The sequence below is a fragment of the Pseudoalteromonas mucoides genome (assembly GCF_049257175.1).
In the GTDB taxonomy this organism is placed as follows: domain Bacteria; phylum Pseudomonadota; class Gammaproteobacteria; order Enterobacterales; family Alteromonadaceae; genus Pseudoalteromonas.
In genome coordinates this window covers 115344-173014 of sequence record NZ_JBMMUC010000014.1, presented here as the reverse complement: position 1 = coordinate 173014, position 57671 = coordinate 115344, and the positions used below count along the sequence as shown (strand labels likewise).

The 57671-nt window shown below is 40.1% G+C and carries 39 protein-coding genes and 2 pseudogenes (2 of these 41 cut by a window edge); 21 read left to right on the top strand and 20 right to left on the bottom strand.

Features of this window, described 5'->3' with window-relative positions:
- Positions 1–296 (bottom strand): annotated as a pseudogene (locus AAEU30_RS16025) (group II intron maturase-specific domain-containing protein) (its annotated part extends 58 nt beyond the left edge of the window); the annotation flags it as partial.
- Between the two features lie 354 nt (positions 297–650).
- Here AAEU30_RS16025 and AAEU30_RS16020 point away from each other — a divergent pair.
- Both AAEU30_RS16020 and AAEU30_RS16015 read left to right on the top strand, forming a co-directional pair.
- Entirely contained in the window at positions 651–1670 is a 1020-nt protein-coding gene (locus AAEU30_RS16020) for a hypothetical protein (protein ID WP_421961355.1), read from the top strand.
- Positions 1671–2249: 579 nt separating this feature from the next.
- Positions 2250–3307 (top strand): annotated as a pseudogene (locus tag AAEU30_RS16015) (transposase).
- Between the two features lie 374 nt (positions 3308–3681).
- Here the strand turns inward: AAEU30_RS16015 and AAEU30_RS16010 are convergent.
- Together AAEU30_RS16010 and AAEU30_RS16005 are read right to left on the bottom strand one after the other, a co-directional pair.
- Positions 3682–4296, bottom strand: coding sequence for a GntR family transcriptional regulator (locus AAEU30_RS16010; protein ID WP_149592448.1), 615 nt, complete (start codon positions 4294–4296; stop codon positions 3682–3684).
- Positions 4297–4401: 105 nt separating this feature from the next.
- Positions 4402–6738, bottom strand: a complete 2337-nt coding sequence (locus AAEU30_RS16005) for an agarase (RefSeq protein WP_421961354.1) — start codon at positions 6736–6738, stop codon at positions 4402–4404.
- Between the two features lie 323 nt (positions 6739–7061).
- On the opposite strand from AAEU30_RS16005, the gene AAEU30_RS16000 reads away from it, so the two are divergent.
- The 10 genes from AAEU30_RS16000 to AAEU30_RS15955 all read left to right on the top strand — a co-directional run bounded on the left by AAEU30_RS16000 (position 7062) and on the right by AAEU30_RS15955 (position 24032).
- Positions 7062–8657 carry an MFS transporter gene (locus AAEU30_RS16000; protein ID WP_421961353.1) on the top strand — a complete coding sequence of 532 codons (1596 nt, stop codon included), beginning with the start codon at positions 7062–7064 and terminating at the stop codon, positions 8655–8657.
- Positions 8654–9592 carry a sugar kinase gene (locus AAEU30_RS15995; protein ID WP_421961352.1) on the top strand — a complete coding sequence of 313 codons (939 nt, stop codon included), beginning with the start codon at positions 8654–8656 and terminating at the stop codon, positions 9590–9592. Before AAEU30_RS16000 ends, AAEU30_RS15995 begins: the two co-directional genes overlap by 4 nt.
- A gap of 9 nt (positions 9593–9601) precedes the next feature.
- A complete protein-coding gene (locus tag AAEU30_RS15990) occupies positions 9602–10690 on the top strand; it encodes a glycoside hydrolase family 117 protein (RefSeq protein ID WP_421961351.1) in 1089 nt (362 codons plus the stop codon).
- Between the two features lie 11 nt (positions 10691–10701).
- The gene (locus tag AAEU30_RS15985) at positions 10702–11754 is read left to right on the top strand and encodes a UDP-glucose--hexose-1-phosphate uridylyltransferase (RefSeq protein WP_421961350.1); all 1053 of its coding nucleotides are present in this window, start codon (positions 10702–10704) and stop codon (positions 11752–11754) included.
- Complete coding sequence (gene galK, locus AAEU30_RS15980; RefSeq protein ID WP_421961349.1) at positions 11754–12908, top strand: galactokinase; 1155 nt, start codon at positions 11754–11756, stop codon at positions 12906–12908. Before AAEU30_RS15985 ends, galK begins: the two co-directional genes overlap by 1 nt.
- 11 nt (positions 12909–12919) lie before the next feature.
- Positions 12920–13945, top strand: coding sequence for a UDP-glucose 4-epimerase GalE (gene galE / locus AAEU30_RS15975; protein ID WP_421961348.1), 1026 nt, complete (start codon positions 12920–12922; stop codon positions 13943–13945).
- A gap of 5 nt (positions 13946–13950) precedes the next feature.
- The gene (locus tag AAEU30_RS15970) at positions 13951–14922 is read left to right on the top strand and encodes an aldose epimerase family protein (RefSeq protein WP_421961358.1); all 972 of its coding nucleotides are present in this window, start codon (positions 13951–13953) and stop codon (positions 14920–14922) included.
- A 20-nt stretch (positions 14923–14942) separates the two neighbouring features.
- The gene (locus AAEU30_RS15965) at positions 14943–17285 is read left to right on the top strand and encodes an alkaline phosphatase D family protein (protein WP_421961347.1); all 2343 of its coding nucleotides are present in this window, start codon (positions 14943–14945) and stop codon (positions 17283–17285) included.
- Positions 17286–17530: 245 nt separating this feature from the next.
- On the top strand, positions 17531–20992 hold the full coding sequence (locus AAEU30_RS15960) for a TonB-dependent receptor (RefSeq protein WP_421961346.1): 3462 nt from the start codon (positions 17531–17533) through the stop codon (positions 20990–20992).
- Between the two features lie 625 nt (positions 20993–21617).
- Positions 21618–24032, top strand: coding sequence for a TonB-dependent receptor (locus AAEU30_RS15955; RefSeq protein WP_421961345.1), 2415 nt, complete (start codon positions 21618–21620; stop codon positions 24030–24032).
- 631 nt (positions 24033–24663) lie between these two features.
- Here AAEU30_RS15955 and AAEU30_RS15950 read toward each other — a convergent pair.
- Genes AAEU30_RS15950 through AAEU30_RS15935 form a run of 4 tightly spaced genes read right to left on the bottom strand, consistent with a single transcriptional unit; the run spans position 24664 to position 29214 of the window.
- Positions 24664–25518, bottom strand: a complete 855-nt coding sequence (locus AAEU30_RS15950) for a nuclear transport factor 2 family protein (protein WP_421961344.1) — start codon at positions 25516–25518, stop codon at positions 24664–24666.
- Positions 25515–26618 (bottom strand): ester cyclase, encoded by a 1104-nt coding sequence (locus AAEU30_RS15945; protein WP_421961343.1) that lies wholly within the window; start codon positions 26616–26618, stop codon positions 25515–25517. The genes AAEU30_RS15950 and AAEU30_RS15945 overlap by 4 nt, the downstream gene beginning before the upstream one ends.
- 9 nt (positions 26619–26627) lie before the next feature.
- Entirely contained in the window at positions 26628–27593 is a 966-nt protein-coding gene (locus AAEU30_RS15940; protein WP_421961342.1) for a nuclear transport factor 2 family protein, read from the bottom strand.
- Between the two features lie 10 nt (positions 27594–27603).
- A complete protein-coding gene (locus AAEU30_RS15935; RefSeq protein ID WP_421961341.1) occupies positions 27604–29214 on the bottom strand; it encodes a sodium:solute symporter family transporter in 1611 nt (536 codons plus the stop codon).
- Between the two features lie 238 nt (positions 29215–29452).
- Here AAEU30_RS15935 and AAEU30_RS15930 point away from each other — a divergent pair, with 238 nt between their 5' ends.
- Positions 29453–30466, top strand: a complete 1014-nt coding sequence (locus AAEU30_RS15930) for an ester cyclase (protein WP_421961340.1) — start codon at positions 29453–29455, stop codon at positions 30464–30466.
- A gap of 58 nt (positions 30467–30524) precedes the next feature.
- Here AAEU30_RS15930 and AAEU30_RS15925 read toward each other — a convergent pair whose 3' ends face one another.
- Genes AAEU30_RS15925 through hisD form a run of 5 tightly spaced genes read right to left on the bottom strand, consistent with a single transcriptional unit; the run spans position 30525 to position 35313 of the window.
- A complete protein-coding gene (locus tag AAEU30_RS15925; RefSeq protein WP_421961339.1) occupies positions 30525–31547 on the bottom strand; it encodes an ester cyclase in 1023 nt (340 codons plus the stop codon).
- On the bottom strand, positions 31547–32314 hold the full coding sequence (locus AAEU30_RS15920; protein ID WP_421961338.1) for an HpcH/HpaI aldolase family protein: 768 nt from the start codon (positions 32312–32314) through the stop codon (positions 31547–31549). Before AAEU30_RS15920 ends, AAEU30_RS15925 begins: the two co-directional genes overlap by 1 nt.
- A complete protein-coding gene (locus tag AAEU30_RS15915) occupies positions 32311–33012 on the bottom strand; it encodes an alpha/beta fold hydrolase (RefSeq protein WP_421961337.1) in 702 nt (233 codons plus the stop codon). The genes AAEU30_RS15920 and AAEU30_RS15915 overlap by 4 nt, the downstream gene beginning before the upstream one ends.
- Positions 33013–33026: 14 nt before the next feature.
- Positions 33027–34034, bottom strand: coding sequence for a LacI family DNA-binding transcriptional regulator (locus tag AAEU30_RS15910; protein WP_421961336.1), 1008 nt, complete (start codon positions 34032–34034; stop codon positions 33027–33029).
- Between the two features lie 4 nt (positions 34035–34038).
- Positions 34039–35313, bottom strand: coding sequence for a histidinol dehydrogenase (gene hisD, locus AAEU30_RS15905; RefSeq protein WP_421961335.1), 1275 nt, complete (start codon positions 35311–35313; stop codon positions 34039–34041).
- Positions 35314–35442: 129 nt separating this feature from the next.
- Between hisD and AAEU30_RS15900 the strand changes: the two genes are divergently transcribed.
- Positions 35443–36183: an SDR family NAD(P)-dependent oxidoreductase gene (locus AAEU30_RS15900; protein ID WP_421961334.1), complete on the top strand. Its 741-nt coding sequence runs from the start codon at positions 35443–35445 to the stop codon at positions 36181–36183.
- 18 nt (positions 36184–36201) lie between these two features.
- On the top strand, positions 36202–37200 hold the full coding sequence (locus AAEU30_RS15895; RefSeq protein WP_421961333.1) for a cupin domain-containing protein: 999 nt from the start codon (positions 36202–36204) through the stop codon (positions 37198–37200).
- 87 nt (positions 37201–37287) lie between these two features.
- On the opposite strand, the gene AAEU30_RS15890 is transcribed toward AAEU30_RS15895, so the two are convergent.
- The 3 genes from AAEU30_RS15890 to AAEU30_RS15880 all read right to left on the bottom strand — a co-directional run bounded on the left by AAEU30_RS15890 (position 37288) and on the right by AAEU30_RS15880 (position 41893).
- Positions 37288–37473 (bottom strand): hypothetical protein, encoded by a 186-nt coding sequence (locus tag AAEU30_RS15890; protein ID WP_421961332.1) that lies wholly within the window; start codon positions 37471–37473, stop codon positions 37288–37290.
- 415 nt (positions 37474–37888) lie between these two features.
- On the bottom strand, positions 37889–39814 hold the full coding sequence (locus AAEU30_RS15885; RefSeq protein WP_421961331.1) for a CRTAC1 family protein: 1926 nt from the start codon (positions 39812–39814) through the stop codon (positions 37889–37891).
- 12 nt (positions 39815–39826) lie between these two features.
- Positions 39827–41893, bottom strand: coding sequence for a methyl-accepting chemotaxis protein (locus tag AAEU30_RS15880; RefSeq protein ID WP_421961330.1), 2067 nt, complete (start codon positions 41891–41893; stop codon positions 39827–39829).
- 365 nt (positions 41894–42258) lie between these two features.
- Here AAEU30_RS15880 and AAEU30_RS15875 point away from each other — a divergent pair, with 365 nt between their 5' ends.
- Complete coding sequence (locus AAEU30_RS15875; RefSeq protein ID WP_421961329.1) at positions 42259–44622, top strand: alkaline phosphatase D family protein; 2364 nt, start codon at positions 42259–42261, stop codon at positions 44620–44622.
- 237 nt (positions 44623–44859) lie between these two features.
- Here AAEU30_RS15875 and yfaE read toward each other — a convergent pair whose 3' ends face one another.
- The 5 genes from yfaE to ubiG form a co-directional block, all read right to left on the bottom strand.
- Positions 44860–45132 (bottom strand): class I ribonucleotide reductase maintenance protein YfaE, encoded by a 273-nt coding sequence (gene yfaE / locus AAEU30_RS15870; RefSeq protein ID WP_421961328.1) that lies wholly within the window; start codon positions 45130–45132, stop codon positions 44860–44862.
- A complete protein-coding gene (nrdB, locus tag AAEU30_RS15865; RefSeq protein ID WP_421961327.1) occupies positions 45132–46262 on the bottom strand; it encodes a class Ia ribonucleoside-diphosphate reductase subunit beta in 1131 nt (376 codons plus the stop codon). Before nrdB ends, yfaE begins: the two co-directional genes overlap by 1 nt.
- Positions 46263–46329: 67 nt before the next feature.
- Positions 46330–48615, bottom strand: coding sequence for a class 1a ribonucleoside-diphosphate reductase subunit alpha (nrdA, locus tag AAEU30_RS15860; protein WP_421961326.1), 2286 nt, complete (start codon positions 48613–48615; stop codon positions 46330–46332).
- 378 nt (positions 48616–48993) lie between these two features.
- Entirely contained in the window at positions 48994–49677 is a 684-nt protein-coding gene (locus AAEU30_RS15855) for an HAD family hydrolase (RefSeq protein WP_421961325.1), read from the bottom strand.
- Positions 49677–50387, bottom strand: coding sequence for a bifunctional 2-polyprenyl-6-hydroxyphenol methylase/3-demethylubiquinol 3-O-methyltransferase UbiG (ubiG, locus tag AAEU30_RS15850; RefSeq protein WP_421961324.1), 711 nt, complete (start codon positions 50385–50387; stop codon positions 49677–49679). Before ubiG ends, AAEU30_RS15855 begins: the two co-directional genes overlap by 1 nt.
- Positions 50388–50575: 188 nt before the next feature.
- Here ubiG and gyrA point away from each other — a divergent pair, with 188 nt between their 5' ends.
- The 5 genes from gyrA to rpsA all read left to right on the top strand — a co-directional run.
- Positions 50576–53272: a DNA topoisomerase (ATP-hydrolyzing) subunit A gene (gene gyrA / locus AAEU30_RS15845; protein ID WP_087532205.1), complete on the top strand. Its 2697-nt coding sequence runs from the start codon at positions 50576–50578 to the stop codon at positions 53270–53272.
- A 79-nt stretch (positions 53273–53351) separates the two neighbouring features.
- A complete protein-coding gene (gene serC, locus AAEU30_RS15840; protein WP_421961323.1) occupies positions 53352–54434 on the top strand; it encodes a 3-phosphoserine/phosphohydroxythreonine transaminase in 1083 nt (360 codons plus the stop codon).
- Positions 54434–55711: a 3-phosphoshikimate 1-carboxyvinyltransferase gene (gene aroA / locus AAEU30_RS15835; protein ID WP_421961322.1), complete on the top strand. Its 1278-nt coding sequence runs from the start codon at positions 54434–54436 to the stop codon at positions 55709–55711. The genes serC and aroA overlap by 1 nt, the downstream gene beginning before the upstream one ends.
- Before the next feature lie 106 nt (positions 55712–55817).
- The gene (gene cmk / locus AAEU30_RS15830; RefSeq protein WP_421961321.1) at positions 55818–56528 is read left to right on the top strand and encodes a (d)CMP kinase; all 711 of its coding nucleotides are present in this window, start codon (positions 55818–55820) and stop codon (positions 56526–56528) included.
- A 98-nt stretch (positions 56529–56626) separates the two neighbouring features.
- A protein-coding gene (rpsA, locus tag AAEU30_RS15825) for a 30S ribosomal protein S1 (RefSeq protein WP_087532200.1) crosses the window boundary here: on the top strand, positions 56627–57671 show its 5' portion. 623 nt of this gene lie beyond the right edge of the window; the window shows 1045 of its 1668 coding nt (coding positions 1–1045); it begins with the start codon at positions 56627–56629; its stop codon lies off the right edge, out of view.

The window sequence follows — 57671 nt, the reverse complement described above, 5'->3', positions numbered from 1 at the left end:
GCTAAATAGTCATTGCCTAGCGCAATGTTAATTCCTTTTGTTTTTGAGCTTCGACAAGGCCCCTTGCTGGTGATACCACATGCTATGGCGATTCGTTCACTAACCCCCAATTTCATTAAACTGCGTACTTTGGTTCGAGGTTTACGCCATTGTCGCCAGTAGCACATTCTTATCCTACGGCGGATCCAATGATCTAAATCCACGGTTAGCTGATAAGCGTTGGCTATCAGTTAATAGTGTCCCCAGCCGCATAAATACTGTGTGAGGTTATGAATTTGTAGAGTCATTGAGAGCCCTCAAAAAAGCGACCGTTAGATCACATTACTTCGCTATCTTGTGCTAGCTCGTATCCAGCCTACGCCTCATATGATGTTTTTGTTCATCAGCTCGCACTTACTTTTATAAAGAATGCTAGCGGCTTCCTCCAGGCTATCTCTCGCGATTTAGCCCTTGCCATTTGCGAGTGTCTATCGTTTAATAACAGTATGTTATTTAAACGGTGATCTTCCTACAGAGGACTTTCACCTCATAAGTCAATGCCCATGTCGGGCGTACAAAAGACGCGCTACACGGATTGCCTTTACGACGCTTCGCTTTGTAAAAGCCACCGGTGCGCTTTGCGTTAGTACATTAGGAGTTTACCTACATATATGGATATTAGACAAATATGTAACGAGTTAAATAGTAGATCTAAAAACTTCCAAGTTGGTAAGTTACAGAGGCTAAGATCAAAAATAAAAGATATATCAAGGCCTAAAACGTTAAATATATTTAGTGATCAAACCATTGATGAGGATTGGGCATTTCATTCCGGTGGACGCACAGAACTTCAGTTTAATATAGGCACAGAAAAAGAGGGATTTAGGTATGGACTAGCCCTTTCACTGCAATTAAGTCGAACACTTCCTGATATTTCAGATTTTGAAGTTAAAATACTACGGTTTAATGAGTATCTACTAGCAAATACTCATGATTTAGATAACATAAAAATGTGGGTGCACTCACCGAGTGGAAGAAGTGAGATAAAGAAAATATCTGAAATTAAACTGACTCACTTTCAGGAAGGAAATTTTATATTCTTTGGCCTCTTGTGTGATGCTGACAGCATTGATTACGAACATGTTCTTCAAACGTTCGATCAGCTACTTCCAATATATGAGTATGTTGAAAGCAATACATCTTTGAACGAATCAATACTAAGCAAGAATGCTAGTTTTACTTTTAGTGGATTTAGTGAAGATAAAAAACTGTATGGAAATTATAGCTCCCCAGCAAAGAAGTTTGAAGTAAAATTTAAACATAATGAACTTCAGCTTAAACTTTGTCAGTTACTTTCCAATAAGTATGGCGTAGTAAATGTTGGCGACGAGTGCTTAACAAAGTTTGGAACAAGGGTTGATGCGGTAGTTAAAAGTACTGAAGGTTTTATATTTTATGAAATAAAAACAAACTCCACTTTAAAGCTTTGCATTCGTGAAGCTCTTGGGCAGCTTTTGGAGTATGGGTATTGGGATTCTGATGTGGTCCCTCAAAAGTTAGTTGTTGTAGGAGATCATTCTGTAAATGAAGTGGCTATAAAGTATCTTCGAAAGCTTCGTGATGAGTTTAATTTACCTATTTATTATCAGAGAGTTGGCATTAATGATATCTCTCTTAGCAAAATGTACTAACACATATGAGCCTTAACTCTGTCAATAGGCAGTAGTGTTCTTTTTGACCGTTTTTATAAATTGACGGTCAATTCTAAACCAATAAACAAATTCGTTTACTTCGTCTGTCGATGCGGCTGTTAAGCAAGTTGCTTACGGAAAACACAAATAGGGTGCGTTACGCATTAATCTTTTATTGCGATCTCATCGCAGCCAGATTTTTCCCATATCCTTTTGGGATAGCTGGAGCGCTACGACTAAATGTATTTAGAAGGTAGAGCGAAGCAGGATGCCAGAGCCGAGACATTCATCGGTTAACCTGAACATAGCACTATTCAAGGCGGCTGGTTTCATCATTGTGATCCAGTTAGATTAAGGTGCGTAACGCAGTTATCAAGTCAGGTGTAAGCGACTTTGTTTAATGTATTAATGCACGCGTACTGAGCGTCTAATCAAGACAAGTGGCTTAGGTCTGTAGGCATATAATCAGGTTAAACTTTGTTGGTTATAAAGCAATAAACGAGACACCCATTATAAAGTTTGTATTTCGCCAATTTTTCACTAATGTTTAATTAGTATGAAAAACAAACAGGGTGAAATATGGCTACTGCAAGAAAACGTCAAGTAAGTTTGGCAGATACAAAGTACTATCACTGTATTTCACGTTGCGTTCGGCGTGCATTTTTATGTGGGGAAGATCATTTTACTGGCCAATCCTACGAACACCGCATAGGCTGGGTTGAAGATAAGCTATTAGAGTTAGCCAAGGTATTTTGTATTGATGTGTGTGCTTATGCCGTAATGAGTAACCACAGCCATTTAGTACTCTATGTTGATGATAAAAAAGCAAACAGGTTGAATGACAAAGCAATTGTTATTCGCTGGCATAAACTGTGTAAAGGCACCTTGCTAACGCAGAAATACGTGCAAGGTGAGAAGCTAAGCAAATCAGAGCTCATCTTTTTTAATCAAACAGTCAAACAATACCACGAACGTTTATCAAGTATTAGCTGGTTTATGCGGCTATTAAATGAAGACATTGCTCGCAGGGCAAATAGAGAAGATAACTGCACAGGCAGATTTTATTCGCTGCCATCCACGGCGCTCACCCTTCGGGCCGCCTAACGGCATTCAAATTTATTCCCTATAAATTTGTGGGAAGGGCCTTTCCTTTCGTTAAAGAGCAATCACACGCTTTATTAGGTGAAGCAGCACTTGCAGCTTGTTTGGCGTATGTAGACTTAAATCCGATTAGAGCGAAAATGGCTAATACACCAGAAGAATCTGTCCATACCAGCGTTAAAAAGCGGCTAATATACGCAAAAGGGTAAACAACCAAAACAACAACTTTGTTTTGCAGGTATGCGCGTCAAATTGTGCCAAAAGGACTACCGTTTGAACTTAAATCGTACCTTGAACTAGTTGAGCTAACAGGGCGAATAATGCAAGAGGATAAGCGTGGGTATATTGATAATCTGAACCTCCCTTTGCTAGAAAGGTTAAACATATCTCCAGAAAACTGGTTAAAACTCACAACCCAATTTACACGTGTATTTCATAGTGCCGAAGGGAGACCATCATCACAAGCAGGTTACTGTGAAAACTTAAATAGAAAACGGCGCGCGAATATTAGTAACAGTGAAAAGCTATTTGCATAAAACTTGATTTACTCATCAGAAAAAGTTGTTACTGCAATGGTGCAGTTGTTTCTATGCGTGTAGCTTAGGTTTAAAAGTGATAATGGCTTATTTACTGGATGAAATGAAGTAACGCAGCCGTAAAACATTAATTATTAAACTAAAAAATAAATATAAAAACACAGCTGTTACTTGTGAAATTAGAGTGGGTGTCTATTTAGCCGCTGACGCAAAGCGGTCTGACTTCAGCTTATCACTTATTTATCTTTAAAATGTCTTCTCTTAAGCGCAGCGCCTCATAATCTCTTTGTGAATAATAACTTAAAGGGAGGGGGTGGCTTTAAAACTAAAAAGCCGCTTTGCAGCGGCTTTGATTCAGCATAAAATTTATTTCATTACTTGATATTGTGTTTAATAGCTTTGATTGCGGTGGCGCTGTCTTGCGCTTTTAAGGCTTCAAGAATAGCGCGATGCTCGTTAACGCATTCAGAGCTTGAGGTAATACGCTTGTAGTTTAAGCGCATTCGCATAACGTAAGGGTACCAAATATTAACCAGCTCTTCGCCACCAGCTTGGTAAATTAAGTACTGGTGGAACGATATATCGATTTTTGTGACTTCAGTGTAATCTTCACGTTCAAGGGCATCTTGTAGCGAAGCTAATATATCTTCTAAGTCTGCGATATTCTGCTCAGTTAAATTGCCGTTTAGCTCTGTAACCGCATATTCTTCGATACTTCTACGTAGTTTGATCATTAACTTTTGCAGTTTAGGATCAAGTACGCTGTTTACTGATGCACCACAGTTATTTCGTGAAATCAATAAACCTTCTTTCGTCAATTGTAGTATTACATCACGAATAGGGCCACGTGATAGGCCAAAACGTTCTGCTAATTCTTTTTCATTTAATTTAGTTTGTGGGGGCATCTCACCAGAAATAATATCTGAACGTAGCTGTTCAGCTATTTGATCTTTTACAGATAAAATTTTTGTTGGTTTAGTTGCGGCCATATTTTTTCCTACGTTTATTTTATGCTTTGTTTTTCTTTACTTAGTGTATATAAAAAAAAGCGAATGGTCTATTGTCAACACATTACAATAGACCACTATTTAAGCTTATTTTTTAAATCGGCGCTCGTACATTTCATTATTCACAGTTTTTGCTGCTTCAACCATTTCAGTATAAGGGCGATCTGTGACTGTAATGAAACCAACATTATAGTTCTCTCCATCATAAGCTCTGCCTGTGATAGGTGAGTCTATGTATTGGAACCAATGAGCGCCAATAAAATATGGGTTGTCAAAGACTGAACGCATATAGTCAGTGTACATTTTTGCGCGGTCTTGTTGATTTGATGCATGTATAAGCCCTGGGTGGAATAGGCCAGAATCTAATGCGCCAACATGGAATTCACCAATAATAGTTGGCTTATCAAATTCACTTAAAAATTCCCACTTTTTAGGCTTGATGCCTTCTTTGTATGCATTAAAACTGATCACGTCAACATGCTTTGCTGATGCTCTAACGACTTCAATTGGCATGCCCCAATCAGGAAAACGCGCGCCTAAATACAAGTGATTAGGTAAATGTTTATCCATTGCCGCATCAACTACACTAAAGTATTTGTCGGCGTAGGCGGTTAACATGATTGAAAAGTCAGCAAGTTGATCGTTGTTTTTAACGTCCACTTTCACGCCTTTATCAAACTCCTCCCATGAGGCTAAATTTAAATGCCACACTTGATTGAGTTGATTAATATCAGTGTATTTTTGCTTCATTAAGCGAGAAAACTCAGCTTTAGTTGGCACTGTAGCAGCATCTCTACCCAGTGTATTGATCACAATTCCGTAATGGCTCTGTACAGAGTCAGGGCGGCCAAAGCTTTTTTCGTTATCAATAAACACGCCCACTGCCCAAGGTGAGTTTTTAACCTCTTTTGCGACGTTCTCGACTGTTATATTGGCACGCTCTGCAAAATGGGGGTCAAATACGTCAGGCATTGCTCCCCAAAAATCATTACCACTTGAAACGGTTTTAAAGTCACCGATGATCCAGCCATTAGCAAAGTAGGGCACTTGTTGATTATCGTAGTAACTTGGATCTGTCCAATTCCCAAGTGAGGTGAAGCCCCACGTTATCATGCGTTTTAATGTTACTTCACGCCATTTCTGCATATAGTCGCTATTATTTTGACCATATTTGCGCTCTAGGTTGGCAGAGTAAAAGCTGTAAGTTTCACCATGGGCTAGTGGGCCTGAGTGAGCACTTTTACGATAGCCATAGTGCTTACCCATTGGCTCATCATAACTTGGTAACCATTCAAACAAATCTTTACGTACTTGTGATGCGACAAAGCGACTTGGTAGTGCTTCTTTATTAACTCGGTTTAAGCCTTTTGAGTCTTCAGGTGTTAAGCCTGATTCATTGGCACTTTTAAATAGGGATTGGTCAAAATCATAGCCCGTCAACGTGGTTGAGTTAGCAAGACGAATAATATCTAAACCGGTTGCCAAATAAAGGTAACCATCTGGGTCGACTAACGACCATTTACCATTGTGTTTTGCTGTTCTAAAGTAGCCCGTGCCTTCTAGCTTCGGACCCTGTGCCCAGCCGCCAAAGCGAGAGCGTTCTGCTGGACGCTGTGATAGCAGCTGTTGTGCTTCTTGTTTTTTATCTTCGATTAACTCAGCTTCCGAGTCTACTTTGTAGGCAAAGTCTTGTTTTGCATTCTGACCGAACTTATCAACAATGTGGGTTAAAAATTCAGTATCGAATTCAGGGTTAGTACGTAAATCAATTGATTTTATTTGTAGTGCTTTATCATGCAGCGCACTTTGTACACTCAATGAGATTTTGGTGATACCTTTTAGATTTAAGTTCTTTTTACCCCACATAGAGATAAACTGAGTTTCGTCTGACTGCCAGGTCGCAGGGTTTGAACGTAAGCCTGAGGTAAAGTTAAGCTCAACACTTTCATCACCATCAGGTGTAGCTAAATCATGGCCGTCTAGCTTTGCATAATATGTATGAAAGTCCCCAATAGGGACATTGACTGTACGGGTGTAATTGGCACCGTCAATATCAGAGATATCTAAGTATACTTGTACGGAATGCTGGCCAGGGTTTGCAAGCTCAAATGCTATATTAAAATCTTTGAACTGGCTCCAGTCCCATGGCGTATCGGGAGTAAAGGTGACACCTGAATAAAGATTTTGCTCTGAATTAAACACAATATTTAAAATATTATCGTTATTAGTGACCTGAGCACCGCTGGTTTTTATTTTAACCGCCGTGTCAGCCGTATGCTGTGCATCATCTAATAGCTGCAGAATGGTTCTACTTGTGGTTTTTGTTTCGGCTGCCACGGGCTCTGACATGCTGTTAGTCTGCTGATTACATCCAGTGAGGGCAAGTACCAGTGCTGTTACAGCTAGATTTTTTTTATGTTTCATTGTTGTCCAACCTTATTTAACTATTTAACACACCATACACGAAAAATAACAAATTGAAAATTGTTAACAAAGTGCAATTTGTTTTATTGCTGTCTTTAAAGGGTAATTAATTGATTTTAATTAAGTTATAAGATTGCGGAAAATAAAAGTACAAAGCTAATTTACTCGTTTTTTAAAAATATATGTTGCATACGAGTTAATTATGAAATAATCTCAAATTACTTGCTCATGGTTAATTGTTAACAATTTTAAGGGTTGTATTCTCTGATTGTTATTTCTCAATTAATACACACAATGATAACAACAAAATTGGATAAAGATGTATGAATGGTAGCAACCGTAATGTGTTCTTTTTCGCTCTGGTAGTCGCCTTTGGCGGTTTTATTTTTGGCTTAGATGCTGCTTTGATCTCAGGAACGGTTCGTTTTGTCTCTGCTGAATTTAATTTAACTGATATACAAATAGGCACTGTGGTCAGTGCGCCTGGTTTTGGAGTGTTATTTGCTCTATTGATTACAGGATATATATGCAATGTATTTGGTCGTAAAAATACGCTAATAGGTATTGCATTCATTTATATATTTTCTGCTATTTCTTCTGTATTAGCGCCAAGTTACGAAGCGTTAGTAATTGCACGTTTTATCGGCGGTTTAGCGTTTACCTCGTTATCAGTAGCCGCGATGTATATTGGTGAAGTGGCCCCAGCTAAGTATCGTGGCAAGTTGGTTTCTATGATTCAAATAAATATTGTGGTGGGTTTATCTGCGGCCTATTTTGCAAACTATCTATTAGTTGAGTTATCACAAAGCAATTATGAATGGGTCAGTAGTTACGCTATGCAAGAAAATTTATGGCGTTGGATGCTTGGCGTTGAAGTTATTCCTGCACTTATTTGGTTTTTATTGTTATTTACTATTCCACAAAGCCCGCGTTGGTTAGTTATGAAAGGCAATGAGACACGTGCTAAAGCTGTGTTATTACGCTTAACTAAAAGTAGTACTGTGGCCGATGAGCAACTGCGAACAATAAAATCAAGCTTAACTGACTATTCAGATAGCAGCAGTTATTTAGCATCTTTTAAACAGCTGCTTGATAGTCGTGTTCGTGCTGCGGTGATAATTGCGTTAACCATTGCATTGGTTCAACAAGTAACAGGTATTAACGCCATAATGTTTTATGCACCAACAGTATTTGAACAACTAGGTGTGGGTACTGATGCGGCGTTTTTAAATGCAGTTTTAATTGGTTTAGTCAGTATTGTTTTTACAGTTGTGGCGATTTTATTAATAGATAAATTGGGTCGTAGGCCGCTAGTTATTGGTGGCTTAGCAACGGCGACTCTGAGTTTATTCATGTGTTATATCGGCTTTAGTCAAGCTGAGTACAGTTTATCAGCAGCGCATATCGCAGAATTTTCAAGTTTAAATACAGTGACTGGCTTAGAGCAATTAATTGGTCAGGTGTACCACAGTGATGTTGAGTTTAAACGTGCATTAGCCACTGTATTCTCTGCAGCACAGTTACAAGGTTTTGAAAGCGACTTGATTCAACGAGCGGCTACAATTAATGCTCCTCTTATTTCGTTTGGTATTGCAGGCTTTATAGCAGCATTCCACTTTTCAATTGGGCCGATAATGTGGGTTATTTTTTCTGAAATATTTCCAACCCGTATCCGTGGTGTTGCCATTCCAACGTTTGCCTTTATTGCCAGTTTTGTGAGCTATTTAGTTCAGCAGTTTTTCCCTTGGCAGTTAAATAACTTTGGTGCAGCGAATATCTTTTTGTTCTACAGCATTAGCGGTGTGATTGGCTTTATATTGCTTTATAAAATTATGCCTGAGACAAAAAACAAATCGATAGAAGAAATTGAAGAGCAGTTAGCCGGTGTATCAACAAAAAAAGCATTGGAGGGGGCGTGAGTACCTTATTAGCCATTGGCGAATGCATGGTGGAACTTGTGCCTAAAGGGGTGAGTGAATGCCAACAGTCTTTTGCCGGAGATACTTACAACGCATTAGTGTATGCCAAACGTTTTGCAGGGCAATTAAATTGTGAGCTTTTTAGCGCTGTTGGTGAAGATATTCTAAGCATCAATATGCTTAAAAAGTGGCAGCAAGAAGGGATCAGTAGCAAACAAGTGATCCAAACGGCCGACCATAATGTGGGTATCTATGCTATCTCAACAGATCAGCATGGAGAGCGTAGCTTTGACTATTGGCGTAATCAGTCTGCTGCGAAACACATGATGGAGTTATATGAAAAACAACCGTTTGATCTTGGTTTAGGAAAAAGCGACTGGATATTTTTTAGTGGCATCAGTTTAGCCATTCTTAATGATGCGTCAAAACACGTATTGCTGGATTTATTAGCCAGTTTAAAACAACAAGGCTGCACCATTGCGTTTGATCCTAATTACCGTGCGCGTATGTGGCAATCAAAAGCGCATGCAATTGACTGGTTAGAGCGTGCATATCAAATTAGTGATCTAGTGTTGCCAGGGCTTGATGACCACTACACTTTATTCGGCCATACCGATGCTAATGATATTGTTGATTATTGCCAACAGTTTGCAATTGATGAAGTGGTGATAAAGGCAGGCAGTAAAGGCATGCAGGTATTTTGCCAAAATAACTTAACAGCACAGTGCTCTTTTAATCCAGCACCACAACAAGTGGATAGCACGGCGGCAGGCGACTCTTTTGCTGGAACTTACTTAGCAGCCAGGATGACTCACCACGAACCACAATCCGCATTACATATAGCTGATAAAGTTGCCTCACAGGTTGTGCAACATCAAGGCGCCATTTTACCTTTTGACGTTTACCAAGCGCTTAATTTAAGCAGTGCAAAGTAAGGAATAGATATGTCTGATAATCAACAAAAATTAAGTTTAGCAAGCCTGCGAGCAATTGAGAGAGGCTATGATCAAAAAGGCCCACAATGGTTAACCGAGTTTGATGTAACGCCATTAAAAGGTGACTTTGCATATCAAGAAGGCGTTATTCGTCGTGATCCATCATCAGTTTTATATATTGATGGTGTTTATCATTGTTGGTATACCAAAGGCGAAGGTGAAACCGTAGGTTTTAATGCGAATGACCCAGAAGCAAAGGTATTTCCTTGGGATTTGACCGAAGTGTGGCATGCCACTTCAAAAGATAGTATTACGTGGCAAGAGCAAGGCGTGGCGATTGCGCGTGGTCAAGCCGGTCAATACGATGATCGAGCTGTTTTTACGCCTGAGGTCTTTGCTCATTTAGGTAAGTATTATTTGGTTTATCAAACAGTCGAAACACCTTATACCAACCGTCAATATGAACATATTGCCATTGCACAGTCAGATTCACCTTATGGGCCATGGCAAAAGTCACCTGCGCCTATTATTAGCCCAAGCAAAGACGGTGTGTGGTCAGGTGACGAAGACAACCGCTTTGCAGTGAGCAAAAAAGGTAGTTTTGATAGCCATAAAGTACACGATCCGTGTTTAGTTTTTTTCCAAAATAAATTTTACCTGTATTACAAAGGTGAAACGCAAGGTGAGGGCATGAACTTTGGGGGGCGCGAAATAAAACATGGCGTAGCTATCGCTGACAATGTGTTAGGGCCCTATGTTAAATCTGAATACAATCCTATCTCTAACAGCGGTCATGAGGTAGTCGTGTGGAATTTTAGAGAGGGAATTGCCAGCCTGCTGACGACCGACGGTCCTGAAAAAAATACCATTCAATTTGCTAAAGACGGTATTAATTTTGAAATTATGGCACACGTTAAAGGTGGCCCAGAGGCTATTGGTTTATATCGCCCAGTAAAAGGCTTTGATGAAAACCCAGCACCGGGAATAAGTTGGGGACTTTGTCATAAATACGATGCCAGCTGGAATTGGAATTATATTTGCCGCTTTACACCACGTAAACAAGTGCTTGATGCTGGCACATTTCAAAATAGTAATTAAGGTTTGCAGTAATGAATAATCAAAATAGCCAATTTGACCCAACTGAACATCCACATCGCCGTTTTAATCCTTTATTAGGGGAGTCAGTATTAGTCTCACCACACCGAGCTAAGCGTCCATGGCAAGGCCAAGAAGAAAGTGTTGATCATGAAATAAAACCAGCTTACGACGAAAATTGCTTTTTATGTAAAGGTAACACGCGCATAAACGGTGAAGTAAACCCTGATTATGAAGGAACGTTTGTTTTTACAAATGATTTTGCAGCACTACGTGAAGATGTGCCCGATGTCGCGTTTGATGATCCTTTATTTAGTATGCAAACTGAGCGTGGAACAGCACGGGTAATTTGTTTTTCGCCCGATCATTCAAAAACCTTGCCTGAGCTTTCGATTAGTGAAATAACCAATGTAGTGGATACTTGGCAACAGCAATGTGCAGAGCTTTCGCAAACTTACCGTTGGGTACAAGTATTTGAAAACAAAGGTGCTGTGATGGGCTGTTCTAACCCGCATCCACATGGTCAAATTTGGGCTCAACATCAGTTACCTAGTTTAGTTGAGCGTAAGCACGCTAACTTACAGAAATACACTCAACAGCATGGATCAAACTTATTGCTTGATTATGCCAAACGAGAAGTTGAATTAGATGAGCGCGTTGTTTGTATTAATGACGATTGGTTAGTGGTTGTTCCTTATTGGGCAGCATGGCCATTTGAAACACTCCTATTACCTCGCTTTTCCATCACTAGAATGACTGACTTAACAGCATCACAGCAAGTTAGTTTGGCTGAGGTGATCAAACAAATAACGGTCAAATATGACAATCTATTTCAATGTTCATTCGCTTATTCAATGGGTTGGCATGGTGCGCCATACGATGATCAAGATGATTCATTTTGGCAATTACATGGCCAGTTTTTTCCGCCATTGTTGCGCTCTGCAACTGTTAAAAAGTTTATGGTGGGGTATGAAATGATGGCCGAAGCTCAGCGTGATATAACGCCAGAACAAGCGGCAACAATTTTAAAACAGCAATCACTGACGCATTATAAAGAGGTGAAATAATGAACATTGAAAGCAATGCCCGCAACGCGTTTTTATCTCACTACGGACGTGATGCTGATTTTGTTGTAAAAGCACCGGGTCGTGTAAATTTAATTGGTGAACACACCGATTATAACGATGGTTTTGTACTGCCTTGTGCCATTGAATACGCCACTTATATTGCCGTTGCCCCGCGTACTGATTCAACTGTAAATGTATTAGCCCTTGATTGTAATAATGAAGTTGACAGCTTTAGCGTAGGCCAAGAACTAGCTCATCATCAAACTCAAAGCTGGAGTAATTATGTGCGCGGCGTGGTTGATGAATTACAAAAACGCGGGCATCAATTAACGGGCTGCGATATTTGTATTACTGGTAATGTGCCACAAGGTGCAGGGCTTAGCTCGTCGGCTGCACTGGAAGTGGGAATTGCTTATGCCTTTAATCACTTATGCGATTTATTTATTGAACGTAAAGAAATCGCCAAAATTGGTCAAGCGGCTGAGAACAATTTTGTAGGCTGTAACTGCGGCATTATGGATCAACTAATTTCGGCTTGCGGTCAACAAGGTCAAGCTTTAGGAATTGATTGCCAGTCTTTAGATTTAATTGAAGTGAGCATTAATGAAGGTATGACCATCATGATGATCAATTCAAATGTAAAACGTGGTTTAGTTGATAGCGAATACAACTTACGCCGCGAACAATGTTATGCCGGTGCAGAGGCATTTTCAAAGCCAAGCTTACGTCATGTTTCAATTGAAGAATATGAAGCTAATAAAGCGCAATTAGATGAGCAAGTTGCAAAGCGCGTTGAACACATAGTGTATGAAAATACGCGTACGTTAGCTGCGATGCAAGCATTTACTGATAACGATATTGGTCGGTTAAGTAAATTAATGGCACAAAGCCATGCATCGATGCGCGATTTGTTTGAAATTACTACACCAGAAATAGATACCCTTGTGTCAATAATTGACAGTGTATTGGGTAACAAAGGTGGAGTACGTATGACTGGTGGCGGCTTTGGTGGCTGTGTGGTGGCGTTTGTACCAAATTGTATGCTCGAAGAAGTTAGTGCGGCAATTGAAGCTAATTATCAGCAACAAACCGGTATTAAAGAAACTATTTATACCAGTTTACCTGCATCTGGCGTGTCAATTATTCGAGCATAAAGGTGGTTGAAATGGAAAAAGTACTTGTTACCGGAGGCGCCGGATATATTGGTAGCCATACCGTATTGAGTCTATTACGAAGTGGCTTTGAAGTGGTTGTTATTGATGATTTAAGCAACTCGAGTCGTGAATCATTAGTGAGAGTCGAAAAACTAGCGCAAAAGAAAGTAGAATTTATTCATGCCAGTTTATTGGATGAAGCTAAACTAAAAGCAACATTCAAAGCTCATAATTTTACTGCTGTTATTCATTTTGCTGGTTTAAAAGCCGTTGGCGAATCGATGCAAAAACCGCTTAGTTACTATCAGAATAATCTGTTCTCTACCCTTAACTTGTGCCAGTGCATGGCTGAATTTAACGTCGATAAGTTAGTGTTTAGTTCATCAGCAACAGTTTATGGGGAGCATGCAACGCCGCCTTATACGGAAGAATTACCGCTGAGTCGCGCATCCAGCCCTTATGGTCAAACCAAAGTAATGATTGAGCAGATGCTGCAAGATATTGTAAAAGCAAGCTCGTTACAAGTTGCAAGTTTACGTTACTTTAATCCAATTGGTGCTGATCAAAGTGGCTTAATTGGTGAAGATCCTTTAGGTATTCCTAATAATTTAATGCCATTTGTAGCGCAGGTTGCAGTAGGTAAACGTGACAAATTATCCATTTTCGGTGGTGATTACCCAACTGAAGATGGTACTTGTGAGCGTGATTATATCCATGTGAGCGACTTAGCCAATGGGCATGTTAAAGCACTGCAATGGTTAAACCTTCAGCAACAACCACTGTACGAGGCATTTAATTTAGGCACAGGTAGCCCGTTTTCAGTATTAGCTATTGTGAAGAGCTTTATACGCCATACTGGTGTTGATATTCCATTTGAAATAGCAGCAAGACGCAGTGGTGACTTAGCTGCTTTTTGGGCTGATGCTAGTAAAGCAACCAATATACTCAATTGGCAATGTGAATATTCCTTGGCTGATATGATGAAAGACACATGGCACTGGCAAAGTAAAAACCCCCAAGGCTTTTTAAGCGAGTAACAGTGATGCAGACAATTACGCTCAAGCAGCCCAATGGCCTAAAAGTAACATTAAGTAGCTATGGTGCCACCATTAGAACAATTGAAGCGCCTAATGGTGACCACCTTGCTTTGTGTTATGACAATGAAGCCGATTGGCTAAGTAATAGGGCCTATTTAGGATCAACAGTAGGTCGTGTAGCTAATCGCATTGCTGATAGTAAATATCTCGGTGAACAACGTGTTGTCAATCTTGTGTCTAACGAGGGAGCTAACCAATTACACGGAGGTAAAAAGGGCTTAAGTCATGTTAACTGGCAAGTTCTTGAACACGATTATATCAATAACAAGGTGGTTTTTCGCTATGTGAGCCCTGACAACGAGCAAGGCTATCCTGGTCAGGTTGAATTTATTGTGAGCTATCAGCTTATTGATAACCAGTTGGTGATAACAATGCACGGTGATCCGAGTGAAGTCACGCCAATCAGTTTAACTAATCATATCTATTGGAATTTAGCACTGAGTAATCATCATGACATTACTGAGCATTTCGTGAAATTACCCGCTAGATTACGGCTGTTAAAAAATGAGCAAAATATTGCAAGTGGGGAGTTTGCTAATGTTTATGATAGCCATTATGACTTTGCAGAATTTACCAAACTAGGCTCAGTTTTAACAGATAATGGCTTTGACGATTATTACTTATTAGACCCTCAAGGGACTCAGCAATTACAACTTCATGGCTCTATTGCTGATAAAAAAACTGGCTATCAAGTTGATATATACTCAACTGCACCTGGTTGTCAGTTCTATACAGGGTTTTACCTTGACCCACAATTCAAACATCTTGATGGTCAACAATTTGGGCCTTATATGGGGTTGTGTATAGAGCCACATGAATTACCCAATGCGGTAAACCACTCCCACTTTTTAAGTACGTTTTACGCACCAGACAAACCGTATTATCAGCAAATAAAATACAAAATTCAACTTACATAATAATAAATAAGAGAACTCAAATGAAACGGAGAAACTTTTTAAAGTTAAGTGCAGGGTTAATCGGTTCTAGTATGTTGTCTGGTTGCGCTGGATTTTTTGCATCATATCGCGCAGAACTTGCATCAACATCTCCTCTAGATAATTCGAGGTTTGAGGAACAAATCTGGTTAGGTAAACCATTTTGGGCGAATCGGTTACAAGATTGGCGACGTATAGGTAACGAATTACAGTGCACACGAGAAGGTAAAAGTTTTGAAGCCCGTACTGTGTCGTTATTAACACGTCAGCTAAATAACACCTTACAAAGCGCACGTTTAAAGGCGACTGTACGTAACTTAACCCCCGGTAAAGAAGGTTTTTGTGGTTTTTTATTAGGCATAGGTAAAGGTGAGCTAACACCGAAAGCTGCTGCACTAGCTCAGCGAGCTGGTGGGGTTAACGGAGGAATAATAGCTGCGTTTGATAGTTCAGGTAAGCTATCTTTTCGTCAGTTTGACGATGAAAATAAGTCACTCGAGTTTACAACAATAAATCGAGATTTGTTTAGTTTAAATCAGTATCAGGATGGTTCATCTATTACCTTGGACTGTCAACTTGACCCAACTGATGCAAATCATTTTGACATTCGTCTAGCAGCGATTGACTCAGCTACAGGGCAAGAACTTGGCTTTGGTGTTTTACACAATGTTGCTGCAGATAAATTACATGGTGGAATATCTTTATTAAGTTCATCTAACCCTTACAAAGACGGTGCGTGTTGGGGGTTTAGTAATATTGAAACTGGCGGTGAAAAAATCACTGAAAACAATCGTAACTCATTAGGGCCTGTTATGGGCTGTATGTACACGGTTAATAAACATGAATTACGTATGACTTGTCAATTAATGCCTGTTAATTTAGATATAACCAAACAATTACGTCTAGAATTTAAATCTGAAAATGAACAGCGTTGGCGAGCTGGAGCCTCTGGAGTTATTGAAGATGGATTTGTAGCAAAGTTCTCATTAAATAACTGGGACTATTTATCGACCTATCAGTACCGCATTGTTGATGATGCTGCTCCAGATACAACGCTTTATTCAGGTTTAGTTGCAAAAGATCCGCAAAATTCCAAAGAATTCAAAATTGCCCTTTATTCATGCATTATCCCAACATCAAAAAGTTTAGATAATACCAATTATACTCGTCTAATAGCTAAAGAGCGTGATATAGGTCGTTATACTAAGGACAACATTTTATTCCCTCATACTGAGCTTGTTGAAAATGGGGCCTTTCATGAACCCGATATGTATGTTTTTTGTGGCGATCAATACTACGAAACGTATCCAACACGCTATGGACGTGATACCAAAGATGCAAAACTTGACACACTCTACAAGTGGTATCTGTGGTATTGGGCATTTGCACACAGCATTAAAGATAAACCCACTATTATTTTGGCCGATGATCATGATGTGCTGCAAGGAAACTTGTGGGGAAATAGTGGTGAAAATTCCGACATGCTAAAAGAAGCCGATGGCGGCTTTAAGTGGGATAAAGATTTAGTACGCATGATATACCGCATTCAACATGGGCATAACCCAGAACCTTACGATGCAACCCCCATTAAATACGGTATACCAGTAGCGTATGCTGCGTTCGAATATGGCGGGATAAGCTTTGCCATTGTGGAAGATCGTAAATTTAAATCACCACCTGATTATAAAGTAGATAAATTAAATACCACAGGTGAGTTACTTGGTGAGCGCCAAGAAGCATTTCTAAAAGATTGGCAAACAATGCACCCCGGCAAACCTAAAATTTGTATTACAGCTTCTATATGGGGTTCTCCTCAAACGGATAAAAATGGCCACCCGTTGATAGATCATGATTCAAATGGATATCCCGCGGATGGGCGAACACGTGCCGTAAAGCTTGTAAGTGATGCTAACGCATTGGTCATTGCCGGAGATCAGCATTTAGGCTTGTTAGCCTATCAAGGGATTGATAATTACGATGATGGCAGCTTGTTTTTTGCGGGCCCAGCCAGTGCTGCATTTTGGCAGCGTTGGTTTGAACCAGCAGTTCAATTACCTAATCAAAGAAATAATGATAAAAATACAGGCGATTTTATTGATAGTTTTGGTAATAAAATGCGTGTTTTAGCTGCAGCAAATCCAAAAGTGAGTCACCAAGATTTTGCTGAGCAAAATAATTCATGGGGGAAATTTTTGGCTGATAGAATGCTTAAAAGTGAAGGCTACGGCATTATTAAAGTAAATCATCAGCAACAACACTATCAGTTAGAGTGCTGGGAATGGAATACCAACCCTGCAACAGGTAAACAATTTGCAGGTTGGCCATATGTTAAAAATTTTAACTGATTTAATTTATAAATTACCTCCAATAATTAGCGTCTGTAACGAGATTTTAGCTTTCTAGTCTATTTAAAAGTTAATTTTTAGAACAAATAGATACCGTGCGAGGTTGGTTGTAGTTGCTGCTTCGCATTTTTTATAATTAAATTAATATTGTTAACAAAATACAGTTGACAATGAATTGCATCTCATACTATTGTTTACAAAATGATAACCTGACAACATAATAAAACCTTCAACGGGGAACACACATGACAACCATAAAGAAAACTTTCAAATTAAGCGCATTGACAGCTGCGCTATTTGCTTCGAATTTGATTTATGCACAACAACAAGAAAATGAAAAAACAGAAGCTGAAGATGATATTGAGATCATTGAAGTAAGCGGTTTAGCTGCAAGTGTAAAAAAATCAATAAACGATAAACGCTTCGCTGAAAACGTGGTTGATTCAATTAATGCTGAGGATATTGGTAAATCGACAGACCAAAACATCGCAGATGCGCTATCGCGTGTAACGGGTGTTTCAGTACAGACTGTCGATGGCGAAGGCGCACGAGTGACTGTTCGTGGTGCTAACTCTCAGCAAAATAATATTAGTATGAACGGTGTACAGCTAGGCTCGACGGGTTATAGTCAAGGGGTGGATTTATCGCAGTACTCATCAGATATTTTGTCTAAGATTGAAGTTGTAAAAACTCCAAGTGCCGATCATGAAGAAGGGGCATTAGGTGCGAATATTAACTTAACCACAACAAAGCCACTCGATTTAAATTATGAAATAAACACAATGACGCTTGAAGGCCGTTACAACGACCTGTCAGAACAAGATAACTATAAAGTGTCAGGTACTTTTTCTCGTAAATTTTTTGATGATACGTTTGGTGTGGTTGTTACAGCTGTTAAAGAAACCAATGCTTATCGTAAAGATCAATACTCAGCCAAAGAGTGGTATGCTTTACAGTCTCCTTTAGCGAAAGATACAAATGGGAATATCGTTGAAAATGCTGTCGGTATTACACCGCGTACAGTTCAATATCAATATCATGAAAGTCAAAATGATCGGGTTAATTTTAATCTAGGTTTACAGTGGCGAGCGTCAGAAAATACCGAACTTAACTTTAATGCTATTGTTGGTAAGCAAGATATAAATAACTCGATGCATGGCATTAATACTCGCTCAGTAGAGACGAAAAACTTAGTGGAAGGTGAAGACCCTGGCTTGGCAGGTGTAACTGCTGAGTTTACGGATCCTGAGCAAGACTGGCGTACCATTGATTTAGAAACCAATACATTTACTAAGTTTGTTAACCGCTTTGGCAGTGGTGGTTTGGTACAATCTGAAGGGGATTTTGAAAATAACAATCAAATATTTTCTTTAGATATGAAGCATAACTTCAGTGATTCACTAACAATGGATGCGGGTATTGGTTACTCTAAAACTGAGCAAGTCCCCAATAACTCTGTGTATGTGGCATTACAAAATTTTGCCAATATTAGTGCGTGGAGCTTAAAAGGTGTACCGCCAGAAGATATGGAGCCTGTAGGTTATGATTGCACTAGTGGTCAGTGTAATTTAGTAACCGGTACTGGTTTGATTGACTATGGCGAACATAACACCTTTGGTGATCCAGAAAGCCTGTGGGATAACTACAGTACTACAGGGTTTAATCCGGACGAATTAGATGCACAGCATTTATCATATATGGGCAGAACCTTAAATACGGTTGAAGATGAGCAAAAATCATTATATGTAGATTTTGATTACGTTCTAGATTCAGATAACTTTCGTTCTTTAGAGTTTGGTGCTAAATGGTCTAAACGCACTAAGTATGTTGATGCACAACAGGGCTCGTTTAACAATGTAGGCGAAGGGGTTGTAATAACAAACCCAAATACAGGTTTACCAGCCGTGTTAGGCAGTGGCTTACGTGATATAACCGGAGCCATGATTACTGATGGCAATGAGTTCCCTGTTGATGATTTTATGGCGGGCCTTGGTTATGGACGCGACAATGTTACTGACGGCTGGAATAGTTTTTCAGCTTTCAAGGCGTTTGAAGTTGCGTTAGGTAGCCCTGAAGTTGCATTTGAAACAGATGACTCAAATACAAGAAATACAGAATTAGACAACCTTGCATTTTATACCAAACTTAACTTTGAGTTACTAGATGGCCGTATAACTGGTGATGTCGGTGTTCGTTATGTTAAAACAACGGTTGAAGTTCAAGGTGCATCAGGTGTGCAATTTGCGTTTGACCCTTCAAATAATGCCCGTTTAATGGACCCATTTAAGCTTGCTGAACTGCGTGATTCAAGTTTACCGCTGTGTGCAGCAACTTTGTTTTATGGTACGAATTATAATGAAGAAAGTCGTTGGTCTAGAACGGATGGTTTGGGTTATGACACCTTAGGAACCAATGATAAGACTGATGATGTTAGGATCCCAGATCAAGGTCCGTGTCATGATCCTAATGCAATTCAAGGGAACCCAAATGAATCTGAATGGTGGTTATGGCGTCACTCTGATGTGTCTACAGAAAAGCACTGGATTTATGGTGAACGTGTTTATGATGAAGCAGGTAATTTATTACCAACGGAGGATAGAAGCTTACGTTCATTTGCTGTTACGGATGAACACGAATATGATTTATTCTTACCGAGTTTAAACTTAAATTATTTATATAGTGAAGACACAATCATTCGTTTTGCTGCATCAAAAACCATGGCGCGTCCACAAATTGATTCTCTTCGCCCTGGTTTTAAAGTTAGAGAAACACAATGGGGTGGTGAAAACCGTAATAACTCGATTACATTGACGAATCCTAAACTAGATCCTCTTGAATCATTTAATCTAGATTTATCTTATGAATGGTACTTTAACAAGTCAGGTTTATTAGCGGCTACGTTGTTTTATAAAGATATGACTAACTTTGAAGAGTCAGAAACAATCGTTACTTACATGGATGATTTACGTGACGTAGGTTTAACAGAAGGCGAAACCTATGATGCAAATGATCTCGTTCTGATTGCCGGTCAAGATAGTTTAGAAGGGTGTATGCCTAAACGTTTCCAAGGTGGCCAGGATTATAAGTTAGACTGGATGTATTCAGGTGATTTAGAGCAAATGTGTGCCAAATTTAATACTACCCGTATTAAAAATGGTAAAGGTGCGTCTATCAAAGGTCTAGAGCTACAATACATGCAAACCTACGACAACCTACCAGGTATTTGGTCTGGTTTAGGTATGCAGGCTAACTATACTTATCAAGATTCAGAGTATGACCAAGAAGTTTCTTCTATCGATAGCAGCGTTAAAGTGCCATCACTTGCTGTTGCTTATACACCTGAACACAGCTACAACTTAACGGGTTTCTGGGAGAAAAATGGTCACCAATTACGTTTATCGTACCAAGGTACAACGGATCAGTTAGTGCAACGCTCTTGGGAGAATGGTTCACTTTGGGAAGAAGGTCGTCAAACCCTTGATTTCTCAGCAAGCTATAAAGTGAATGATAATATCAGTGTTTCTTTTCAAGTCGCTAATTTAACAGATGAAGGTGTTAGACAATATTTCACTAGCCGATTCTTACAAGCGGGCGGTGTTACTTTTGATGAAGGTAGCCCACTTGAAGGTGAAGCAACTAAGTCACGTACGGTTTATCAATATCATACAGGACGTACATTTAGATTAAACACTCGTATTAACTTTTAAAAACTTATGGCTCACAGCTTTGCTGTGAGCCTATTAAACAAAACAAACAGCTACAAATTCAGCCTTAAAGTTCAACATCTCCTAATCTTTTGGCTATATTGGAAGCAACTATTATCAATTTCATAGTCGTAACCAACCTTTTCAAGTATTAGTTTTATCTGTGCTACATATGATTCAGAAAACACTTTGTCGATATTTTAGTATAGGGTGGCACAGGCGAAAAAAGCCTTCTTGATTTCGCTACGCTTTGTTAAATAGATATAGCCTTACCTTTAAGGCTTCCATGCAAATGGAAAGGCTTGTCACCACGTCAGATCTAAAAAGCAGCTCTATATCTTCAGCAGCAGTTTTAAATGCTACTAGGCCGTAAATCGAGTTTTTATTATTCGTAGGTATCGTTATATTTTTATTTCGAAATCAATATTTAACATATTATATCTCATTGTTTTATAGGGTTAATATATTTATTTGTTAAATTTGTTGCATAAATGTGTTGATATTTTTGACTTCGAAGTCTATTTTGTATTAATGCATTTTCAATTAATACAAGCTGTTTACTGTAGTAATTGAAAATGTAGGTTTTGGGGAGAACTTAATATATTTTATAATCGGGAGAATAATTATAATGAAAGCTAAATTTACAACGACTCTCGTTCATTTTGCTGTGACTACCGCTATTGCAGCAACCACAATGAATGCCCACGCAGCACAAGAGCCTGAATCGGCACAAGTGCTAGAACAAGTTAAAGCAGAAGTTAAAGAGCCTGCCATTGAGCGCATAGCGGTAACTGCAAACCGACGATCACAAGATCTGCAGGAAGTATCATCATCAATTACGGCATTAGGGGAAGGCGATATTGCCCGTGCTGGTATTATTGACGTGACGGGTCTTGAGCAGGTTGTACCTGGCTTACGTATGGGGTCATCGGGTGGTGAGGTTCGCCCTGCTATGCGTGGCGCACGTACAAATGAAGTAGGTGTAGCTGGCACCGGTATTGCCGAGCAAATTGTAGGTATATTTCAAGATGGAATTTATGTACCTACTACTTCATCGGGCTTAGGTGCGCTGGTGGATGTACAACGTATAGAAGTATTACGTGGGCCGCAAGGTACGTTATATGGCCGTAATACGTTTGCGGGTAGCATTAATATCATTACGAACCAACCTGTTTTTGATGATTTACTGGGGAGTGTAAAAGTTGAAACAGGTAGTTATAACCGCAGCGCTTATGAAGGTATCATAAATATCCCTATGAGTGACACGGTGGCAACCCGTTTTGTAGTGGCTTCTGATCGCCACGATGGTTATATCAATAATTTGGTCATTCCAGGGCCTTCGGATGACCTACGTGAAAAAAATCAGTTTTATATGCGTAACGTTACCAAGTGGGAACCAGACGAAAAGTTTAATGCCACAGTACGCTTTGACTATTCACGTAAAGACTCAAACTCAGAAGCTATTTGGGGTTATCAGCAAATAGCGGGCTACCAAATTGAAGAAACCTCGCCGGGTTCGGGTGTATTTAACACCACGCCTACAGTAACCGAGGGGCATATTTATCAGCCAAGTGATGCGCAGCACGAAGATCTTGGCCCGTATGATGTTTACCGCAATGGATTTTCACTTGATAAGCAAGAAAGCTTTTCGACCACATTAGCACTTGAGTGGTATACCGACTTTGCTGATATTAAATGGACCACTAATTACTCAACACTTAGTGGTAAGCAATATTACGATAACGACTACAGCGATGGCGGTATTGATTTTGTGGGTGGCTTTGGCCGTGAGGATGACCAAAAAACTTTATCCTCTGAGTTACAGCTTGCCTCTAACGACGATGGTGATTTTTCGTGGATTGGTGGCCTTTACTACTTTGATCAAGAAGCCGACTGGAGCTGGTTATCGCATACAGATACCACAGGCGACGGTATATCTGACTCTGTTGTAGTGCCTTCGTGGGGGAACCCTGATTACGACCCTCATACGGCTAAATCAATTGCGGCGTATGGACAATTACGCTACCAAGTAACAGAAGATTTGCGCGTGGTAGGTGGGTTGCGTGTAAACCAAGACGACAAAACATTTACTGGCGATACAATACCAGATTGGGATGATTCAGCCCTGCTTTATAAAGCGGCTGCCGAGTACGACATTAATAACGATATTATGGTGTATGCAAGTGTAGCGACAGGCTACAGAACCGGTGGCGCTAACGACTCGCGCGTTGTAGCACGTGGTGCGGATCCACTTTATGATAACGAAGATGTTATTTCCTACGAAATGGGAATGAAGAGCTATTTGCTCGATGGCGCAATGCGTGTAAATCTTTCTGTATTTATGAATGAATACGAAGATGTAAAAGCACAGTTATTTGCAACTTCATGTAACGATACAACCACTGGCGATACGGTTTTAGAGTGTGTATCTGCAGGCACAGCCACTACATTTGAATACTACGAAAATGGTGGTGATGTAGAAACGGTAGGCCTTGAAGCAGATATACAATGGGTACCAATAGATAGCTTAACGCTAACAGGAACTTTATCGTTGCTAGATAGTGAGTTTGCAGATGGCTACGCCGTTGGCAACGAGCAATTACGCCCGTTACTGGCACTGGGTAACCAAGGTGGCCGCCAAGACATTAACGACAATGCTAGTCAGTTTAGTTTTGAAGGCTGGAGCCCGGCTATGGCACCTGAGTACAGTGTTGGTTTATCGGCTCGTTACGAGTTTAGCTTGGGCGGAGATTCGTACTTAGTACCGTACATTCAAATGAATTACCTCGACGATTACTACGCGTTTGATACGAATATTCCAGAGGTGCAAGTAGATGCGCATTTAATGGCTGATGCACGCTTAACGTGGTACATAAACGACAGTGTTCAAGTAGAAGCGTACATTAAAAACATTGGTGATAAAGCTATTTTAACCCGAGGCGTAGTGCACTCACAAATTGTTGACGGTTTACCTGCCAACTCAGTACAAGCTAACTGGAGCAACCCACGGACGTGGGGCGCAAGCTTAAAATATCAGTTTTAGAGTTTCCGAAAATAGCCGCAACGGTCATCACTTTCAGCCAGCTATTTATTAGCTGGCTTTTTTTATTTTAAGCTCGTGGTTAGCCTTACTATTGTGCTTAACAAGCCTTTACTTGTATCCATTAAGTGCGCCTTTATTAGCTTTATATTGGAAGCTTAATCCTCTGAGAACTATAAATTTCGGCCATGTTCAGTGTTTCTTTTTGCAAATACTTTTTTCACTGTCATTAGAGCGTGTTGACCTTTGTGGATTGAAATTTGTTCAATCTAGGGGCGATTTAATCGCGGCGCGAGGTTTGTAACCTAGCGGGCTAAGTAAAAACCGAGCAAAGCTTCCGCGTCCTGCTCACGCCCCTTACCTACAATCCATGTAGGCAACAAAGAGTTAATCGCCCTAGGAAGAACCCTTTGGGCAGCGCATGTTTGGCATTTATACTACGTTATCGCCTATTTATGAGGAACAACCACACTACATAGGCTCTTCCTTGCCTAAATACCAAACATACTGCTGCAAAATCAATCGCGAAAGGTCAACACGCCCTAGGGTCTTATGTGGACTCCCCGTAAATAATTAAAGGCTAAAACAAAAAAAGCGCTCAGTGAGCGCTTGAAGGGAAGTGACAAAGGTTACCTTATAGTTCAAATTGTTGGCTTAGCGCCAGTGTATCAAATTGCATTACTTCGTCGGCGATCAGTTTATCGTTAATAGTAATTACTGTAATTATTTGCTGACGTACACGTACGTTTTTAACGTTAAAGCTGCCATCGAGGGTCCAACATACGGTGGCTTGGTTTTTAGCGTTGTCATACTCAACGATTTCTAGCTGGGCATAACGTCTGCTTAGTGATTGTGTAAAGTCTAAATGGCGATCAAGCAGTGCACTAACCGGCTGGGGCTCTGTATTACCTGCAAGGATAGCTGTAGCGCTTGGAGTATAAAGTGAATTAAAGTGAGCCAGGTTGTTGGTTTGCCAAATTTGCCACCAGTTATCTAAAGTACGAGCAATGTGAGAGGGTAGCTCGCAGATAGCGCTGGGCGTTGCATGAAAAGTAGTAGGGTGTAGCTGATTATCTAAATCGCTAACAATAATAGGATCGCTTTTTGGTAGTTTAGGAATAACCGAGTTGTTATTTAGCGTTGTATTTACATACTCGTTATTAGCCAGCGACAGCGTATCCACTATACACTTTATTGTTTTAATAAAGGTGTTGTTATGTTTAATTACAAACGTTAAGCGCACCGGGTGTTTAAGCTTTTTAGGCTGTAAAACCAGCTGTAGGGTTTCACGTTCTTCCCCTTTACTGTGTGCCTGCGATACTAGCTCTGAAACACCATACTGAGCTAAAAAGCTAAGCCATAATGGCTGTGCTTGCAAAGCACCCATCGCCGTAAAATGGTGTTGCTGCCAACGGCTACTGCGTAGTAGTTTACCGCTTAGAGTTTCAATGTCGGCTTTAGTGTATAAATCGATAATAGCGTTGATCATGCATTTTCCTCCAACTGTGCTTCGTTAATTAATGCATGTGCTTTAAATAAGTTTGCATAAAGTGCCACTTCATCAAAAACCGTGATCTCTTCGATAATCTTTTCGTTTTTAATGCGTAAATGTGATGCGCCTAAAATAAAGTAAGGTTGTTGTTTTAACGCCTTTAACTTACTATTTTGCGGGTTAAAATGCCCCGCAAGTGACCAGCGAATAGCGACATCGGTGGTGGTTTCGTTAAATGGGGTGATCGCTAAATGATCAACCGTGAGCTTAGCGTCAGGGCAGTTTGCAAAAAATTGCAAAAACACGCCGTTTATTTGTGCAAGGCCAGTAGCCATTCTGCCGCTAGGCCATTGTTGTGTGGCTGTTAAGTTGTAAAACTCGTGTACTTTCGCAAACTGTTTTTGATTAAATAAAGTATCTAGCCAATTATGTGCAAAGGCAGCCAATTCCTCAGCTAAAATCGGGGTACTTGCGACGCGGTGATCTATCGCGCGAACACGGTTGAATTCTTCTTCAAGCCACAGGGTGTGTTTGTCATTACTGGGTATTTGCGCCATGTGCTTGGCTACATTAATAATATTTAGGCCCAGTTGTTTAACTAAAAAGCCGTTGTCGCGTACTAGCCATTCTTTTACTATTTTATTTTCAAAACACACGCAGTCAGCAATTGTGGTTACGCGGCCAGTTTTATGAGTTGCAGGGCCAAACTCAGAATTACCTGTATTGGTCATCACGCTGCTAATTAAGTGTGATGAATAATAGTGCTCGTTGGCTTCTTCTGAAAACACCACGTTTTCGCCAATCAGACTTCTGTCGGGGAAGGCTGCAATGGTTTTAAGTGTGCCTTGAATGACATCTTCTATGTTTTCGCCGTAGGCACCTAGGGTAAATACGGGACATAAGTCGGCGTAATAGCGATAACAGAGGCCAATGTTTTTTTGTTCCCAAATGCGGTGTGTTATACGCAAAATGTAATCAACGATATCGACAAACTCGTCATCAAAGCCTATTAAAGGCTGCTGCTTGTTACCTTGCGGATTTAACACGTTTGCTAATGGTAGCCAGTAAGGTTGGGTCATATTATTGTGTTTATTCATACTTACCTCTTATTTAGCTGCGCCTATTTTGCGTTGCATTTGCTCAAAAATATCAATGCCCATACCATCTAATAAGTGAGGGATATCAATAGCGACCCAGTTTTCTTTTAAAATACCGTTTTCGCAGCGCCAAAAATCCATAACTCGCGGGAAGAGTTTATTGCCTGAAGGCGGTAAACCTAACCAGTCTTCGCCGGTGTGAGTTCCGTACATATGTGGCCAGCCACCGGTGGCTACAAAGTTATCGTGACTCACTAAACACAGGGTTTTATTAATGCCGCGATCAGGAAACCCTTTTAAAAATGGCCCTTGGTGATGCTCTCTAAAACCGCTAATACCACGGGTTGTGCCTATGCCTGCAGGACCGTACCAAATAAAATCTGGGTGCCAGTATTTTTCTAAATTAATGCTGTATAAATCTTCGCCATCGTAGCGGCCAAGCTCTGTGAGCATATCAACCACGAGTTGCTCGTTAGTTTGGCTAAGCTCCTCGCTTTTTGCAGTCCATGGGACGCCATCAAGTGTAGTGGGGGGCATTATTAAGCCTGAATAGCCTAAACTTGGGCGCAGTGGGTTTACGCCTACTTGGTTCATTACATCGATGAAGTCTAAAAAAGTATAAACATTAACAATTTGATTGTTTTCTATTTGCGCCATTTCGCTGTATCGAATAAAGACACTTTTACCGCTGGCAGGAATCCCCAGTAATGGCTGAGTAAATGTGCCGCTAAAGTAACCTGTGGCACAGATCCATTGCTCGCCTTTATAGTCACCTTGAATAGAGATAAATGGTTTACGCTCTATATCAGGTAATGCATTTTTAAGTACTGAAAAGTAGTCATTAATGACATTTTCTTTTGTGCTAATAGGCTCAAAAGGGTGACTTACCTGCCATTGAACGGAGTCTGAGAGTAATGCTTGATTTGGCAATTCTGCAGCGCTAAAGTTTTCAAAAAGTTGTTCTAAAGTATTCATTTATTTCACCTTACACAAAATATTCAAATAACATGAGGGAGACAAAGCTCAGTACAAAAAAGCCAAGTAACCAGTAGTTGATTGAGTCGAACTTACCAGGCACTAAGTACCAGCCATTTTCTTTTTCTGGGCGATTTTGTTCTTTAAATGCTTTTAGTTGGCCTTTAATCGTGTATTCGTTGTAATCATTTTGAAAGCCATCAAATGCAATGCTTAATGCAATACTAAATAGCACACAGGTAATGGCGCCTATTGCACAGTACCAAGGCCACGCAATATCGGTATAAAGGGCACATACAGCAACGGTTACAAACGATATCAAAGTACCTATTAGCAATCCTTTTTCGGTGGTGTGTTTAGAGAAAAAACCTAGAGCAAACATTCCCAGCTGAGCACCAACAAAGTAAGAGCCAACTTTGGTGAGTATTTCTAAAATTGAGCCTTCGCTATAAAGGTGGTACATAATTGCAGGCACAATAATGATCACAGCCCACCCTAAGGTAAATAAACGAGTAACGTTTAAGTAATGGACATCATTTTTATCTGGCGCAAAGTACTTTTTATAAAAGTCGATGGTGCTAATAGTCGAAAGCGAATTAAGTGCTGAATCAAGGCTCGACATAGAAGCTGCCATGACTGCTGCAGCTATAATCCCCATTAATCCTGGTAGGCCATAATCGGCTGCAAACTGTAGGATAATTAAATTGTCGTTTTCAAATGTGCGTCCACCGTAATAGCTATAAAACAACACACCCATAACTATAAAAAAGAGGTAAATAAAAAATGCAATGAAGCCCATAAGTAGGTACGACTTTTTGGCATCACCAATATTTTTAGCTGCAAGCGTGCGTTGTACCATCATTTGGTTAGTGCCATACACAGTAATATGGTACAGCGACATGGCTAGCACACCGGACCATACGGTGGTCACTTGTGTAAAGTCGAACGAGAAGTTGAGCGGGTCTAACTTACCTTTTGTTTTTAACTCTGTCAGTGTTGAACTAAATGAACCGTCCATAGAGGTAATTAGCGCATACATAATAATACCAGCGCCAATAAACAAAATGCCCGACTGAATTACATCAGTCCAAATAACAGCGGTTATGCCACCTAGCATGGTGTAAATAAGAGCGATAATAGTGACTAAAAATATCGCCGTAATAACGTTTATATCAACAATAAATGCCAGTACTAAGGATGTGGCATAAAGGACAGCGGCTGAGCCCATTGTTTGCGAAATAAGCCAAATTGTGGAGATTAAAATACGAGCTTTTTTTCCAAATCGCCGTTCTTGGTACTCGTAAATAGACGCGACACCGGCATTATAAAAAAACGGGAAAAACAAACACACCACTGCCACAATAACCAGTGGGTAGTTTAAGTGAATAGCAATAACAGAAAGGCCTTCTTTGTATGACCACGCAGGTGCGCCTAAAAAGGTAAGGGCACTTACATAGGTAGCCACTACCGATATGCCGATGGCCCACCATGGTGTAGTTTTTCTGCCAATATAAAAGTCATTAGCACTACTCACCTTTTTACTTATTACAAATCCTAGTATGAGATTAGCAATAATGTACCCGATGAGAATGCTCCAATTCAATAATCCAAAATCATTCATAATTAATCCTGTTAGATTAGGTTTTACGGGCTTAAGAGCCTATTTGTATTTTTTATTTTGAATCATCATGAATCACTTTGACTTCGAAGTCAATTGTCATTAGTATTATTTTAAACCAATTTATAACTTATTATTCACAGGCTTTTAATTACTCTTTAAATAGAATACATTTTGCTAATGCATATTTATGTGCGGCTTGAGAGTTTAAATTTGACTGCGAAAACAACAAGGAAACATCATGGCAGAAACAATCAATAATAAGCAGCTAGTTCGTCAATTCCATGCTGCATTAGAAAAAACGCAAGGTACTGATTTAAATTTAGTATTTAATAAATACATGACGGATGATTACCGTTTTAAAGGGGTTCACCCGTTTAATGAGCTGAATAATGCTAATGCTGTCATTGCACAAGTTTGGCAGCCGTTATTTCGATCTTTTAGTGCATTGCAACGCCGTGAAGATATTTTTATTGCAGGGCAAAGTGAAGCGGATGGCGGCGAGTGGGTAATGAGTATGGGTCACTTTATGGGCTTATTCGATAACGATTGGCTAGGCATTGCCCCTTCTCATAAGCTGGTGACCATTCGCTACGCTGAGTTTAACTGCGTTAAAGAAGGGCAAATTATTGAAACAGGTTTTTTTGTCGATATTATTGGGTTAATGTTGCAAGTTGGTTTAAATCCACTACCGCTCTCTACTGGGCAATACTTTACTTACCCAGGCCCGCGTACTCACGATGGCATACGCTTAGGTAAAAGCAATGATGAGCAAAGTAAAAAAACCATGGCGCTGGTGAATCAGATGATTGATAACCTTACAGCGCTTAACATAAGTGGTATCGATACGTGTCCGCCTGAAGTACTAGCAAAAACATGGGATAAAAACATGGCGTGGTATGGCCCTGCCGGCATAGGTGCTACATATACTATTGAGCGATACCAACAACAGCACATGTACCCGTTTAGAGAAGGGTTAACGGGTAAAGTGTTTAATGGCCACATTTGCCGTTTTGCTGAAGATGAATTTGCCTGCTTTTTTGGTTGGCCGAATTTATCTAATACTGCGATTGGGGGGTTTTTAGGCTTACCTGGTGCGAATACCCCAGCTGATATGCGTGTAGTTGATGTTTATCATCGTGAAGGGGATAAACTCGTGGAAAACTGGGTTATTATTGATATTCCTTACTGGCTAAAACAGCAAGGGTTAGATATTTTAAAACGCACTCAAAGTATTGCAAACCCAGGGACATAGTACGGTTAATATTTAAAAAAGCTCTGTTATTACAGAGCTTTTTACATTTTACGGGCAGTTAGGGAGCAAAGTTTAAGTAGCGCGCTTTGCTAAGCTCTTTCATACGTGCGAGTACGTCTACGCCAATTTGATTGTAAACGTCGAGCATATCTATTAATACCCAATTTTCGCGGATGAGGTTGTTTTCAGTACGCCAAAAATCTAAGCTTCGCATGGTAATGTTTTGATTTGCAGGTGCAATACCTAGCCATCCATCGTGGCTTATGGTCATGCTCATACCTGGCCATGCGGTAAACCCAACATAGTTTGCATCGGCAAACAAATAACCTTTGCTAGCATCGCCTACACGGTTGGGTAGGGCGTTCAAAAATGGAATTTGGTGCCAGTTTCTAAAGCCTTTTATACCCCGTGCGGTCCCTATAGTACTTGGTCCATACCAGCTACAGTGTGGGTGCCAAAACTGTTCTAGCTTCATAGCTGCTATGCCACCTGTTGCATAAAACCCCAGATGCTCACACATATCGCCGACAAGTTTTAAGCTTTGCGCTGCTTGCTCTGTATTATATGGGCTTGTGATTAACCCATCTTGAGAGGCAGGGCCTGGTACATGCCACTCTTTTCCTAAGCTAGCAGAGAGCGGCCACACATTGGCTTGCATCATTACTTCAGGAATATCCCAAATAGCTTGTACTTCAACTACTTTGTTATTTTTTATGCGATAAAATTCATGAAAACGCATGCTCACTTGGTGGCCTGTAGGGGGGATATCAAGCCATGGCTTTTCAAATGAGCCGGTATAATAACCGCAACAACCAACCCATTCAGAGTTGTTAATTGAGCTACCTGCCATAACAATGGTGTCACGGCGCTCTAAGCCAACAAATGCTTTGCTAAGTGGTAAATAGGCTTGTTCAATAAGTACATTAGGGTTTGCGAGGGTTTCAAACGGATAACATAGTTGAATGAGCGCGTCATCGGCAAATACGCGATTGATTTGTGCCTGTAAGGTTTGCTGATCAAAGTTATACAGTGCCTCTGTAAAACCCTGTATTAGCGCTTTGTTGTTATTGTGAATACTCATTATTTTACCGTGCTCATTGTAATATCAAACTGGTTACGTAATTGCTTAGCGCCGCTTAATAAAAAGCTATGATCAGAGCCTAATAAATAAAAGCTTACCCCGAGTGACTGCCAATGACTTAGCTCACTCAAGTTACCGACAAACATGCCACAACATTTATTATACTTGGCTGCCGCATTGGCTATTTTTGTTACTGCTTCTAAAACACTCGGTGCACTAGGGTTGGTTTCGCCAAGAGAAATAGTTAAATCCATTCGGCCTATAAAAATGCAATCAATTTCGTCTATTTGGCATAGCTGCTCAATATACTCCAGTGCATCGGCATCTTCTATTTGAGCAATAATGCAGGTCGATGACTTATTCGCTGCTAAGTTATCAGTTAAAGCATGGGTGGTATAACCTGCAAAACGGCTAGAGCCAGCATAACCTCGACCATTGTTTCCATAAAAGCAGTTTTTAATAATCGCTTTGGCTTGCGCTGGCGTTTTTATGTGCGGTAGTACAAGACCCTCTGCGCCCATATCTAAACTGCTTAATAATGTGGCGTGATCGGTATTACTAACCCGTATTAGTGTGGGCATGTTTTTAGTACGCGCTGCCATAATACAGCTGTCTAAATCGCCTTTATCAAAGGGAGCATGCTCAGCATCAAGGCATAGTACATCTAGGTTAGTATGCGCGAGTACCTCAGTATTATGATAATGCGTGCTCTTAATAAATGTGCCAAGCAGTAACTGTTTGGCGTTTAATTTTTGTTTTAAATTCATGATAAAGACTCCAACCAATCTAAAAGTATTACGTTTAATGTGTTGCTTCGCTCAAGAGGGATAAAGTGCCCGCAATTACCTAATAAAATAAGATCGCTATTAGCGCAGGCATTATGCATGGTTTGCTGAATGTTAGTTGGACATAAAACGTCATGTTCACCACCAATGAACAGCAACTTTTTAGCGGTTTGCGCAATAATGTTTAAGGTATCTTCACGGGTGGCAAGTGCTTGCAGTTGCGCACTAAAAGCGTTAACGCCAAGTTCGTTTGCCATGGTTAAGGCTATTTGAGAGTATTGCTCATTTGGCTGGTGGAAATAATGTGGTAAAAAGTCGCTTTTTAATACATCTTCAATATTGGTACTGTTTGCTTGTGCTATTTGCTTGAGTCTAATCGCAGGGCGTTCTGGCTTATCCGCTAGGTGGTTACTAGATATTAAACACAGTGATTGTATCAGTTCAGGGTTTGATTTTAAAAGGGCAAGCGCAACAATACCGCCCATTGAAAAACCAATAAAAGGCGCGGGTTCAAGGGCTATGGTTTTAGTAAGCTCTGCCATTTCCGCAATGCTTGCTTGCTGGGTAAATGGTATAACATGGGGCGTGTAACCCGCATTTTTCAGCGCAACTATTTGCGCTGCAAACATACGCTGGTTACACAATGTACCAGGTAAAATATAAACAGGATTTTTGGCCACAAAAATTCCTTAATTTAACGTGTTTTAATAGAGTTCCCCTCAATTAATGAACCAGTAAAAACTCGCGCTTCTGCCGCCGCTTGAGGGTTTTCAATACGCTCCATGAGTATGTCTACAGCGGCTTTGGTTAGCTGTTTCATAGGTTGTTGTATTGTGGTTATTTGATAGTTGTACCACGATGAAGCGCTTATACCATCAAACCCTACTACCGATATATCGTCGGGGACATTTATATGAAAGTTTTCTTTTAGTTCATCAATTACGCCAATGGCCATTGCATCGTTGCTGCATATTATGGCATCGGGCTTGGGGTGTTTTTTTAACCATTCATTTAGTGCTTCACGTGCTGATTTATACCCATAATCACCATAAATAACTGGGGGGTATTCTACCCCAAGAGTGTGTAAATAATTTTCGGCAATTTCTCTGCGTTCGTTTGCCACGTCAGAATCAGTAGGGCCGGCAATTATTAAATACGATTTATGATTAGCTTGGTGTAATAAGTCTATTAACTGTTTAATGCCTTTGTCATGATTGCAGCAAACCGTGTTTGCATTCGACTCGGGCACATTGCGGTTATAAAGCACAATAGGCGTACTGTGTTTAGCAAATAAATCTAAGCTTTTACTATCAAAATGGGCGGCTAGGGCAATTACGCCATCAACCTGAAATGTCCAAATGTTTTCAAGTAATTCGTCTAGCTCGTCGGCATTATCTAGTGTAAAAAGCAGCACTCGTTTATTATTAAGTGCTAGCTCTTTATTAAGCTCAGAGAGTACCTCAGGGTAATTTAGGTTAGCCTGCGATGATAATATCACCGCAACCATACCTGATTGTTTGGTGATCAACATACGGGCAATGGCATTAGGGCGATAGCCCATTTCATTGGCCGTAGCGATTACCTTTTCACGGGTTTTTTTAGACACACTAAATCCGGGTCTAAATACACGTGATACCGCCGATTGTGAAACACCCGCTTCGCGGGCTACATCGTATGAGGTGACTTTTTTTTGCTTTGACAATGATTTATTTCCTATATCGTCTTACTCGTATGTCTGCTTGTTCTTTGTGACCAGCGAACCCTTCTGCAGCACATAAACGTGAACAATACTCACCAACAACTACTGAGGCTTCTTCAGTTACTTGTTGGAAAGTACATGTTTTTATGAATTTTCCTACCCATAGTCCGCCAGTATAACGCGCTGCTCTACCTGTGGGTAGTGTATGGTTGGTACCAATACATTTATCACCATAGGAGACATTCGTTTGTGGACCTAAAAATAAGGCGCCAAAGTTTTGCATGTTATCTTTAAAGTAACCTGTGTTGCTAGTCATTACTTGTACGTGTTCAAAAGCCAAGTCGTTTGCTACTTCAATCATTTCTTCATAAGTGTCGCACACAATGACTTCACCATGATCTTGCCATGCTACGCCTGCTATATCGGCAGTAGGTAAAATAGTCAGCTGTCTCTGTACTTCGGCCATTGTATCTTTAGCTAATTGCTCAGAATTAGTCAGTAAAATAGCAGGAGAAGTCGGACCGTGCTCTGCTTGTCCTAGTAAATCGGCAGCACATAGCTCACCATCAACGCTGTCATCCGCAATAACCAGTGTTTCAGTAGGGCCTGCAAATAAGTCAATACCTACACGACCAAATAGCTGGCGCTTAGCCTCTGCTACAAAGGCATTACCTGGACCGACAATCATATCTACAGGGGCAATAGTTTGCGTACCAATTGCCATGGCAGCAACGGCTTGCACGCCGCCTAAGCAGTATATTTCATCTGCACCTGCCATATCCATAGCAACAACAATTTCAGGTGATGGTTTACCATTAAAAGGCGGGGCCATTGCGATAACACGTTTAACACCCGCTACTTTAGCGGTAAGCACACTCATATGGGCAGAAGCTAATAATGGGTACTTACCACCAGGTACATAACAACCGACGCTATCCATTGCGATATGTTTATGACCTAGTGTAACACCGGGTAAAGTTTCGACTTCAACATCTTTCATAGAGTCACGCTGAATTTGCGCAAAGTTTCTAACTTGGCTTTGTGCCCATTTAATATCCTCGATTAATTGCTCATCAAGTTGTGCATAACACGCTTTGATTTCTTCAGTAGAAAGCTTAAAGGACTTCGGAGTCCACTTGTCAAATTGTTCTGAATACTCGCGAATTGCTGCATCACCCTCGGATTCAACACGTGCCAAAATATTCTCTACAATATCTCTTACTGATTGATTTTGTTTTTCTTTTGAGTCAGATGGTTGACCCTTTTTTAAGTGCTTTATCATTGCTAATATCCTTTGTGAATCGTTTTTATATACACATTTGGTGAGACGCATTGGTTAAATAATGTCTTGCATCTAACTGCACTCTAATTAATAATGACTTCGAATGCAATATAGAATTTAGGTGAAAGAATGGGATTTGATAAAACACTGTTACTTGGTAAGACCATTTTAGTTACAGGAGCGGGTAAAGGCATTGGCAAATCGTGCGTAGAAAAGTGCGTTGCTGCTGGCGCAAACGTGATTGCGGTGGCTAGAACAAAACAAGATTTAGAACAGCTAAAACAATACGCGCCTGCACAAATAGAAATTTGGCCACTTGATATAAATAGCGATGCATTTTTTGAACGATTACGTGAGCTTTCTAAACTAGATGGTTTGCTTAACAATGCAGGCATTAATCGTGTTGCTCCCATACTTGAGCAAACAGATCAGAATATTGATGATGTAATTGCGATGAATATTAGTAGTGTTTACAAAATTAGCCAAGCGGCATTGCCAGCCTTAATAGCCTCAGGTGCTGGGACTGTGGTTAATATGTCATCGCAAATGGGTTTTGTGGGCTCGGCCAATCGCAGTTTGTATTGCATGAGCAAGCATGCGGTGGAAGGGCTAACAAAAGCGCTTGCTGTTGAATTAGCAACACAAAATGTAAGAGTTAATACAGTGGCTCCAACATTTGTAGAAACCCCAATGACCAAACCTATGTTAGCAGACCCCGCTTTTAATAAATTTGTTTATGAGATGATCCCAATGAAAAAAATCGCTCAAACAGGTGATGTTGCTAATGCCTGTGTATTTTTGCTGAGTGAATTGTCGGCAATGATCACGGGTACAAGTATAAAAATTGATGGCGGCTGGACCGCTCAATAATTAATTAAGGAGATAGTAATGAGTTTATTTGCAGAGCGCTTAGTACGATACAATGATTTAATTCCGTGCAAAAATGCTTTTATAGATACACGTTCGCCAGGTAGCGATCAAAAAGAAAATTTTACTATTATTGGTCCAGGCGTTGCCGAGAACCCGAATCAGCATGTCCATATTTCGATCCCTCATGGTTTTAATATTGGTGGTGCACGCCAGCCTGCGGGATGTTTAAATTCACAGCATAGCCACTTAACCGAAGAGATTTTTGTTGTCCACACTGGTACGTGGGCATTTTACACCGGTGTAGAGGGTAAAGATGCCAAAGTAATTTTAAATGCAGGCGATATCATTTCAATCCCACTGGATATTTTTAGAGGCTTTGAAAACGTAGGCGATGATATTGGTTACTTATATGCAGTACTGGGTAGTGATGATCCGGGTCGAGTGTTATGGGCTCCACAAGTATTTGATATGGCAAAAGAGTTTGGCTTAATACTATTAGAAAATGGTAGTTTAGTTGATACCACTCTAAATGAAGAAATTCCAGATGGGGTTAAACCCATGGCGGTGACGAGTAAAGAACAAATAGCGCAACACAGAGTGATTACCAATGAAGAGCTTGCTGAAACAGTTGTTAGAGCAACGAACTTCAATTGGCAACAGCGCTCTTACCTGAGCCAGTTTAAAGGTGTTTATGAAGCCCCACTAGTTGGTAATTTAAATGCTGATACGCTCATTCAAACGCAACTAAACTGGCCACATGGGTTTAATATTTCCGCTTTAAAACTTCAGCCGAATGCACAGATTGCACAACACATTCGTTTTGAAGAGGAAGTTATTTTTGTTCACCAAGGGTTCTTAACAATCGACTTAGGTGAAGAGGTATTAAAGCTCAACGAAGGTGATACATTCTCGGTACCTATTGAACATAGCAGGGCATTTAGTAATCAAGCTGATGATGATTGCATTGTGTATGTAACTCGCCGAAGTGACTCACCAATACCACCGAATTTTATTTAATTATATATTCTAAGGGCATAATAAGTTCTAGTTCAAATATACGTTAATAAGCCAGCACTAAAGCTAGGGCAAGAGCATGAAAAAAGTCTATGAGTTGTTCAATACCTTTTCAAGGTAGGCTGTACTGCACATAGCTTTTTTCTGTTTTGCATGTATGTATTTATCAAAGCTAGCCTCTACTTTTAGCTGATTTAATGCTATGTGTTGTGTCAGCTTTGTAAATACAAGTGGATCAACTTCACGCTTAATTTGGCAATCGTCTTTTTTACTCACTATTTTTTGTAACCGACTTTTGATTCCCCATCTAGCCAATCATGACTAATGTCTTCAATAACCTCCAAACCTCGACAACCAGAAATAACAAAGCTTACAGTTAAGAATATGATATCAAAAACTTGTGAACAACTTTATCGCTGCTAGCGGGGGTCATCAATTGATTCGAAATATTTAACTAACTGAATGTCAGTCATAGAGATGCTCCTTAAAAGTAGTATAGATCACCTTTTTAAGTGATCTTGCCCTGAGTCATTGCCAGTCACGACTCTCTAGTTTAGGTAAGATGACAAAGTTAAAGCTTTCGTGCGGTCTTGATATGTAGAGATCATTGGTTTGATGTAACGTGACAATAAAAAACCTGAGACTTAATTCAGTCACAGGTTTTTTATCTTACTTTTATACGATAAGAAGTTTAAAACTTACCTATTTTAATTAGCTTATTAGCATTAATATCGTTCACTATTTTTTTACTGCCATCTCGCCACGTAACAGTTACTGAATTAACCTTATTTGCTTTAGCTAAACCAAAGTGCGCAATATTGAGTTGGCTTTGGGAGTGACTGGCGCTGTGAGAGCCAACAATTTGATATTGCTTTGTAGATGCAGATTGAACCTCAATTTTTGCACCTAGTGGATCTACACCTGATTCAGAATAGCCAACTCGAACAAGTAAGTGGTGTGTATCAGTTAGAACTGAGTTATTTTGATACAAATGCCACTTGCCATTATCATCATCACCACTGAGTAAGTCGAGCTTACCGTCTTGGTTATAATCAAATGCTGCTCCCATATCACCGTGCGAATCTTGCCCTAGCTCAGTCGACGCATTATGAGCCAGTTGTGTTTTAAAGGTAAAATCACCGTTATTTAATAGCAGTACATCTTCAATACGCTCCTTTAATTCACCAAAACGATAAACCATAAAATCAACGTATGTATCATTGTTAAAATCTCCAGGTACTACGCCCCAATTGTTTGCGTTGGTGAGAGCTGGTAGTTGATCTGACACATCAACGAGTTTACCGTTATCATTTCGTAATAAAGCATCTGGTATCGCTAAGTTTTGTGGTGTCCAGTCACTTTTATAAGCTGAAATATTTTTAAATGAGGCACGCACATCCCAAGCAAGATTATCTGCAAGCACCCACTCAACGCGCCACTGCCCATTACCAATATAACCAATATACCAACCTGTTTTATCAGTCTTTACAGGAAATCCTTGGGCACGTTGTTTTGTGATTTGAATATTATTATCAGGTGTTTCGATCAGCTCTTTGTTTTCACCTAGATAAACAGGCATATGATCGAGTAATTTAGCGCGTGGAAAATGATAAAAATCGCTAAGAATTATATTATCTTCTGCAATCAATGTGATGCCATCGTGGCTCTTATTACCTTCATCACGTATATCTAAACGCTTCGTGTGGTCATTAAATGAGATACTATTGTTAGCAATAGCATAGTGTAACTTGCCGCGAGCAAGGTAATAATCCATATCACCATCGTTATCAATGTCGGCTTGTGCCATTGCTAGCGTACCAAAGTAGTCTTTTGAGTTATCGGCTAATACATCTTTAGTTACGTTGGTGAAAGTGAAATCGTTATTACCTTTGTAAATACTCAATTCACTATGACCGTTAAAGCCAAATATATCTAGAATGCCATCGTTATTATAATCGCTTAATAGCACCCGCTCAGCGTGTAGGTTCTCAAACTCTTTAGAAGGGTGATATATAAATTGCCCATTACCTTGGTTTTCAAAAAGTATATTACGTGGGGTATCTTCGTTTACTTGTTTGGCTGCATTGACCTGCATAAAATCAAGGTCACCATCGTTATCTAAATCAACCCAGCGTACAGAGCGGCCTCGTGCGCCCATTTTTGATAATCCTGACTCGACAGTAACGTCTGTAAATTTGCCATTATCATTACGCAGCAGCCTTTGAGGTTGTGGTGTTTTACCATTGCCACCACCTAACGCAATTAAAATATCATTATCACCATCGTTATCGTAATCACCACTGGCCATACCATGTAGGTCAACACGGGGATAAATATCGGGTTGTAGTGTATATGTATTATCACCATTAGCCATAAATAAGCGTATGGGAGTTGAATCATGATTCGTCAATAATAAGTCATAATGACCATCGTTATTTAAATCAGAAATAGTCGGGCCACCATACTTCCAATTTTCATCAGTTTTTAATCCAGTTTCAACAGAAACATCGTCGAACACTATCTTGGAATGAACCTGTGTGCTGGTAGGTTGATTAGTGCAAGCTGTGATGGTGAGTGCAATTGAGATAGCACTGAGCTTAAATAGTGTATTGTTCATAGAAAATACTCCTTACAATTTGTTGGTAGAGGGTTTCACCAAAGTGAATTCATTAATATAGCTTTCTAAGTTTTCAACAATCCCAGTTAAGTTATCGACCGTTTGTTGACTACTTTGGGTAGTACTTGCCACAGATTGAGCGTCAGTATTGATCAAGGTTATTTGCTTATTAATGGCATTAGACACCGATGTTTGTTCTTTTGTGGCTGTAGCTATTTGCAGCGCCATATCTATTACTTGATCAAGCTGTTCTTTTAGTTGTGTAAAAGCGTGCGTATTGTTAATCACATTATCAATTGCTTGGTTTGATTTTTCTTGCAGTAGTGACATGCTTTGGGTTGCTGTTGTAGCACCATTTTGTAGGGCATTTATTTGTCCTTGAATTTGTTTAGTTGATTGTTGCGTACGACTAGCAAGGTTTCTTACTTCGTCGGCAACTACGGCAAACCCTCTGCCTGTTGTTCCTGCACGGGCCGCTTCAATAGCCGCATTTAGTGCTAGTAAGTTAGTTTGCTCTGCAATTCCTTCAATCACATTCAGAATATTGCTAATCATCTGAGCTTGTTCATCTAGCTCTGTAACTATCTCTGTGGTCTCGCTGAGTTCTTCACTTAGTTGCTGCATCATGGTTTGGCTGATATTGGAGTTTTCTAAATTACTAGTTGAGAGTATATGTGCTTGCTCTATGGCATGATGGGTGCGATTAGTCATGGTTGAAACTTCACTGATGGTTGCCGTCATCTGATTAATGGCTACTGAAATACTGTGTGTGGCTAATTGCTGGTTATTGCTCAAAGAAGTACTGTCTTGTATTGCATGGTGGATAGTGTCTGAGCTCTGTGATATTTGTTGTGATTCTTCGGTGATTTTCGTTAATGTGCTATGAAAGCTGGATAATAATAAGTTAAATGCGTTGGTAAGTTCGTTTAATTCATCTTGTCCTGAGTGATTAAACCGGTACGTAAGGTTCTTTGTACGTGCTAATTTACTCACATCAGCTACAATTTCTGATAATGGTAGTGTGATGCTGTGAATAATAAACCATGAAAATAAAGCCAGAAATAAAACTTGGACCGCTAGGGTTAAAATATTGCTGTACAGCTGAGTGTGTGCTTGGTCTATTAAATTATTTTTAGTGTCGATAAGCTCTTTGAGTACAATTTCAATAGTACGCTGCTGTATGTCTGACACATTTTTAACAACCTCTGGCCAATGTGTACCTTCTATATTTAGCGGTTTGTTAACCGTTTTATATATATTTGTGCGGGCTTGTAGCGCAACTTCTTCAGATTTTAGGTAGTCCGCATTTTGTTTCATTTGAGTAAACGCAGATTGTGCATCTACAGTGGCGAAATTATAAAATAGGTTGTTATAGGTTTGAATAGCAGTGGCACTTCTGAATATTTCGCCGTATATGTATACATCCAACTGTGTGTTACTTGCCGTATTTATAAAGCTATCGTGAAATGAGCGTTCGACACTACTGGCAACTAAATAATAGTAAGCATTCGACATTTTTCCTAATTGTTGTTCACTACTGGCGATGACTACCATCTCGCTCAACGTCATTAATAATTTGCGGATCAGGTTATTAATTTCATACATTGTGTGGATTTCTCGACCAATTTGCGTCATGTATTCTTGGCTTAGGTGATTTTTTTCATCAGCAACTAGCCTGACAATCTGTAGATCGCTTAATTGCTTTTTTATTATTTCTACTTGGCTATGCAAGGTGGGAAACTGCTCAATTGTATGCTGGTTCTCAGTAATGAATTGTTTAAACTGACTTGCATTTGTTAGCGCCTTTTGTCTGTATGCAACCATTTGTTGTTGTGCCAGCTGTTTATCTGATGCTGAATCAAGATACAGCCTTGTATAAAACCCTTCTTCTAATAAGCTTGAAATTAGTGGATAAGTGACATGAGCGTAATCGAGTATTGCATCAAGCTTACTTATCGCTTGCTGCTGCGCCAAAGAGGATCGTACTTTTTCAACCGACATAAGCCCTGTAATTAGCAATGGAATGAGCACTAGCGCTAAAATTCGTGTCTTTATTTTATAGTTAGTTAGAAATGACATAATGAATTTAATCCAATGTTAATTGTTAACAATTTATCAGATTATATTTTTTTGCAATTAAATAGCAACCATTAATTAACGTAATAATAGGCCAAAGCATAAAGCTGGGTGCTAAATGTGATTAGTTAATTGTTTTATCGTGTCACTTTGATAAATGGCAAACTCTTTAAATATAAGGGATTAAAATAATGTAGAACCGTGTATTAGTGCGGATGAAGTAGGGGTCTATAAAACATGTAACCTCAGATTTGAATGAAGTTTTTATAATTTCTTAACGTTTTTATGAAAACAAATGCTGATATTTATCTAGAAAACATATATTGTTTGTCTACTGTTAACAATGTTCAATAAGTGAGATGAAAATTATGAATAAAAATATATCTCGTCGTTCAGTCCTCAAAATGCTAGCCGCAGGAGTTGTTGCTACAGGAGTTTCTGGTTGTAAGAGTCATATAGGTACTACTGCATCAGTTATAACTAGCGGAACTCAGTCGCACCATGATAATTGGCATAAAACCTACAACAGAGTTTGGCTAGGTAAACAATACTGGGCTAATCCGATGGAAGATTGGCGTGTAAATAACGGTGCCGCTGAGTGCATTACTAGAGGAGGTAATCGCAGTGTTCATTCTTTAACACATCAAATAACGAATATTGCTAAACCTTTTTCGATGTCAGTGAATGTTACTCGTTTAGAGCAAAACAGTAATGATGGTGGTGCTGGTATTCGTCTTGGCGCTAAAAGTGAACTTAATGAATATCGAAGTAACTGTTTTGTACAACAAGGTTATGATCTTGGTATTAAAAGCAACAATTTGGTGTTAGGGAATAATACAGTACCTTTAATTACTTCGGTAGCAGATCAAGGTATTACTTTAACACTGACTGGGACTCCGCAATCAGGTGCTATGGCTTTAGAGTTAACTGCGAGTTTAACGTCGTCTGGTAAAGTGATAGGTACTCTTACTCATTTGGCTGCAGCCTCAGAGTTATTAGGTAATGTGGCTTTGGTTAGTAATTTCTCGATTCCATCCGTTACATATGAAAATGCACCTGACGACAAATTAGGCGCACGTTATAAATTTAGTAATTGGACTATGCAAGGTGAAGCTTTTTCAGTAAAAGATGAACAGGCGTTTGGTCCAATACTTTGGACCATGTATTCATTAAGCGATACATTGAGTGATGAACGTTTTGTGATGAAATTGAGTGCATACACAGGGCCAATAGGTGAACAAGATAATCAGCAATTAGAACTGCAAGTACAACGTGATAATCAGTGGGTCGCTATCGATTCGCAAGTCATAGACCATGATGGCTGGTTGGCGACTTTTCGTATAGCCAATTGGGATGAAACACGCGATACGCCTTTTCGTGTTATATATCGTGAAAAACACACTGATGGTACACAAACCCCAGATATATATTCAGGGGTTATAAAAGCTAACCCAGCGAGTGAAAAATTACGAATGGCCGCGCTCACGTGTCAAAATGACTATGGCTTTCCGTACCAGCCAGTTGCTCAAAATGTCGAAAAACTAAACCCTGATTTGGTGTTCTTTTCTGGTGACCAAATTTATGAAAGCCATGGCGGGTTTGGTGTAATTCGTACTCCAGATAATTTAGCGATTTTAAATTATTTACGAAAATTCTATCAGTTTGGTTGGGCTTTCAAAGAGGTAATGCGTAATCAGCCGACAATTTGTTTACCCGATGATCATGATGTACTCCAAGGTAATTTGTGGGGTGAAGGTGGTGCTAGGATGGAAAACATTTCGAAAGACCCTACAGCGAGTGTTTTAGGCGGCTACATTGATTCTGCACGCGTCGTTAATATGGTACACAGAACGACTCTAAACCATCACCCAGATCCTCATGATCCAACACCAACCAATGGTATTAGCTCGTACTACGGGACGATGTTATACGGCGGTGTTGGTTTTGCCATACTTGCCGATAGGCAGTGGAAAAGTGGTCCAGAACGTATTAATGTTGCGGTTGGAGAAACAGGACAAGACGAAGATCCGCTTTATTATAATCCAATATTTAATCCCCCTGGCTTAGACCTGTTGGGAAACCGCCAAGAGAACTTTCTTGTGAAATGGGGTAATGACTGGCGTGGACATAAATTAAAAGCGGTTTTAAGCCAAACTGTATTTGCAGCTATTTCTACTCATCAGCCCTTACCTGATCGCTTTTTAAAATACGATTTCGATTCAAGTGGTTGGCCTGCCTCTGCGCGTAACCGTGCAATTGATGCAATGCGTGACTCTATGGCGTTACATATTTGTGGTGATACCCATTTAGGTTCTTTATCGCAATATGGCGTAAATCAGCAAAGAGATAGCAATTGGGCTTTTTGTACGCCAGCTATTTCTGCCGGTTGGCCAAGGTGGTGGAAGCCTGACTCTATGAAGATGCCTTATCAAAATCGCCCTGCACATGGGCTTGCTGAAACAGGCGAGTACAATGATACCTTTGGTAATAAAATTTATGTCTATGCGGTTGGTAATCCAGAGGTTGGAAAATCAAATAATCGCTATGTGAAAGCACATGAGAAAGGGAGTGGTTTTGGTTTTATTACCTTTGACTCTAGAAACCTCACCTACACAATGGAAGCATATCGCTTTTTAATTGATGTAGCTGATAGTAAGGCAAGTAACCAGTTCCCAGGTTGGCCTGTTACAATTCATCAGCAAGAAAACAAAGGCCTAAATTTATTAAGCTAAAATTAAATTGAAGCGTAAGTATTGTAGGTTTTTATAACTTGCAATAGGTAATATCTAAAGGGTTTATAATAGCGCTTAGGTCTTAATTGTAAGATGAATTAATGGTTTATTTGGGGGGAAATATAGAGGATTAATTCAAGGGGTGTTAGTAAATTGGCAATGCCCCTTGTAATTAACTTCAAATAGACTGCCAGGTTTATCTTATCTAATGGGTGTATTTGTCTGCTAGTGAGTGCTTTATTCTAAAGTGATAGCGATATCGCCGTCGGGTTTACAACAACAAAGCAATACTTCACCTTCACGGACAAACGCGAGGGGTTCTTGGTTATATATGATGCTGCCTTTAGTTAATTTCACTCTACAGGCTCCACAATATCCTTCACGACATTGATATGAAACCGTTAGTTTATTGTGTTCGAGGCAATCTAAAAGAGAAGGGCAGCCAGAGTCAAAGCTTACATTCTGGCTGCTATCTGTAAGGTCAACCCTTACAGTTGTACTGTCAGTCATTACAGATCAAAATCACCAAAGTCAGACGCATCAACTTGCGAATCTATTTGACCAACAAGGTAAGAGCTGATCTCGGCTTCTTGTGGTGCTACTTGAACGTTATCAGAAACCAACCAAGAGTTTATCCATGGAATTGGGTTACTGTTATTAGCAAACTGTGTAGGCAGACCTACAGCACTCATCCGTGCATTAGTGATGTATTCAACATATTGGCAAAGAATATCTTTGTTAAGACCAATCATTGAGCCATCTTTGAACAGGTACTCAGCCCATTCTTTTTCTTGCTCAGCGGCATCAACAAACATTTTAATTGCTTCGTCACGGCATTGTGCTGCGACGATAGCCATTTCAGGGTCGTCTTTACCATCTTGCATAATATTTAAAATATGCTGAGTGCCAGATAAGTGCAATGCTTCATCACGCGCTATGAGCTTGATGATTTTGGCATTACCTTCCATTAATTCACGCTCTGCAAAGGCAAATGAACAAGCAAAACTAACGTAAAAACGAATCGCTTCTAAAATATTAACTGACATCATGGCAAGGTATAGCAACTTCTTCAGCTCAAATAAGCTAATGTGTACTGTTTCACCATTTAACTCGTGCTTACCTTCACCGTAAAGGTTGTAGATAGCTACTTTATTGATCAGTTCGTCATAATATTTAGTCACTGCATCAGCGCGCTCACTGATTTTATCGTTACTTACAATATCATCAAAAATGAGCTCAGGTGATTGCGTCACGTTACGAATAATATGTGTGTATGAACGGCTATGAATTGTTTCGCTGAATGCCCATGTCTCAATCCAGGTTTCAAGCTCTGGAATAGATACAATGGGTAGTAAGGCAACATTTGGAGAGCGCCCTTGAACACTATCAAGTAACGTTTGGTATTTTAAGTTACTTAAGAATATATGTTTTTCGTGCTCTGGCAGCGCTTGAAAGTCTAACCGATCTTTACTTACATCTACTTCTTCAGGACGCCAGAAGAATGATAACTGTTTCTCGATTAATTTTTCAAAGATAGGATATTTTTGTTGGTCATAACGAGATACGTTAACTGTTTGGCCGAAAAACATCGGTTCTTGTAATTGGTTATTATGGTTTCGGCTAAAAGTAGTATAAGACATAGGTTCACTCAAAAAACTAACAGGGCAAAGCGGGCATAAAGCCCGCTGTGATTTTATTTAAAAATTTTTATATTTTACACGCACCGCCTGCGCAATCATCATCTTCTACTTGCGGGGCAAGCTCATCTTGTGAATCTGATGCACCGTCACGGGTGTTGTGGTAATACAAGGTTTTTACGCCAAGCTTATAAGCAGCAAGTAAGTCTTGCAGTAATACCTTCATAGGTACTTTACCACCTTCAAACTTATTTGGATCATAATTTGTATTTGCAGAAATAGTTTGATCAACAAACTTTTGCATAATACCTACAAGTTGCAAGTACCCTTGGTTTGAAGGAATATCCCACAATAACTCATAGTTTTCTTTTAAGCGGTCATACTCAGGTACAACTTGTTTTAAAATACCATCTTTACTTGCTTTAACGCTGATATGACCACGTGGTGGCTCAATACCATTTGTTGCGTTTGAGATTTGTGAAGATGTTTCTGACGGCATCAAGGCTGAAAGCGTTGAATTTCGCATACCGTGCTCTTTAATGCTCGCACGTAATGCATCCCAATCTAAATGCAGTGGCTCGTCACATATTTTATCCAAGTCTTTTTTATACGTATCAGTTGGCATTATACCTTGTGAGTAAGTTGTTTCATTAAACTTAGGACATGCACCACGCTCTTTTGCAAGCTCGTTTGATGCTTTCATAAGGTAATATTGAATTGCTTCAAATGTTTTGTGGGTAAGTGCATTGGCACTGCCATCTGAGTAACGCTTACCATTTTTAGCTAAGTAGTATGCGTAGTTGATAACACCTATACCCAGAGTACGACGACCCATAGTCGCATTTTTAGCTGCAGGCACTGGGTAGTCTTGGAAATCAAGTAAGTTGTCTAGTGCACGTACCGCAAGCTCTGCAAGCTCTTCTAATTCGTCAAGTGATTCAATTGCGCCTAAGTTAAAAGCAGAAAGCGTACATAAGGCAATCTCACCTTCTTCATCATTTACATTGCTCAGTGGTTTAGTTGGTAATGCAATTTCTAAACATAAGTTAGATTGACGAATCGGTGCAACCTTCGAAATAAATGGGCTGTGCGTATTACAGTGATCAACGTTTTGTAAATAAATACGGCCAGTGCTGGCACGCTCTTGGGCAAACATTGAAAACAGCTCAATTGCTTTTATACGCTTTTTACGAATTGACTCATCTTGCTCATACTGAACATATAAACGATCGAATTCATCTTGATCTTCGAAGAATGCATCGTAAAGACCAGGTACATCAGATGGGCTGAACAAGGTAATATAATCATCTTTGATCAGACGTGCATACATTAGTTTATTAAATTGTACGCCGTAGTCTAAGTGACGAACACGGTTATCATCAACACCACGGTTATTTTTAAGTACGAGTAGGTTTTCTACTTCTAAATGCCATAATGGGTAGAATAATGTTGCTGCACCACCACGGACACCACCTTGTGAACAACTTTTAACAGCTGTTTGAAAGTGCTTATAAAATGGAATACAGCCTGTATGGTATGCTTCACCATTGCGAATAGGGCTACCTAAAGCACGAATTCGACCAGCATTAATACCAATACCTGCGCGTTGCGATACATATTTTACAATGGCAGAAGAAGTCGCATTGATAGAATCAAGGCTGTCACCACATTCAATTAAAACACATGAACTAAATTGACGTGTTGGTGTACGTACCCCCGCCATAATTGGCGTTGGTAATGAAATTTTAAACATTGATACCGCATCATAAAAACGCTTGATGTAATCTAAACGCGTTTCTTTTGGGTAATCCGAGAACAAACTTGCAGCAACAAGAATATATAAAAACTGTGCACTTTCGTAAATTTCACCCGTCACACGGTTTTGTACTAAATACTTACCTTCTAGCTGCTTTACAGCTGCGTAGCTGAAGTTTAAATCTCGGCTATGATCAAGGTAGTTATCTAGCTCGTCAATTTCTTGCTCTGTGTAATCAACCAGTAGATGTGCATCATAACGCTTGTCTTCTACTAACTTAGTAATGTGATCATATAAACGTGGTGGCTCAAATTGGCCATACGCTTTTTTACGTAGATGGAATACAGCTAAACGAGCCGCTAAATATTGATAATCAGGGCTGTCTTTAGAGATTTGATCCGCAGCCGCTTTGATAATTGTTTCATGGATGTCTTCAGTGCGAATACCATCATAAAACTGGATATGCGACTTTAACTCTACTTGAGAAACAGAGACGTTATTTAAACCTTCGGCGGCCCACTCAATAACGCGATGAATTTTATCAAGATCAAGTGACTCTTTACGGCCGTCACGTTTGCTTACAGATAGCTGTTGGTTCATAGTTTTGCCTGTATTCCTTGGGAAATATAGTCTTAGAAAATTATTATTCTAGTTATAAAGTTAAAAGCGAATTTAATTGAATAACATTTAGCCACAATATCTGGTGCTCTTCAAATTCTAGATCACAAGATAGTGTGGTCTGCGATCATTTGCAAGGGACAGAAATGAGCCCCTTTGTGGATAAGTTTGGGATAACATGCTTGTGTTAGTAGCCATTAACCTTTGACCTTTTGATTAAGGTGAAATTTATAAAAAGCAACTCAAGATCTATTAAATTTAGTCATTTTAAAAATAAATTTTGGCTGCTTTTTTTATCAACACAGTTTGAGCTAATTTTAGACTAATCACAACATATAGTGTTTTTAAATTGTTAATGCACTATATATGGTTAAATCCATCAATTGGGCTTTGCCAGTTAAAATCTGCATTCCAACTTAATGCCTCTGCTTCACTTGGCACATAACCCCACAGTGCGGTCGCGCTGTGCATATTGGCGGCTTTTGCAGCTTCTATATCACGTTGTGCATCGCCGATATATAAACAGCGGGTAGGCTCGACACCTAAAAGCTCGGCAGTATGCAATAAAGGCAAAGGGGAGGGCTTTGCAATATTAAGGGTATCACCACTGACTAAAGCGTGAGTATCTTTGAGCTCAGGTATTTGGGCAACTAATGGCTGAGTAAGAAACTCTGGCTTATTTGTCATGATCCCCCATTTGATGTTTTGTTGGTCAAGGGCTAATAACAATTGCGCGACGCCGGTGAAGCACTGACTATGAGCTGCGATATTAGCACTGTAGGCATCAAGTAACTGCTGACGAAGCTCATTTTGGTCTTGCCGTGATTGCCATAACTGACCAAAACCGGCTTCTAAAAGTGCTACTGCACCATTGGAGGCGGCAGGGCGGTATATGTCTGCAGTGACTAAGGGCATTAAATGTGCTTTGAGAACACTATTAAGCGCAGCACCTAAATCATCCGCTGTATCAAGTAGGGTACCGTCTAAATCGAAAATAAACGCATCATATTCAATTGTTTGCTCTGTTTTATTGAAACTTACCATTAGGCAAGCTTCTCAAAGTGTAGAATATAATTAACGCTTACATCACTATTTAGTGTGTATTGCTTTGATAGTGGGTTGTAATTTAAACCCGTACTAGCGCGCACTTTCAAGCCAGCTTGTTCGGCCCAAGTAATTAATTGTGCGGGTTTGATAAACTTTTTGTGATCGTGAGTACCTTCAGGCACCATTTTTAAAAGCTTTTCTGCACCGACAATAGCGAATAAATACGCTTTAGGGGTTTTATTCAAAGTTGAAAAAAATACGTCAGCCCCCGGTTTTGCCAGTGCTGCCACAGCATGGATAATTGAGGCTGGATCAGGGACGTGTTCAAGCATTTCCATACACGTAATTAGATCAAAACGTTCAGGGTGTTGTTGTGCGTATTGCTCTGCAGGTACTTTAATGTAATCAACATTCACTCCGGTTTCTAAACTATGCAACTTTGCCACGGTTAACGGCTCTTGCCCCATATCAATACCGGTCGCTTTAGCGCCCATACGGGCCATACTTTCTGTTAAAATTCCGCCACCACAGCCAACATCAAGTACTTCTTTATCAAATAAACCGTGAGCTTTGTCTGCTATAAAGTCTAATCGTAATGGGTTAATCTCATGAAGGGGTTTAAATTCGCCTTCGCGGTCCCACCACCTTTCGGCAATGGCTTCAAACTTTGCAATTTCTGCACTATCTACATTTTGATGTTCGGTCATAAAATACTTCCTCGTCAATCTGAGGCCATTATATAGGGCTAAATTAATAAATCGCAAAGATTTAGCGCCTGTAAATCTAAATTAATTGTGGTAGCATGGTCTATTAGAATACGTTTAATAACAACAAATACTCTATAACGCCTTTAAAACGGCACTTGTGAGTTAATACTGAAGGAATGTGATATCAAATGACTGATCTCGCCAATGAAATTCTGCCAGTCAATATTGAAGACGAGTTAAAAACGTCCTACCTAGATTACGCGATGAGCGTAATTGTTGGGCGTGCATTACCTGACGTGCGTGATGGTTTAAAACCAGTTCACCGCCGCGTTTTGTTTGCAATGAACGAGCTTAGTAATGATTGGAATAAACCATATAAAAAATCGGCACGTGTTGTCGGTGACGTAATTGGTAAATACCATCCCCATGGCGACAGTGCGGTTTATGACACCATAGTCCGTATGGCCCAGCCATTCTCTTTACGTTATATGTTAGTAGACGGCCAAGGTAACTTTGGTTCTGTTGATGGTGACTCTGCGGCAGCAATGCGTTATACCGAAGTACGTATGGCAAAAATGTCGCATGAATTATTAGCCGATCTTGAAAAAGAGACCGTAGACTTTGTACCTAACTATGATGGTACTGAGCAAATCCCTGATGTGTTACCAACGAAAGTTCCTAACCTATTAGTGAATGGTTCATCCGGTATTGCGGTTGGTATGGCAACAAATATACCACCACACAACTTATCTGAGGTTATTAATGGCTGTTTGGCTTTAATTCAAAACCCAGATTTAACTATTCATGAGTTAATTGAATATATTCCTGGTCCTGATTTCCCAACTGCGGCAATCATTAACGGTAAAAAAGGCATTGAACAAGCTTATTTAACCGGCCGTGGTAAAGTGTATATCCGTGCTCGTGCTGAAATTGAAGTGGACGAAAAATCAGGTCGTGAGACCATCATCGTTCATGAGATTCCTTATCAAGTAAACAAGGCGCGTTTGATTGAAAAAATCGCTGAGCTTGTAAAAGATAAGAAAATCGAAGGCATTAGTGCATTACGTGATGAATCTGATAAAGACGGTATGCGTATCGTTATCGAGATCAAACGTGGCGATGTAGGCGAAGTTATTCTTAATAACCTGTATGCACAAACACAGCTTCAAACAGTGTTTGGTATGAACATGGTTGCTTTGATCAATAACCAACCTAAATGCTTTAACTTAAAAGAAATGCTTGAAGCGTTTATCATTCACCGCCGTGAAGTGGTTACGCGTCGTACCGTGTTTGACTTACGTAAAGCCCGTGACCGTGCTCACACCCTTGAAGGTTTAGCTATTGCGCTTGCGAATATCGACCCAATTATCGAATTAATTCGTAAATCACCGACACCAGCAGAAGCGAAAGCCGCATTAACAGCACGCCCTTGGGAATTAGGTAACGTTAAGTCGATGCTTGAAAAAGCAGGTGAAGCAAACGTTGCACGCCCTGATTGGTTAGCAGATGACTTAGGTATCCGTGACGGTCAATATTATATTTCTGAGCAACAAGCTCAAGCAATTCTAGATCTACGCTTACACAAGCTAACAGGTCTTGAACATGAAAAAATCTTAAACGAATACCAAACGTTGTTAGATTTAATTGCTGAGTTATTACATATCTTGGCATCACCAGAGCGTTTAATGGAAGTTATTCGTGATGAGTTGGTTGAAATTAAAGACCAATACGGTGATGAGCGTCGTACAGAAATTAACGCGGCAGCACACGATATTAGTCTTGAAGACTTGATCAATGAAGAAGATGTAGTTGTTACCCTGTCTCACGAAGGGTATGTGAAGTATCAACCATTATCAGATTACGAAGCGCAGCGACGTGGTGGTAAAGGTAAATCAGCGACCAAGATGAAAGATGAAGACTTCATCGAGCGTTTATTGGTTGCGAACACTCACGATACTATTTTGTGTTTCTCAACAGCAGGACGCTTGTACTGGCTTAAAGTGTATCAATTACCACTAGCGAGTCGTGCAGCACGTGGTAAGCCAATTGTTAACTTGCTACCACTTGAAGCTGATGAGCGTATTACTGCTATCTTGCCGGTACGTGAATACGAAGAAGATAAATACATCTTCATGGCAACTGCATTTGGTACAGTGAAGAAAACACCACTAACTGCATACAGCCGTCAACGTGCTAGCGGTATCATCGCGGTAAATCTTAATGAAGGCGATAGCCTCATTGGTGTAGATATTACTGATGGTAGCAACGAAATCATGCTCTTCACTGACGCAGGTAAAGTTGTACGCTTTAAAGAAGCTGAAGAGACAGCGGTTGTTGATGAAAATGGTAACCCTGTGCTTGATGAAGATGGTAATCCTGAAATCCGCTTTAAAGGTGTGCGCCCAATGGGCCGTACCGCAACAGGTGTTCGTGGTATCAAGATGGCCGATGAGCAACGTGTTGTATCCTTGATTGTGCCTAAGACTGACGGTGCTATTTTAACAGTGACTGAAAATGGTTACGGTAAGCGTACATTACTTGAAGATTACCCATCTAAGAGTCGTGCAACACAAGGTGTTGTATCGATTAAAGTGAGTGAGCGTAACGGTGCTGTTGTCGGTGCTGTACAAGTTGACGATAATGACGAAATCATGATTATCTCTAATCGTGGTACGCTTGTTCGAACACGTGTAAACGAAGTTTCTACCGTTGGGCGTAATACTCAAGGTGTTATTTTGATAAGAACTATTGACGAAGAGCAAGTAGTTGGTTTACAACGTATCGAAGAGATCGAAATCGATGAGCTTGACGTTATCGAAGGCGAGAGCGAAGAAATAGTCGAAACGGTTAATGAAGAAGCGGGTGATAATCCACCGGTTGAATAACATTGACCATTAAAAAGCGGCTTCGGCCGCTTTTTTTTATTTATAAATAAAAAAGTAATTACTGGAATGAGGAAAGGTAATGAGTATATATAATTTTTGTGCGGGTCCAGCAATGCTACCGCCAGCTGTGATGGAAAAAGCACAAAAAGAATTTGTCGATTGGCAAAACTTAGGTGTCTCGGTGATGGAAATTAGTCACCGTAGTAAAGAATTTTTAGCATTAACTAAAAAATGCGAAGCAAGCTTGCGCCGATTAATGAATATTAGCGATGAGTTTGAAGTACTGTTTATGCACGGTGGTGGCCGTGGTCAATTTGCAGCTGTCCCTTTAAACTTACATTTAGATGACAAAGCCGCTGTTTATTGTGAAAACGGGGTGTGGTCTAAAGGCGCTGTAGCAGAAGCACTGAAGTTTACGCAAGTTGAAGAACTTGATGTTCGTAATGATACAAACGAACAATTCTCGATTAAACCAGTGAGTGAGTGGTCGTTTCCGACGGATCCTTCATATATTCATTATTGCCCAAATGAAACCATTGATGGTATTGAAGTATTTGATGTACCAAGCCACCCAACAGCGCCTATTGTCGCTGATATGTCGTCAACAATTTTGTCTCGCGAATTTGATGTAGAGCAATTTGATTTAATTTATGCTGGTGCACAAAAAAATATCGGTCCTTCTGGGCTTGCAATAGTCATCGTACGTAAAAGCTTGCTTGAACGCCAAGGCTTACCAAAACCGGGGATTTTTGATTATGCCCTGGAAGTTAAGCAAGGCAGCATGTATAACACGCCGCCAACGTTTGCTTGGTACTTAGCCGCCGAAGTATTTGAATGGCTTGAGCAAAATGGTGGTGTTAAAGCGATGGAACAACAAAATATTGCAAAAGCCGAGCTGTTATATAATTTTATCGATGCGTCGCCATTTTATAACAATAAAGTAGCCAAGCATTGCCGCTCTCGCATGAATGTACCATTTTGGTTAAATGACGAAAGTTTAAATGAACAATTTTTAAGCCAAGCTAAAGCAGCAGGTTTACTTGCATTGGAAGGGCACAGAATAGTCGGTGGTATGCGCGCGAGCATTTACAATGCAATGCCGCTTGCCGGTGTTAAAGCCTTGGTTGATTTTATGGCTAAATTTGCTCAGGAGAACAGTTAATGGAACAGTTACGACTTGAGCCAATATCGTCAGTAAATGGCAGTGTTACACTCCCAGGCTCTAAGAGTTTATCTAACAGGATATTATTACTGGCTGCTCTTGCACAAGGCACCACCGTTGTTGAAAACTTACTTGATAGCGACGATATTCGCCACATGCTTGGTGCCCTTAAGTTACTAGGGGTTAATGTTGAACTAAATGAAGATAAAACCGTGGCTACCGTACAAGGCGTGGGTGGGCAGTTTTTAACTCCTTCCGAACCTTTGTTTCTAGGTAACGCAGGCACGGCGTACCGTCCTTTAACCGCAGTATTAGCCGCAGTACAGGGTGAGTATGAGTTAATTGGTGAGCCGCGTATGGAAGAGCGTCCAATTGGCCATTTGGTTGATGCATTGCAAGCGCTAGGTGGTGAAGTTAAATATTTAAAACATTTAGATTATCCGCCACTGAAAATCACCGGTGGTCAAATTAATGGTGGTAATGTTGAAATTGATGGCAGTATTTCAAGTCAATTTTTAACGGCACTATTAATGGCTGCACCACTGTTTAATGGCGATACCACAATCACTATTAAAGGCACTTTAGTGTCAAAACCATATATCGATATTACGTTAGATGTGATGGCGCGTTTTGGTATTCATGTTAGTCATGATAATTATCAATCTTTTAAAGTTAAAGGTTCACAGCAATACAAAGCTGTCGAGCGCATTATGGTAGAAGGTGATGCTTCATCAGCTTCATACTTTGTCGCCGCAGCGGCCATTGCCGGTGGTGAAATTGAAATTAAAGGCGTAGGTGCTAAATCTGTTCAAGGTGATATTGGTTTTGCCAAAGTAATGGAGCAGGTTGGTGCACAAATTGATTGGTATGATGAGCGCTTAGTGGTACGTAAAGGCCAATTGAAGGGCGTTGATATTGATGCCAATGCAATCCCTGATGCGGCCATGACTCTTGCCACCGTTGCATTATTTGCCGATGGGCCGACTGCTATTCGAAATATATATAATTGGCGGGTAAAAGAAACTGACAGGTTGTATGCTATGGCCACTGAACTTCGTAAAGTTGGGGCTGAGGTTGTTGAAGGCCAAGATTTTATTGAAATTACACCGCCAACTAAATTTAACGATGTTGCCATTGACACTTATGATGACCATAGAATAGCCATGTGCTTTGCCATGGTAGCAGTGGGTGGTCAAGCAATCACAATTAACGATCCTAAATGTACCTATAAAACTTTTCCAACGTTTTTCAATGTACTAGCGTCTGTAAGTAAATAGTTACAATACGTAAAAATAAAAACTTACGTACAAAAAGCGGATCTATTTTAATATCTGGCGTATAATACGGCGGTTTTATTTTGGTGTGCATTGCAGGAGGTTTTAAATGCAGGCGTTATTAATGCCCGTAATCACCGTTGATGGCCCAAGTGGTTCAGGTAAAGGAACTGTTTGTCGCTTGTTAGCCGATAAATTAGGATGGGATGTTTTAGACAGTGGCGCGATTTACCGTGTGTTATCACTGGCAGCACTTCATCATCAAATTGCATTGGACAACGAAGAGGCATTGGTGCCTTTAGCTGCCAATCTGGATGTGCAGTTTTTAGTTGATAGTCAAACAAATGCTGGAAAGGTTATTCTTGAAGGCGAAGATGTATCAACCACTATTCGTAATGAAGAAGTTGGAGCCGCGGCATCAAAAGTGGCTGCTTTACCTCGAGTAAGAGAAGCACTACTTCGTCGCCAGCGTGCGTTTCGCACAGAAAATGGCTTAATTGCGGATGGTCGTGATATGGGGACCGTGGTGTTCCCAGATGCACCATTAAAAATTTATTTAACCGCTAGTGCGCAAGAACGTGCCCGCAGACGTTACGTTGAGTTGAACGAACGTGGTCTTGATGTTACACTAAGTGGTCTATTAGAAGATATTCAAGCTCGTGACGAACGCGATATGAATCGTGAAGTTGCACCGCTTGTGCCAGCAGATGATGCTATTGAACTTGATACTAGCGAGCTTAATGCACAGCAAGTGTTTGATAAAGTTATGACTTTATTAGATGCTGCGATTTCTGAAGGTAAACTTCCTAACAGAAAGTAAACACATTTTACATGCGCCAGCAGGATGCCAGTGCTATTTTAACAACCCCATGCAGCATGGTTGCTTATTGGTATTAAATATATGAGACGTATATTCGTATGTCAGAAAATTTTGCGCAGTTATTTGAAGAAAGCCTAAAGGGTTTTGAAGCAGAGCAAGGCTCTATTGTTAAAGGTACAGTAATCTCTATCGAGAATAACATTGTACTTGTAGATGCTGGTCTTAAATCAGAAAGTGCTATCCCTGCAGAGCAATTCAAAAATGCTGCTGGTGAACTTGAAGTTGCTGTTGGCGACGAAGTAGATGTTGCACTAGATGCAATCGAAGACGGTTTCGGTGAAACTATCCTTTCTCGTGAGAAAGCGAAGCGTCACGAAGCGTGGATCCGTCTTGAGAAAGCATGTGAAGAGCAAGAGACTGTTACTGGTGTTATCAACGGTAAAGTTAAAGGCGGTTTCACAGTTGAAGTTGATTCAATCCGTGCTTTCCTACCTGGTTCACTTGTTGATGTTCGTCCAGTACGTGACACAACTCACCTTGAAGGCAAAGAGCTTGAATTTAAAGTAATCAAGCTTGATCAAAAACGTAACAACGTTGTTGTTTCACGTCGTGCAGTTATCGAATCTGAAAACTCACAAGAACGTGAAGAGCTTCTTGCTAACCTTGTTGAAGGTCAAGAAGTTAAAGGTATCGTTAAGAACCTTACTGACTACGGTGCATTCGTTGATCTTGGTGGTGTTGATGGTCTACTACACATCACTGATATGGCGTGGAAGCGTGTTAAGCACCCTTCAGAAATCGTTAATGTTGGCGACGAAATCGCAGTTAAAGTTCTTAAATTCGACAAAGAGAAAACTCGTGTATCTCTTGGCCTTAAACAGCTTGGTGAAGATCCATGGGCAGCTATCGCTGGTCGTTACCCAGAAGGTTCTAAACTTTCTGGCCGTGTAACTAACCTTACAGATTACGGTTGCTTCGTAGAAATCGAAGAAGGCGTTGAAGGTCTAGTACACGTTTCTGAAATGGATTGGACTAACAAGAACATCCATCCTTCAAAAGTTGTTAGCCTTGGCGACACTGTTGAAGTTATGGTTCTTGAAATCGACGAAGAGCGTCGTCGTATTTCTCTTGGTCTTAAGCAAT

Bases quoted from the DNA above. Each gene is read 5' to 3' on its own strand.
- AAEU30_RS16020 (WP_421961355.1), top strand. From the start codon at position 651: ATGGATATTAGACAAATATGTAACGAGTTAAATAGTAGATCTAAAAAC.
- AAEU30_RS16010 (WP_149592448.1), bottom strand. From the start codon at position 4,296: ATGGCCGCAACTAAACCAACAAAAATTTTATCTGTAAAAGATCAAATA.
- AAEU30_RS16005 (WP_421961354.1), bottom strand. From the start codon at position 6,738: ATGAAACATAAAAAAAATCTAGCTGTAACAGCACTGGTACTTGCCCTC.
- AAEU30_RS16000 (WP_421961353.1), top strand. From the start codon at position 7,062: ATGAATGGTAGCAACCGTAATGTGTTCTTTTTCGCTCTGGTAGTCGCC.
- AAEU30_RS15990 (WP_421961351.1), top strand. From the start codon at position 9,602: ATGTCTGATAATCAACAAAAATTAAGTTTAGCAAGCCTGCGAGCAATT.
- AAEU30_RS15985 (WP_421961350.1), top strand. From the start codon at position 10,702: ATGAATAATCAAAATAGCCAATTTGACCCAACTGAACATCCACATCGC.
- galK (WP_421961349.1), top strand. From the start codon at position 11,754: ATGAACATTGAAAGCAATGCCCGCAACGCGTTTTTATCTCACTACGGA.
- galE (WP_421961348.1), top strand. From the start codon at position 12,920: ATGGAAAAAGTACTTGTTACCGGAGGCGCCGGATATATTGGTAGCCAT.
- AAEU30_RS15970 (WP_421961358.1), top strand. From the start codon at position 13,951: ATGCAGACAATTACGCTCAAGCAGCCCAATGGCCTAAAAGTAACATTA.
- AAEU30_RS15965 (WP_421961347.1), top strand. From the start codon at position 14,943: ATGAAACGGAGAAACTTTTTAAAGTTAAGTGCAGGGTTAATCGGTTCT.
- AAEU30_RS15960 (WP_421961346.1), top strand. From the start codon at position 17,531: ATGACAACCATAAAGAAAACTTTCAAATTAAGCGCATTGACAGCTGCG.
- AAEU30_RS15955 (WP_421961345.1), top strand. From the start codon at position 21,618: ATGAAAGCTAAATTTACAACGACTCTCGTTCATTTTGCTGTGACTACC.
- AAEU30_RS15950 (WP_421961344.1), bottom strand. From the start codon at position 25,518: ATGATCAACGCTATTATCGATTTATACACTAAAGCCGACATTGAAACT.
- AAEU30_RS15945 (WP_421961343.1), bottom strand. From the start codon at position 26,618: ATGAATAAACACAATAATATGACCCAACCTTACTGGCTACCATTAGCA.
- AAEU30_RS15940 (WP_421961342.1), bottom strand. From the start codon at position 27,593: ATGAATACTTTAGAACAACTTTTTGAAAACTTTAGCGCTGCAGAATTG.
- AAEU30_RS15935 (WP_421961341.1), bottom strand. From the start codon at position 29,214: ATGAATGATTTTGGATTATTGAATTGGAGCATTCTCATCGGGTACATT.
- AAEU30_RS15930 (WP_421961340.1), top strand. From the start codon at position 29,453: ATGGCAGAAACAATCAATAATAAGCAGCTAGTTCGTCAATTCCATGCT.
- AAEU30_RS15925 (WP_421961339.1), bottom strand. From the start codon at position 31,547: ATGAGTATTCACAATAACAACAAAGCGCTAATACAGGGTTTTACAGAG.
- AAEU30_RS15920 (WP_421961338.1), bottom strand. From the start codon at position 32,314: ATGAATTTAAAACAAAAATTAAACGCCAAACAGTTACTGCTTGGCACA.
- hisD (WP_421961335.1), bottom strand. From the start codon at position 35,313: ATGATAAAGCACTTAAAAAAGGGTCAACCATCTGACTCAAAAGAAAAA.
- AAEU30_RS15900 (WP_421961334.1), top strand. From the start codon at position 35,443: ATGGGATTTGATAAAACACTGTTACTTGGTAAGACCATTTTAGTTACA.
- AAEU30_RS15895 (WP_421961333.1), top strand. From the start codon at position 36,202: ATGAGTTTATTTGCAGAGCGCTTAGTACGATACAATGATTTAATTCCG.
- AAEU30_RS15885 (WP_421961331.1), bottom strand. From the start codon at position 39,814: ATGAACAATACACTATTTAAGCTCAGTGCTATCTCAATTGCACTCACC.
- AAEU30_RS15880 (WP_421961330.1), bottom strand. From the start codon at position 41,893: ATGTCATTTCTAACTAACTATAAAATAAAGACACGAATTTTAGCGCTA.
- AAEU30_RS15875 (WP_421961329.1), top strand. From the start codon at position 42,259: ATGAATAAAAATATATCTCGTCGTTCAGTCCTCAAAATGCTAGCCGCA.
- yfaE (WP_421961328.1), bottom strand. From the start codon at position 45,132: ATGACTGACAGTACAACTGTAAGGGTTGACCTTACAGATAGCAGCCAG.
- nrdB (WP_421961327.1), bottom strand. From the start codon at position 46,262: ATGTCTTATACTACTTTTAGCCGAAACCATAATAACCAATTACAAGAA.
- nrdA (WP_421961326.1), bottom strand. From the start codon at position 48,615: ATGAACCAACAGCTATCTGTAAGCAAACGTGACGGCCGTAAAGAGTCA.
- AAEU30_RS15855 (WP_421961325.1), bottom strand. From the start codon at position 49,677: ATGGTAAGTTTCAATAAAACAGAGCAAACAATTGAATATGATGCGTTT.
- ubiG (WP_421961324.1), bottom strand. From the start codon at position 50,387: ATGACCGAACATCAAAATGTAGATAGTGCAGAAATTGCAAAGTTTGAA.
- gyrA (WP_087532205.1), top strand. From the start codon at position 50,576: ATGACTGATCTCGCCAATGAAATTCTGCCAGTCAATATTGAAGACGAG.
- serC (WP_421961323.1), top strand. From the start codon at position 53,352: ATGAGTATATATAATTTTTGTGCGGGTCCAGCAATGCTACCGCCAGCT.
- aroA (WP_421961322.1), top strand. From the start codon at position 54,434: ATGGAACAGTTACGACTTGAGCCAATATCGTCAGTAAATGGCAGTGTT.
- cmk (WP_421961321.1), top strand. From the start codon at position 55,818: ATGCAGGCGTTATTAATGCCCGTAATCACCGTTGATGGCCCAAGTGGT.